The organism is Aliikangiella coralliicola, assembly GCF_007004725.1.
GTDB lineage: Bacteria > Pseudomonadota > Gammaproteobacteria > Enterobacterales > Kangiellaceae > Aliikangiella > Aliikangiella coralliicola.
This window is the reverse complement of sequence record NZ_ML660161.1, coordinates 1-57,033: the sequence shown is the minus strand read 5'-3', so window position 1 is coordinate 57,033 and position 57,033 is coordinate 1. Positions and strand designations below refer to the sequence as shown.

General features: G+C 41.9%; 61 protein-coding genes (1 of these 61 only partly in view). 21 read left to right on the top strand and 40 right to left on the bottom strand.

Features of this window, described 5'->3' with window-relative positions:
• Together FLL46_RS03295 and FLL46_RS03290 are read right to left on the bottom strand one after the other, a co-directional pair.
• On the bottom strand, positions 1 to 530 hold the 5' portion of the coding sequence (locus FLL46_RS03295; RefSeq protein ID WP_168204022.1) for an HlyD family secretion protein. The gene continues 505 nt to the left of window position 1, outside the view; only the first 530 of its 1,035 coding nucleotides appear in the window; it begins with the start codon at positions 528 to 530; the stop codon falls past the left edge of the window.
• Positions 523 to 1,200, bottom strand: coding sequence for an ABC transporter ATP-binding protein (locus FLL46_RS03290; protein WP_142892017.1), 678 nt, complete (start codon positions 1,198 to 1,200; stop codon positions 523 to 525). The genes FLL46_RS03295 and FLL46_RS03290 overlap by 8 nt, the downstream gene beginning before the upstream one ends.
• 497 nt (positions 1,201 to 1,697) lie before the next feature.
• Here FLL46_RS03290 and FLL46_RS03285 point away from each other — a divergent pair, with 497 nt between their 5' ends.
• From FLL46_RS03285 to FLL46_RS03275, 3 genes are all read left to right on the top strand, one after another.
• Positions 1,698 to 2,009, top strand: a complete 312-nt coding sequence (locus FLL46_RS03285) for a DUF1244 domain-containing protein (protein WP_142892016.1) — start codon at positions 1,698 to 1,700, stop codon at positions 2,007 to 2,009.
• Between the two features lie 104 nt (positions 2,010 to 2,113).
• Positions 2,114 to 2,752 (top strand): 2-hydroxychromene-2-carboxylate isomerase, encoded by a 639-nt coding sequence (locus FLL46_RS03280; protein ID WP_142892015.1) that lies wholly within the window; start codon positions 2,114 to 2,116, stop codon positions 2,750 to 2,752.
• 149 nt (positions 2,753 to 2,901) lie between these two features.
• Positions 2,902 to 3,345 (top strand): hypothetical protein, encoded by a 444-nt coding sequence (locus FLL46_RS03275; protein ID WP_142892014.1) that lies wholly within the window; start codon positions 2,902 to 2,904, stop codon positions 3,343 to 3,345.
• Between the two features lie 80 nt (positions 3,346 to 3,425).
• Here FLL46_RS03275 and ompR read toward each other — a convergent pair whose 3' ends face one another.
• Positions 3,426 to 4,148 carry an osmolarity response regulator transcription factor OmpR gene (gene ompR / locus FLL46_RS03270; protein ID WP_142892013.1) on the bottom strand — a complete coding sequence of 241 codons (723 nt, stop codon included), beginning with the start codon at positions 4,146 to 4,148 and terminating at the stop codon, positions 3,426 to 3,428.
• Between the two features lie 348 nt (positions 4,149 to 4,496).
• On the opposite strand from ompR, the gene FLL46_RS03265 reads away from it, so the two are divergent.
• Positions 4,497 to 6,824, top strand: a complete 2,328-nt coding sequence (locus FLL46_RS03265; RefSeq protein WP_142892012.1) for a Tex family protein — start codon at positions 4,497 to 4,499, stop codon at positions 6,822 to 6,824.
• A 428-nt stretch (positions 6,825 to 7,252) separates the two neighbouring features.
• Positions 7,253 to 7,765 (top strand): disulfide bond formation protein B, encoded by a 513-nt coding sequence (locus tag FLL46_RS03260; RefSeq protein WP_142892011.1) that lies wholly within the window; start codon positions 7,253 to 7,255, stop codon positions 7,763 to 7,765.
• Between the two features lie 124 nt (positions 7,766 to 7,889).
• On the opposite strand, the gene FLL46_RS03255 is transcribed toward FLL46_RS03260, so the two are convergent.
• A complete protein-coding gene (locus tag FLL46_RS03255) occupies positions 7,890 to 9,848 on the bottom strand; it encodes a PAS domain-containing sensor histidine kinase (RefSeq protein WP_142892010.1) in 1,959 nt (652 codons plus the stop codon).
• Positions 9,849 to 10,072: 224 nt separating this feature from the next.
• On the opposite strand from FLL46_RS03255, the gene rsd reads away from it, so the two are divergent.
• Positions 10,073 to 10,525: a sigma D regulator gene (gene rsd, locus FLL46_RS03250; protein ID WP_142892009.1), complete on the top strand. Its 453-nt coding sequence runs from the start codon at positions 10,073 to 10,075 to the stop codon at positions 10,523 to 10,525.
• 107 nt (positions 10,526 to 10,632) lie between these two features.
• Complete coding sequence (locus tag FLL46_RS03245; protein ID WP_142892008.1) at positions 10,633 to 10,929, top strand: antibiotic biosynthesis monooxygenase family protein; 297 nt, start codon at positions 10,633 to 10,635, stop codon at positions 10,927 to 10,929.
• A 210-nt stretch (positions 10,930 to 11,139) separates the two neighbouring features.
• Here FLL46_RS03245 and fur read toward each other — a convergent pair whose 3' ends face one another.
• A complete protein-coding gene (fur, locus tag FLL46_RS03240; RefSeq protein WP_142892007.1) occupies positions 11,140 to 11,541 on the bottom strand; it encodes a ferric iron uptake transcriptional regulator in 402 nt (133 codons plus the stop codon).
• 257 nt (positions 11,542 to 11,798) lie between these two features.
• On the opposite strand from fur, the gene FLL46_RS03235 reads away from it, so the two are divergent.
• A complete protein-coding gene (locus tag FLL46_RS03235) occupies positions 11,799 to 12,122 on the top strand; it encodes an outer membrane protein assembly factor BamE (protein ID WP_142892006.1) in 324 nt (107 codons plus the stop codon).
• Between the two features lie 80 nt (positions 12,123 to 12,202).
• On the opposite strand, the gene FLL46_RS03230 is transcribed toward FLL46_RS03235, so the two are convergent.
• The 3 genes from FLL46_RS03230 to FLL46_RS03220 all read right to left on the bottom strand — a co-directional run bounded on the left by FLL46_RS03230 (position 12,203) and on the right by FLL46_RS03220 (position 14,379).
• Positions 12,203 to 12,466, bottom strand: coding sequence for an anti-sigma factor family protein (locus FLL46_RS03230; protein WP_142892005.1), 264 nt, complete (start codon positions 12,464 to 12,466; stop codon positions 12,203 to 12,205).
• Positions 12,466 to 13,098 carry an RNA polymerase sigma factor gene (locus tag FLL46_RS03225; protein ID WP_142892004.1) on the bottom strand — a complete coding sequence of 211 codons (633 nt, stop codon included), beginning with the start codon at positions 13,096 to 13,098 and terminating at the stop codon, positions 12,466 to 12,468. The genes FLL46_RS03230 and FLL46_RS03225 overlap by 1 nt, the downstream gene beginning before the upstream one ends.
• 279 nt (positions 13,099 to 13,377) lie before the next feature.
• Complete coding sequence (locus FLL46_RS03220; protein WP_142892003.1) at positions 13,378 to 14,379, bottom strand: WD40 repeat domain-containing protein; 1,002 nt, start codon at positions 14,377 to 14,379, stop codon at positions 13,378 to 13,380.
• A gap of 228 nt (positions 14,380 to 14,607) precedes the next feature.
• Here FLL46_RS03220 and FLL46_RS03215 point away from each other — a divergent pair, with 228 nt between their 5' ends.
• From FLL46_RS03215 to FLL46_RS03200, 4 genes are all read left to right on the top strand, one after another.
• Positions 14,608 to 15,405, top strand: a complete 798-nt coding sequence (locus FLL46_RS03215; RefSeq protein WP_142892002.1) for an FKBP-type peptidyl-prolyl cis-trans isomerase — start codon at positions 14,608 to 14,610, stop codon at positions 15,403 to 15,405.
• A gap of 76 nt (positions 15,406 to 15,481) precedes the next feature.
• Positions 15,482 to 15,826, top strand: coding sequence for an Mpo1-like protein (locus FLL46_RS03210; RefSeq protein WP_142892001.1), 345 nt, complete (start codon positions 15,482 to 15,484; stop codon positions 15,824 to 15,826).
• Positions 15,827 to 16,228: 402 nt separating this feature from the next.
• The gene (glnA, locus tag FLL46_RS03205; RefSeq protein ID WP_142892000.1) at positions 16,229 to 17,638 is read left to right on the top strand and encodes a glutamate--ammonia ligase; all 1,410 of its coding nucleotides are present in this window, start codon (positions 16,229 to 16,231) and stop codon (positions 17,636 to 17,638) included.
• 177 nt (positions 17,639 to 17,815) lie between these two features.
• A complete protein-coding gene (locus FLL46_RS03200; protein ID WP_142891999.1) occupies positions 17,816 to 18,385 on the top strand; it encodes a DUF4124 domain-containing protein in 570 nt (189 codons plus the stop codon).
• Positions 18,386 to 18,832: 447 nt separating this feature from the next.
• Here FLL46_RS03200 and accC read toward each other — a convergent pair whose 3' ends face one another.
• The 7 genes from accC to FLL46_RS03165 form a co-directional block, all read right to left on the bottom strand.
• Positions 18,833 to 20,176, bottom strand: coding sequence for an acetyl-CoA carboxylase biotin carboxylase subunit (gene accC / locus FLL46_RS03195; protein ID WP_142891998.1), 1,344 nt, complete (start codon positions 20,174 to 20,176; stop codon positions 18,833 to 18,835).
• 105 nt (positions 20,177 to 20,281) lie between these two features.
• Complete coding sequence (gene accB / locus FLL46_RS03190) at positions 20,282 to 20,743, bottom strand: acetyl-CoA carboxylase biotin carboxyl carrier protein (protein WP_142891997.1); 462 nt, start codon at positions 20,741 to 20,743, stop codon at positions 20,282 to 20,284.
• A 35-nt stretch (positions 20,744 to 20,778) separates the two neighbouring features.
• Positions 20,779 to 21,216 (bottom strand): type II 3-dehydroquinate dehydratase, encoded by a 438-nt coding sequence (gene aroQ, locus FLL46_RS03185; protein ID WP_142891996.1) that lies wholly within the window; start codon positions 21,214 to 21,216, stop codon positions 20,779 to 20,781.
• Positions 21,217 to 21,521: 305 nt separating this feature from the next.
• Positions 21,522 to 22,715, bottom strand: coding sequence for an SO_0444 family Cu/Zn efflux transporter (locus FLL46_RS03180; RefSeq protein WP_142891995.1), 1,194 nt, complete (start codon positions 22,713 to 22,715; stop codon positions 21,522 to 21,524).
• A gap of 3 nt (positions 22,716 to 22,718) precedes the next feature.
• Positions 22,719 to 23,156, bottom strand: coding sequence for a Zn(2+)-responsive transcriptional regulator (gene zntR / locus FLL46_RS03175; protein WP_142891994.1), 438 nt, complete (start codon positions 23,154 to 23,156; stop codon positions 22,719 to 22,721).
• Positions 23,157 to 23,264: 108 nt separating this feature from the next.
• Positions 23,265 to 23,786, bottom strand: a complete 522-nt coding sequence (locus FLL46_RS03170; RefSeq protein WP_142891993.1) for a TIGR02444 family protein — start codon at positions 23,784 to 23,786, stop codon at positions 23,265 to 23,267.
• A 26-nt stretch (positions 23,787 to 23,812) separates the two neighbouring features.
• The gene (locus tag FLL46_RS03165) at positions 23,813 to 25,135 is read right to left on the bottom strand and encodes an amidohydrolase (protein WP_142891992.1); all 1,323 of its coding nucleotides are present in this window, start codon (positions 25,133 to 25,135) and stop codon (positions 23,813 to 23,815) included.
• A gap of 103 nt (positions 25,136 to 25,238) precedes the next feature.
• On the opposite strand from FLL46_RS03165, the gene FLL46_RS03160 reads away from it, so the two are divergent.
• Entirely contained in the window at positions 25,239 to 25,853 is a 615-nt protein-coding gene (locus FLL46_RS03160) for a GNAT family N-acetyltransferase (RefSeq protein WP_142891991.1), read from the top strand.
• Positions 25,854 to 25,864: 11 nt separating this feature from the next.
• On the opposite strand, the gene FLL46_RS03155 is transcribed toward FLL46_RS03160, so the two are convergent.
• From FLL46_RS03155 to FLL46_RS03135, 5 genes are all read right to left on the bottom strand, one after another.
• Complete coding sequence (locus FLL46_RS03155; protein ID WP_142891990.1) at positions 25,865 to 27,034, bottom strand: hypothetical protein; 1,170 nt, start codon at positions 27,032 to 27,034, stop codon at positions 25,865 to 25,867.
• A gap of 9 nt (positions 27,035 to 27,043) precedes the next feature.
• Complete coding sequence (locus FLL46_RS03150) at positions 27,044 to 28,603, bottom strand: GGDEF domain-containing protein (RefSeq protein WP_142891989.1); 1,560 nt, start codon at positions 28,601 to 28,603, stop codon at positions 27,044 to 27,046.
• Positions 28,604 to 28,703: 100 nt separating this feature from the next.
• Positions 28,704 to 29,540 (bottom strand): endonuclease/exonuclease/phosphatase family protein, encoded by an 837-nt coding sequence (locus FLL46_RS03145; RefSeq protein ID WP_142891988.1) that lies wholly within the window; start codon positions 29,538 to 29,540, stop codon positions 28,704 to 28,706.
• 14 nt (positions 29,541 to 29,554) lie between these two features.
• On the bottom strand, positions 29,555 to 30,190 hold the full coding sequence (locus FLL46_RS03140) for a thioredoxin domain-containing protein (RefSeq protein ID WP_142891987.1): 636 nt from the start codon (positions 30,188 to 30,190) through the stop codon (positions 29,555 to 29,557).
• A gap of 206 nt (positions 30,191 to 30,396) precedes the next feature.
• Positions 30,397 to 30,993 (bottom strand): c-type cytochrome, encoded by a 597-nt coding sequence (locus tag FLL46_RS03135; RefSeq protein WP_142891986.1) that lies wholly within the window; start codon positions 30,991 to 30,993, stop codon positions 30,397 to 30,399.
• Between the two features lie 286 nt (positions 30,994 to 31,279).
• Between FLL46_RS03135 and yihA the strand changes: the two genes are divergently transcribed.
• The 3 genes from yihA to arsJ all read left to right on the top strand — a co-directional run bounded on the left by yihA (position 31,280) and on the right by arsJ (position 34,287).
• Positions 31,280 to 31,942 (top strand): ribosome biogenesis GTP-binding protein YihA/YsxC, encoded by a 663-nt coding sequence (gene yihA / locus FLL46_RS03130; protein WP_142891985.1) that lies wholly within the window; start codon positions 31,280 to 31,282, stop codon positions 31,940 to 31,942.
• Positions 31,943 to 32,005: 63 nt separating this feature from the next.
• A complete protein-coding gene (locus FLL46_RS03125; protein ID WP_142891984.1) occupies positions 32,006 to 33,019 on the top strand; it encodes an ArsJ-associated glyceraldehyde-3-phosphate dehydrogenase in 1,014 nt (337 codons plus the stop codon).
• Between the two features lie 71 nt (positions 33,020 to 33,090).
• Positions 33,091 to 34,287 carry an organoarsenical effux MFS transporter ArsJ gene (gene arsJ, locus FLL46_RS03120; RefSeq protein ID WP_142891983.1) on the top strand — a complete coding sequence of 399 codons (1,197 nt, stop codon included), beginning with the start codon at positions 33,091 to 33,093 and terminating at the stop codon, positions 34,285 to 34,287.
• An 82-nt stretch (positions 34,288 to 34,369) separates the two neighbouring features.
• Here arsJ and FLL46_RS03115 read toward each other — a convergent pair whose 3' ends face one another.
• On the bottom strand, positions 34,370 to 35,566 hold the full coding sequence (locus FLL46_RS03115) for a serine hydrolase domain-containing protein (RefSeq protein WP_142891982.1): 1,197 nt from the start codon (positions 35,564 to 35,566) through the stop codon (positions 34,370 to 34,372).
• Between the two features lie 235 nt (positions 35,567 to 35,801).
• Here FLL46_RS03115 and FLL46_RS03110 point away from each other — a divergent pair, with 235 nt between their 5' ends.
• On the top strand, positions 35,802 to 36,203 hold the full coding sequence (locus FLL46_RS03110) for an SMI1/KNR4 family protein (RefSeq protein WP_142891981.1): 402 nt from the start codon (positions 35,802 to 35,804) through the stop codon (positions 36,201 to 36,203).
• A 46-nt stretch (positions 36,204 to 36,249) separates the two neighbouring features.
• Here FLL46_RS03110 and FLL46_RS03105 read toward each other — a convergent pair whose 3' ends face one another.
• Positions 36,250 to 36,996 carry a sterol desaturase family protein gene (locus tag FLL46_RS03105; protein ID WP_142891980.1) on the bottom strand — a complete coding sequence of 249 codons (747 nt, stop codon included), beginning with the start codon at positions 36,994 to 36,996 and terminating at the stop codon, positions 36,250 to 36,252.
• A 293-nt stretch (positions 36,997 to 37,289) separates the two neighbouring features.
• Here FLL46_RS03105 and FLL46_RS03100 point away from each other — a divergent pair, with 293 nt between their 5' ends.
• Complete coding sequence (locus tag FLL46_RS03100) at positions 37,290 to 38,432, top strand: helix-turn-helix domain-containing protein (RefSeq protein ID WP_142891979.1); 1,143 nt, start codon at positions 37,290 to 37,292, stop codon at positions 38,430 to 38,432.
• A gap of 175 nt (positions 38,433 to 38,607) precedes the next feature.
• Here FLL46_RS03100 and FLL46_RS03095 read toward each other — a convergent pair whose 3' ends face one another.
• The 11 genes from FLL46_RS03095 to FLL46_RS03045 form a co-directional block, all read right to left on the bottom strand.
• On the bottom strand, positions 38,608 to 39,783 hold the full coding sequence (locus FLL46_RS03095; RefSeq protein ID WP_142891978.1) for a phosphoglycerate mutase family protein: 1,176 nt from the start codon (positions 39,781 to 39,783) through the stop codon (positions 38,608 to 38,610).
• Positions 39,784 to 39,967: 184 nt separating this feature from the next.
• Positions 39,968 to 41,827, bottom strand: a complete 1,860-nt coding sequence (locus FLL46_RS03090) for a GGDEF domain-containing protein (protein ID WP_142891977.1) — start codon at positions 41,825 to 41,827, stop codon at positions 39,968 to 39,970.
• Positions 41,828 to 41,914: 87 nt separating this feature from the next.
• Entirely contained in the window at positions 41,915 to 42,271 is a 357-nt protein-coding gene (locus FLL46_RS03085) for a hypothetical protein (RefSeq protein ID WP_142891976.1), read from the bottom strand.
• A 15-nt stretch (positions 42,272 to 42,286) separates the two neighbouring features.
• Entirely contained in the window at positions 42,287 to 42,778 is a 492-nt protein-coding gene (locus FLL46_RS03080) for a DUF6942 family protein (RefSeq protein WP_142891975.1), read from the bottom strand.
• 38 nt (positions 42,779 to 42,816) lie between these two features.
• On the bottom strand, positions 42,817 to 43,020 hold the full coding sequence (locus tag FLL46_RS03075; protein WP_142891974.1) for a hypothetical protein: 204 nt from the start codon (positions 43,018 to 43,020) through the stop codon (positions 42,817 to 42,819).
• Between the two features lie 59 nt (positions 43,021 to 43,079).
• Positions 43,080 to 43,574 carry a type 3 dihydrofolate reductase gene (gene folA, locus FLL46_RS03070; RefSeq protein WP_142891973.1) on the bottom strand — a complete coding sequence of 165 codons (495 nt, stop codon included), beginning with the start codon at positions 43,572 to 43,574 and terminating at the stop codon, positions 43,080 to 43,082.
• A 78-nt stretch (positions 43,575 to 43,652) separates the two neighbouring features.
• Entirely contained in the window at positions 43,653 to 44,504 is an 852-nt protein-coding gene (locus tag FLL46_RS03065; protein ID WP_142891972.1) for a thymidylate synthase, read from the bottom strand.
• A gap of 92 nt (positions 44,505 to 44,596) precedes the next feature.
• A complete protein-coding gene (gene lgt, locus FLL46_RS03060; protein WP_142891971.1) occupies positions 44,597 to 45,406 on the bottom strand; it encodes a prolipoprotein diacylglyceryl transferase in 810 nt (269 codons plus the stop codon).
• A 70-nt stretch (positions 45,407 to 45,476) separates the two neighbouring features.
• A complete protein-coding gene (locus FLL46_RS03055) occupies positions 45,477 to 46,271 on the bottom strand; it encodes a sulfite exporter TauE/SafE family protein (protein ID WP_142891970.1) in 795 nt (264 codons plus the stop codon).
• A 154-nt stretch (positions 46,272 to 46,425) separates the two neighbouring features.
• On the bottom strand, positions 46,426 to 47,121 hold the full coding sequence (locus FLL46_RS03050; RefSeq protein WP_168204021.1) for a response regulator transcription factor: 696 nt from the start codon (positions 47,119 to 47,121) through the stop codon (positions 46,426 to 46,428).
• Positions 47,122 to 47,125: 4 nt separating this feature from the next.
• Complete coding sequence (locus tag FLL46_RS03045; protein WP_168204020.1) at positions 47,126 to 48,736, bottom strand: sensor histidine kinase; 1,611 nt, start codon at positions 48,734 to 48,736, stop codon at positions 47,126 to 47,128.
• Positions 48,737 to 48,917: 181 nt separating this feature from the next.
• Here FLL46_RS03045 and FLL46_RS03040 point away from each other — a divergent pair, with 181 nt between their 5' ends.
• Complete coding sequence (locus FLL46_RS03040) at positions 48,918 to 49,694, top strand: c-type cytochrome (RefSeq protein ID WP_142891967.1); 777 nt, start codon at positions 48,918 to 48,920, stop codon at positions 49,692 to 49,694.
• Positions 49,695 to 49,962: 268 nt separating this feature from the next.
• On the opposite strand, the gene FLL46_RS03035 is transcribed toward FLL46_RS03040, so the two are convergent.
• Entirely contained in the window at positions 49,963 to 50,658 is a 696-nt protein-coding gene (locus FLL46_RS03035; RefSeq protein WP_142891966.1) for a hypothetical protein, read from the bottom strand.
• A gap of 175 nt (positions 50,659 to 50,833) precedes the next feature.
• Here FLL46_RS03035 and FLL46_RS03030 point away from each other — a divergent pair, with 175 nt between their 5' ends.
• Together FLL46_RS03030 and FLL46_RS03025 are read left to right on the top strand one after the other, a co-directional pair.
• Positions 50,834 to 51,826, top strand: coding sequence for a transposase (locus FLL46_RS03030; RefSeq protein ID WP_142891965.1), 993 nt, complete (start codon positions 50,834 to 50,836; stop codon positions 51,824 to 51,826).
• Between the two features lie 204 nt (positions 51,827 to 52,030).
• Positions 52,031 to 52,882, top strand: a complete 852-nt coding sequence (locus tag FLL46_RS03025) for a transposase (RefSeq protein ID WP_142891964.1) — start codon at positions 52,031 to 52,033, stop codon at positions 52,880 to 52,882.
• A gap of 432 nt (positions 52,883 to 53,314) precedes the next feature.
• Here the strand turns inward: FLL46_RS03025 and FLL46_RS03020 are convergent, their stop codons facing one another.
• From FLL46_RS03020 to FLL46_RS02995, 6 genes are all read right to left on the bottom strand, one after another.
• Positions 53,315 to 53,572, bottom strand: a complete 258-nt coding sequence (locus tag FLL46_RS03020; RefSeq protein ID WP_142891963.1) for a hypothetical protein — start codon at positions 53,570 to 53,572, stop codon at positions 53,315 to 53,317.
• Between the two features lie 396 nt (positions 53,573 to 53,968).
• Positions 53,969 to 54,190 carry a hypothetical protein gene (locus FLL46_RS03015; RefSeq protein ID WP_168204019.1) on the bottom strand — a complete coding sequence of 74 codons (222 nt, stop codon included), beginning with the start codon at positions 54,188 to 54,190 and terminating at the stop codon, positions 53,969 to 53,971.
• 52 nt (positions 54,191 to 54,242) lie between these two features.
• The gene (locus FLL46_RS03010) at positions 54,243 to 54,521 is read right to left on the bottom strand and encodes a hypothetical protein (protein ID WP_142891961.1); all 279 of its coding nucleotides are present in this window, start codon (positions 54,519 to 54,521) and stop codon (positions 54,243 to 54,245) included.
• Positions 54,522 to 54,707: 186 nt separating this feature from the next.
• Entirely contained in the window at positions 54,708 to 55,169 is a 462-nt protein-coding gene (locus FLL46_RS03005) for an SMI1/KNR4 family protein (protein ID WP_142891960.1), read from the bottom strand.
• Between the two features lie 324 nt (positions 55,170 to 55,493).
• The gene (locus FLL46_RS03000) at positions 55,494 to 55,763 is read right to left on the bottom strand and encodes a hypothetical protein (RefSeq protein WP_142891959.1); all 270 of its coding nucleotides are present in this window, start codon (positions 55,761 to 55,763) and stop codon (positions 55,494 to 55,496) included.
• A 20-nt stretch (positions 55,764 to 55,783) separates the two neighbouring features.
• The coding region (locus tag FLL46_RS02995; RefSeq protein ID WP_142891958.1) for an RHS repeat domain-containing protein at positions 55,784 to 57,033 on the bottom strand (1,250 nt) is incomplete at its 5' end.

The window sequence follows — 57,033 nt, the reverse complement described above, 5'->3', positions numbered from 1 at the left end:
TCTAACACCTGCTTTTTCTCTTCAGCTACCAATGCAGCTTGAGCCGTTTTCAATTTGGTTTTTGCTTGCTCCAACATTTTGTTCGCTTTTTTAAAATCAAACCCGATATTATCTTTTTCAAAATCACTGCGAAATTTTGTCGGTACATTGACAGATAACTTGGCTAGTTGAAATTCTAATTGAGCTTTCACTAAAGCATGCTCAGCATCGATGACTTCCTGTTCCAGTCTAAGCCGACTTTCTTTGGCTTTTTCTTGCGCTTGCCGCAAGCTCACTTTCTGTTGCTCAATCTGGGTGTCTAAACTTGCAGTATCAAACAGTACAACCAAATCTCCTTGCTCAACCATCTGACCTTCCGGCTTCATCCATTTAATCTGCAATCGCCAGTTTTCCGACCAGGGAGTCGTAAAGTTCTGTACATCACCGGCTTTGATTTTGCCGGTCAGAATGACGCTATCAGCTGAATCACTTTCTGCATCAACAACTGTGGAAAACATTAGCGGAATAATGATAGCCAAATGTTTAATCATTGAATTTGTCCTCCTTGATTTTTCCATCTCTCAATGTAACGACTCTTTGCGCATGTTGAGCAATTTCATCTTCATGAGTAACAACGACTATCGTTTGCCCCTGCTGATGTAAATGATGAAACAGGTTCATGATTTCTTCTGTGGTTTTACTGTCCAGATTACCTGTGGGTTCATCAGCCAGAATAATTTCAGGCTGGTTGATCAGCGCTCGCGCTATCGCGACCCGTTGTCGTTGTCCGCCTGAAAGTTCTGATGGTCGGTGATGCGCTCTTTCCGCCAGGCCAACCTTCGAAAGAATTTGCGTTGCCCTTTCTCTCGCTTCGACTTTTGGACAATTTGAAAATCTAAGCGGCAACATAACATTTTCTAATGCGGTACGACGGGCTTGCAAGTTGAAGGTTTGAAATACGAATCCGATAGAACGATTGCGTAGCGATGCGAGCTGATCATCATCAATACTGGCAACTTCTTCTCCGGCGAGCTGATAACTCCCATTATCGGGTTGATCAAGACACCCAAGAATATTCATTAATGTTGACTTACCTGAACCTGACGGCCCCATTATCGCGACAAACTCGTTTTGAGGGATATGCAAATCAACGCCATCCAGCGCTTTAACCAGCGTATTCCCCATTTGGTAAGTTTTCGATATACCCCTGACACGGATCATTTAAATAACGTCCTTTTGCTACTTCTTTGTTAATCGACTGCGTAAATTTTTTAGTTTTATTATTAGCGCTTTATTATTTCATTATTTTTGGTTGATATTAAGTTAAACCAAGGTTGGCCGTTCAACGGCTATTAACTTATTCAGACCTTCCAGCAATACTGATAGTTTCTATAAATAACATCTTTTTTGCTAAGCACATACTCTTAACGTAAAAATCAGCACAAGAGGTTAAACGATTTAAAATTAATCGGCGAGAGGGAAGTTGTAACAATACAATTAGCGGCAATCGTTAAATGACTAGCTTTCGGCGGGATAGACAAAGCGGTGGCTAAGGCTTTTAATTTTAGCTATTATTCTCGAGGCATTTGCGCCCTGAGATCAATAAGCGCTCCCAATAATTGAAAACTTCCTAAGTGCCGATTTCTAGTAGGATATTGATTCTGTTGCTGGATGGCAATGCCAGGCACATAAACGCCCAAACAGTCACAGGTGTAATTTTGAACGAACAACTAAACCAGCAAGAAGCCATTGAGGCGGCGGTCTTTAGAAGGCTGCTAACCCATCTGGATAATCACAAAGAAGTGCAAAATATAGAACTCATGATTTTGGCCGACTTTTGCAGGAATTGTCTGGCAAAATGGATGGTAACCGAGGCGGAATCAAGAAATGTTGAGTTAAATTACGAACAGGCAAGAGAAAAAGTCTACGGTATGCCCTATGCCGAATGGAAGGAAAAATTCCAGACTGAAGCGACTCAAGAACAAATGGATGCCTTTAACGCCAGGAGAAAAGCAAAGCAAGGCCGTTAAGCTTTGATTGAAGGGAGTCTTTGGCTGACGAGTTGGTTCTCAGCACCCGGTGGCTTTGCTGACCATCCCATTTCGATTAACAACACTAAAGAGAAGCGTGTCCAATGAAACTAGTCTGGTATTTTGATTTCATTTCGCCATTTGCCTATTTGCAACATTGCCAGTTCGACAGGCTTCCCACAGACGTCAATATAGAATACAAACCTATCTTGTTTGCCGGGTTGTTGAATCACTGGCAAAATGTCGGACCGGCTGAAATTGCGCCGAAAAGAAAGTTCACCTATAAGCATTGTTACTGGCAAGCAAGAAGGGCTAGTATCCCGTTTAAGATGCCACCGGCGCACCCTTTTAATTCTTTATTTGCGCTACGTTTAGCAATAGCAACGAATAACCAGAGAGAAAACATCCAGATAATTTTCGAGAGTATCTGGAAAGAAGGGCTGGCTTCAGATTCTAACGAAGCTATCAGATACCTGGAAAAACACCTGCAAATCAAAAACCTCGATGTGCTCACTTCAGCACAATCTGTTAAAGATCAACTTCGCATTAATACTGAAGAAGCAGCAAACAATGAGATTTTTGGCGTCCCGACATTTATGGTTAAAGACCAGCCCGGTGAAATTTTTTGGGGGTTAGATGCGTTCGAGATGTTATTAGACTACTTACATGCCCCGACAAACTTTCGAGATGAAGAAATGGATCGGGTCGAAAATTTACCGATAGGTGTGCAACGAAAACGGTAAGCTTTTGTTAACCCCCTTACCCGTTGGTTGCCCATGGCGCTATCATCGGATTACCTATCCTTGGGTCGAGATAATCGCTCAGGTTATTTGTCGCTAAATCAATATCCGGCACGGAAAGTGGAACCAGTTCAATCTATAGAGGAAAGCTCGTGGAACAAGATCAGAATAATTTACCCGAATACCAGAACACTCAACAAATCCTGAAAGAGCAAGTTGTTCCCCAGAGGCCTCTGCCCAGTCTGAGTCTTCCACAAAAATCTTCTGGGTTGAAAGAAGCCAATGAATATCGCTCTGCGGGTGTTTTAATGCGTCGCCTTGCGGACACCATCACTCAATGGCGTCAACAACTGCCGGAAGACGAAGAACCGGCGATATTAGCTGTAATGTATGGCGGCATCCAGATAAATGTCGAGCGGCTTGCCCAGGAAAGCTTCCACGGTATTCGGATTGAAGGCAATATGAACGGAAGCCCTTGCATGCTGCTAGCTCATCAATCAACGGTGCAAATGCTTTGTTTTGTGAAAAAGGTGGAACAACAAGCTGCAAAAAGACGTATTGGTTTTATCATTGATGGTGAAGAGGAAGAAGTCTAATAGAGAGTAGCTAAAGCCTGCTTTCACACAGGCTTAAATGAGGACAAGAATGGTCGGTTGAGAAACCGGAGACAAGAAATTTAGTCTTCACTATCAGGAACAAAAACGTAGCCAATCCCCCACACCGTTTGTAAATAACGCGGTTTTGCCGGGTCTTCCTCTATCATTCTGCGTAACCGTGATACCTGGACATCAATGCTTCTTTCTAGCGCACTATAATCACGCCCTCGCGCAAGGTTCATTAATTTATCTCGTGAGAGTGGTTGACGTGGGTTAGTCACCAGCGACTTTAATACCGCAAATTCACCGCTGGTTAAGGTCATGGGTTCGCCATTTCGTGTCATTTCGCGGGTCGCCAAGTTTAGCTTAAATTCGCCGAACTCAATCACTTTTTCTTCACCGCTTGGCGCCCCTGGCAGTTCCGCAGTTCGCCTTCTCAACACCGCCTTAACTCGCGCTAATAATTCGCGGGGATTAAAAGGTTTGGCAAGATAATCATCCGCACCAAGTTCAAGACCGATGATTCGATCAACATCGTCACCTTTGGCTGTCAACATAATGATAGGGATACTATTATCTTCAGCTCGCAGACGGCGGCATATGGATAAACCGTCTTCGCCAGGCAACATTAAATCAAGCACCATAAGATGATAGTTTTCACGTTCAAGAAACCTATCCATTTGTTCAGAGTCTGCAGCGGCTTTTACAATGTAGCCTTGTTCCTTGAAATACCTCTCCAATAAACTGCGTAAACGCAAGTCATCGTCGACTACCAGGATTTTTTGCGTTTCTTCACTCATCATATTCCCCTCACTTATTTTTTATCTAGACGCAAAATAATCATTTTACGTTTGGTCTAAGCCGATCCCGATTTTCCGTGAATAAACGATTGAAAGGCAAAGATATTTTTCAATCATTTGTTACAGAGTATAACCTAAGTTTCAATCTTTCAAAAAAACCATTGTCAATGGCCTCATCTCTATTTTCGAAGTTAGTTCAATTTATTACCGATTCCTGCTGAATTTCCCGACAGAATGGTTATAATCGCCACTTCATCTGGTTCTGTCAAAACCACTAATCCAAATCATTTGAATGATTATTAATCATCGAAGCCGGTTCATCAAAGAATAAGTAGTTTTTTAGGAAAGTCTATGTTCAATATTGCGGAAAAAATAGCCAAAGAAATTGGTGTCAAGCAAGAGCAGGTTAGTGCTGCAGTCACCCTGCTTGATGAAGGAGCAAGCGTCCCTTTTGTCGCACGTTACCGAAAAGAAGTCACAGGTGGGCTAGACGATACCCAGCTGCGCACACTTGAAGAGAGACTCGGTTATCTTCGTGAGCTGGAAGACCGCCGTCAAGTGATACTGAAAAGCATTGATGAACAGGAAAAACTAACACCCGAACTAAAAACAAGTATTGTTCAGGCAGAAACTAAAAGCGAGTTAGAAGATCTTTACCTGCCATACAAGCCGAAGCGTCGGACTAAAGCGCAAATAGCCAGAGAGGCTGGGCTGCAACCCTTAGCAGATAGCTTACTGGAAAATCCTGCTCAGGATCCGGAACAGGTAGCACAAGATTACTTTAATGAAGAGAAGGGGATTACTGACAGTAAATCAGCACTGGACGGCGCCAAACAGATTTTAATGGAAGAGTTCGCGGAAAACGCGCCTTTATTGTCGGAAATCCGCCACTACCTGGAAGAACATGCGATTGTTCGTTCGACCGTTGTTGCTGGTAAAGAAGATGCCGGGCACAAATTCCGCGATTACTTTGAATACTCTGAACAACTGAGCAAAATTCCAAGCCATCGTGCGCTCGCCTTATTTCGTGGCAGAAATGAAAGTGTTTTGTCATTGGAACTGGTCGTTGATCAAAACCTGCTTAAAGACGAAAAAGCATCCAACCATGCCCAATATTTGATCGCAAAGTTCGCCAACATAAGTGATCAAGGTCGACCTGCTGACAGTTGGTTACAGACGGTTGTGCTATGGACCTGGCGAGTCAAACTACATAATTTCTTCGAAACCGAACTTTTGGGCAAACTGAGAGAAACCGCCGAATTACAAGCAATCGGCGTCTTTGCCAGCAACCTTAGAGACCTGTTAATGGCTGCGCCAGCAGGCAAATTTACCACCATGGGTATGGACCCTGGACTCAGAACCGGGGTTAAAATTGTCGTCGTTGATGACACTGGAAAACTGCTCACTCAGTCAACTATTTTCCCACATGCACCACAAAATCAATGGGATTCTTCAATCGCCAAGCTAGCCACTATCTGTGAGCTACATAAGGTTAGATTGGTCAGTATTGGTAATGGAACTGCGTCGCGCGAAACCGACAAACTTGTTGCTGAGTTAATGAAAAAATATCCTTCTCTGGGCCTCCAGAAAATAGTGGTCAATGAAGCTGGTGCGTCAGTTTATTCGGCTTCAAAATTAGCATCAGAAGAATTTCCAGATTTAGATGTTAGCTACCGCGGTTCTGTCTCTATCGCCAGACGTTTACAAGACCCACTCGCTGAGCTGGTAAAAATTGAGCCCAAAGCAATTGGCGTTGGCCAGTACCAGCATGACGTCAGTCAAAGCCAACTGGGAAAAACTCTGGGGAGCGTGGTTGAGGATTGTGTAAACGCCGTCGGTGTTGACCTCAATACAGCCTCAGCGCCGCTACTCACTTATGTTTCCGGTCTCAATAAGACCCTCGCGCAAAACATTATTCGCTATCGAGAGCAAAATGGTCGCTTTTCCAACCGAAAGCAGCTCACACAGGTTGAACGTCTTGGGCCAAAATCTTTTGAACAAGCCGCAGGTTTCCTCCGTATTACTGACGGCGATAACCCACTAGATCGCTCGGGCGTGCATCCTGAAACTTATTCAATTGTGACTAAAATGCTCGATAAAATTCAGGCAAATATTGACGGCCTGATGGGTAATTCATCAGAGTTAAAAAAGCTCAATGCCGCGGACTTTGTCGAAGATAAGTTCGGTTTACCGACAATTAACGACATTTTAGCCGAACTTGATAAGCCTGGACGTGATCCTCGCGGTAATTTTAAGGCTGCGAAATTCAAAGAAGGTGTCGAAAAAATCTCGGATCTCTCTCCGGGTATGGCACTAGAAGGTAGTGTAACCAACGTGACCGATTTTGGTGCATTTGTCGATATTGGTGTTCATCAGGATGGTTTAGTCCATATCTCCCTGATGAGTGACAAGTTCATTTCTAATCCGAGAGAAGTGGTTAAAACAGGTGATATCGTGAAAGTGCATGTCACTGAAGTCGACCCGAAGCGTAAGAGAATTAGTTTATCAATGGTAGGGCCAAACCCGGAAAACGCTGCGCCGAGAGGCCAATCGAAAGATAAATCTCAGCGCTCATCTAAAACAGGTCGAGGATTTAAGCCAGCATCTCAAAAGCCTAAAAAGCCCACCAATACAGCTTTTGGCATGGCATTGGCTGATGCATTAAAAGGTAAAAAGTAGATAATTATCCGATTTTGAGATAAAAAAGTGGCGCATTTTGTAAATTTATGTTGCAAGCCTCATATCAGTTTGTTATAAATAGCCAACGCTAGCGAATACAAGAAGCCCAGAGTACTGGGACCTGCAGACTGGAAACTTTTATAAGCCTCTTTTAAGAGGCTTTTTTATTGCCCACTTTAAAATGTCAAAAAGTGTCAATTAAAGATAAAACCGACCTTTCAAATCGAACAAAGGCCAGCTCTTGAACATCGGTTGCAAACTGGTCATTTCTCTTTAACTAGTGACTCGCTAATCATAATTAAGTTCACTTAAAAACAGCCGCTTTTCAGAATTAATGGCAATTCTTTTTCAATATTCCGCTACTTTTTTGTGTCTTCGAATTCTGCTAGTCTTCGAAGCCAAATAAAACGAACTGGATGGAATACTCAATGTTTGAGTCTCGTGGGTTTAACCTGTTTATGGCTTTCGTCTGTTACCAACTATTGGTGACGGCCTATTATTTTCAATATGTTGAGAATATGGAGCCTTGCCCGTTATGTATTTTTCAGCGTATCGGCGTTTTATTCGTTGGCATCTGGTTCCTAATCCGGGGAATTCATAATCCCCTGGCTGGCAGCAAGTGGCGACCGACTTATTCTATTCTTGGCTTAATCAGCGCAATACTGGGCGGTATTGTGTCAGGAAAACATGTTTATCTGCAAAATCTCCCGGAAGGCGAAGTCCCTGCGTGCGGTCCGGCGCTAGACTACCTGGTAGAAATGCTGCCCGTAACAGAAGTCATCAGTACGGTACTGGCCGGCGATGGCGAGTGTGCCAAGGTATCCTGGAGCTTCATGGGAATTTCTATGCCCATGTGGGTGTTAATTTTCTTTGTGAGTGTCGCAGGTTTAATGATCTGGAACCTCTACCGGCATTACCGTCCCAGTAAACACATCTTTTAGTCGCTGAACAGACAAGACATACGAGCGAAAAACCCACTTAAACTGTAAGGTTCGGGTGGGTTTCAAATGAAAACGGCTTCACAAGGTGAAGCTTAATTCTGGATTATTCTTGATTACATACGCCCTAAAGCGGTAATTCTATTTGTTCATCATGAGCATCCTGCGCACTACTTTCAGTTCTCACGAGCGGTAAGTGAATCGTAAATCGGCAGCCCTTGCCTGGTTGAGACTCGACGCTTAATCGCCCACCAAGTTGTTCACAAACAATAAAATAGGAAACTGATAATCCTAACCCAGTACCGACATTTTCATCTTTAGTAGTAAAAAATGGTTCAAAAACCCGCTTACGGGTTGCTTCATCCATACCCGGGCCATTATCAATAATCTCAACGCAGGCCATATTTCCCTCACGGCGAATTATCAATTCTATCAGCGGGTGAAACGATTCGTCCTTATTTAGCGCCAACGCCTGAGCAGCATTGATCAACATGTTGAGAAACACCTGCTCAAGCTGATTTTTTTGCGCTAACACGCAACCGACAAGCGGAGAGTAGGTTTTACGCATTTCAATTTTTCTGAAATCAAACTGCTTGCGTTGATTGTAGTCTTTAGCTGACAAACGAACGGCAGCGTCCAATGCATCTTGCAGTGATACCTGGGTTGATTCCTGGTTGGCTGGCCTGGCAAAACTCAACATATCGCCAACAATATGCGCCGCTCTTTCCCCCGAAATCATCACGCCTTCAAGAAACTCGAGTATTCTCTGCTTTTCCAGATACAAATGAAGGGCATCAAGACTCAATCCGACTTCTTGCGCAACCATCTGGTTTCTCGCCAGCGTATTTGAAAGCCGTCGTTTAATATTTTGGGTACTCTGCATAATTGCGCCCAGCGGGTTATTGATTTCATGAGCCATACCGGCCGCTAGCCCGCCGAGTGATAGCATCTTTTCGGTTTGTACCAGGGTTTCATCAATTTTGACTTTCTCGGTAATATCATCAATTCGAATAACCTCTCCCTGCTCTTCTTCACGTAATGTGAAAATGGGGTAAATCATGACTTCCAAAGTTCGATTTTCGTGATTAATCCGAGTATTAAATCGAAAATTTAAGCTTTGTTGCAGCAAATCTTTACTGCTATTCGCACTTTGCATGTGCTGATATAAAGCAGGGAAGAGGTTGGATAATTTCTCACCAATAGCCATTTTCGCCTGAATATTAGTCATTTTTTCGGCTTCAATATTCCACTGCATAACCTGATGGTCCTCATCCACTGCGATAATCGCGGACGGCATCGAGTCGATCAATTTTTCCAGGTAATTTTGAATTGAATTGGCATATCTTTCTGCCATTTCCCGACTTTGTTTTTGCCGTTTCAATTCGCTTGAATGTTCAGCAATTCGACGTTCTAAAATATTGCGGGTTTTTTCCAGCGCTTCGCGAGATTCATCAATCTGCTTCTCTACTTCAAGGCGATGGGAAATATCAGAAACAAACTCAAGGTAGTGAGGCTCTTCCAGCCAGCTTGCCATCCTTGCTCTACTTTCCACAGGAATTCGATTGCCACTTTTAGAGCGATAACGAGTCTGGTAGGTGATACTTTCACCATTTTGCATCTGGTTGACCAATTTAGGGTGCCGGTGAAGGTAGCAGTCGATATCAATATCAAGTATTGATAGATTTTTTAGTTCTACCTTTGAATAACCCATCGATTCACACGCACGTTGATTCACTTCAACAATACGACCATCAAGTGACACCAGGAAAACCATATCCACCGCCTGATCGATCAGCAGACGAAAGTCCTGTTGCGTTTCGTCCCAACGCTGCGCCTGATCAGATTCCCAATTAAGGAGATAAAATGCCGGGTAAGCAATTAAGGACAGGGTTAAACAGGCAACCCCTAGTTCTAACGCCGCTTCTCGCCAATTGTATTCACCGTCCAGCCAAAAACTGATACTCAAAGCGCTTACCACCGGTAACAGAGCGGCAATAACAATGAGTGAAGCGGTAAACCCTCGAATGGTCCAATAGCGAGCAAATTGAAAGCGAGTATTGGTTTTAGTGTTCAGCTCTCGTTGCATAATAATTAGTGTAACTCAAAACCGGTTATTAAAAACATAAATTATCTATCGCTCCAAACTACTTTAGATCGCTACCAGTATCAAAAATATTGCTCATCCTTATCAGTTTAGTGTTATTCGTTTATCTGTCAAAAATCGACTTTCAAGAAAAAAATTTTGCAGCGGCCGTTTATTGTGGTAAAAACTTAATAAAACCCTGGCAAGACTTAAGGAGTCTGATGCGAATGTCAGAAATAAACATAAACGAGAGTATTGAAGATTTATGCAAAAATGCCGCAGTAAGCGATTGGCTGGCAGAAAGAAGTCAACTAATCATTCAATTTTGCAAACTTTCTGGCAATCGAAATCAACCACAACTACCTGAATATCAACAAGTTAATATATTTTGCGATATTCTTATCGACTATGTGTCCGCGGGCCACTTTGAAGTTTATGAAAAAATTGTCGGCGCCTGCGAAGTCAATGGTCCTTCCAGTATGCAATTGTTAGAAAAGCTCTATCCTCAGATTTCTGAAACCACCGATATTGTCGTAGATTTTAATGATAAGTATTCTCAAAATTCTGACAATGCGTTAATGACTTCTCTGGACGACGATCTTTCCCTTTTGGGTGAAGCAATTGCAAAAAGGGTAGAACTAGAAGATAGTTTGATCGACACATTACGTTCTAAACACTAATTTTCGCGCTAGTCGATATTGATTAGCGTAATCGCTGATTATTAGAAAATATCGATTAACGATAACAACCACCAGCTTTCAACAACGACTAAACAGGAATCTCATTAATGATAAGAGTGATCATCGAGCGACAAATTAACGATGGATGCTTTCACGATTACCTTGATCTCATTCGACGTGCGAGAAAACAGGCAACAGCAATCGACGGCTTTATTGCCGGTGAATTACTTCATGAAAAATCGAACGAAAATCATGCAGTTATTATTTCCAGCTGGGAAAACTGTGAATCGTGGGAGAGTTGGTTAAATTCTGAAGAGCGCAAAGCAGTAATGTCTGACATGAGACCATTGCTGGAGAACGACGAAAAAATTACCGTATTAGAAAGTAGTCAGCTACTAAGCTAACCATCGATTGCCCGCTATTCCAAACCATCCAGGTTAATTCACACGAAGTCAGATCAGATAAAGCAGATCTGACTTTCACACAACTAGATCTGAATCAACATCATATGACAGGATAAAACCGTCGAATTTAAGGCAGGGTACATCGGTGGCTGGATTCGTTCAAATCCAGCCAACTTATCTTTCGGTCACGCTTTGAATAATTGGAAGGGGTTATGATTTCTTCTTAACGTACAGTACCAGGTTATGATCAATAAGCTCATACCCATGTTCCTCAGCAATTTGGTGCTGTAGTTCTTCGATTTGCTTATTAACAAACTCAATGACGTCTCCAGAATCAACACAGACCATATGGTCGTGGTGGTCATCACTATTGAGCTCAAATACCGCATGCCCATCTTCAAAGTTATGGCGAGCGACTAATCCGGCAGATTCGAATTGGGTCAAAACACGGTAAACCGTCGCTAACCCCACATCTTCTCCGGCTTCTAAAAGAAGCTTGTAGACGTCTTCTGCACTCAAGTGCTTCTGCTCGCTGTGCTCCAGGATACTTAAGATTTTTAATCTTGGCAGGGTCACTTTCAGGCCGACATCTTTTAGTTGTTGATTGCTCAAAGTACACTCCGAAAATATTTGTCAGGAAAATTAGCTGGAAATTGGAATCTTTTAGTCTCTCCGTTGACTATATACCCAAACTACTGTGAAAGCTGTTCTTCCGCGTAGTTTAGGTATATGTGGCATATTATATTCAATTTTTGAAGCATTTTGCACAAATTCATATAGAATACGTCTCAGACTATGAAATTGTATTTCATAACGCGTTAAAAACATTATCACATAATTCTTTAGAAATAATTTGCTTGGGAAGTTACATGATTAAAAAGCTGTCGATCATTTTGGTGTTTGTCTTAAGCGCATGCGTATACCGGCTTGATATTCAACAAGGCAATATTCTTGCCCAGAAAGACATAGACAAACTCAGGGCCGGATTGACAAAAAACCAGGTGGTATTTGTTCTGGGCTCGCCGGTTGTTGACGATGCCTTTGCCGATGACAAATGGATTTACCTGTATAGCTATAAGAACTCTAACCGCGGAACAATGGTTAAAAAGAAGCTGGAGCTGGTTTTTGACGGGGATAAACTGGTATCAGCCGCCGGCGACTATGATATACCCGAAAGCTTAAAAACCCAATAAGCTACCTAAATTAAAAAGGCCGGATTAATATCCGGCCTTACTAATTAAAATCGAGCTCTGACGAGAGCTTAGCCGAAGTTTCAACGCGACTCATTATCATCCTTATCATCACACCGGCAATCGCGGTAGTGAGCCATCATCTTTTCCTTGAGTGCTTCACTAGGCTTTTTCTCCTGACCCATCAGATTTATGGTTTTAGACGAAATCTCAATTTGACTACCATACCGGCGGCAATAAGCGCACATTAACAAATGCAACTTTAACTTTAACCAACGAAAACCGGTCACTGGCTGATCAATGTTTTCGGAAAGCTGCTCTGCTACTTGTTTACATGATGGCAACATTAGCATTCTCCCGTCAGCTCAAAATGATCAATAACTTGCAAAACTTTATCTCTCGCGCGATGTAACAAAACTCTAACATTAGACGGGCTAACATCGAGGATGTTACACAATTCATCCATTGATAATCCCGCCGCATCTCGCATCTGTAAAGCTGCTCTTTGATTCTCTGGCAACTTTTCAAGATTTTTACTAATACAATCCTGTAATTCTTTAGCTAACAATAAATCTTCCGGCGTATCTCCATGCCATTGAGAGCTTGGATTAACCCAGTGGGATTTCTCGTCAAACCGAGGATCTGTCGCCCAACTTTCCTGCATCGATTCCAGCGAAACCGAGCGGGATTCTTTGCGTCGCCGTGTTTTCGCTTCATTAGCAACAATCCTCATAAGCCAGCTTTTCAGCGAAGACCGCCCTTCAAACTTGGGCAATGCTCTTAATGCTGAGATCCAGGCTTCCTGAATGACCTCATCGGCAATCGAGCTACCAGCAATCGACTGAGCGACAGAAAACATCAGGGAATAATATTGATTGAACGTGGACTCAAAAGTTGCTTCATCACCAGCCAGCAAATTTTTGATCAGGTCTTTTTCTGATTGTGCTTTTTCTGATTTAGACCGCTCTGAATTAGACAATTTACAGCCCCTAAAAATGCTTATTCGTTTTCAAAATGTTCAGTGTCACCAACAACATTTTCAAAACTGGTATTTATCATACCCGCGCAAACGACCCAGGCATTAGCAAACTATCACGAAGAAAACATAAAAATGCTTTGTCTCTTCTATCAAAATTGCCAGCGCTTTCTTATCTATCTATGCGGCGAGGTATCACTCTTTCGGCACAGGATAACAGACTCTTTAACTCTAGCAAAACGCTGGGTTAATTTTGCATCGCAATGCGTTCTTCTTTACCGGTCAATTTGTTCGAGCGTCAGCCAACGACCACTTCTCACCATAACCCGCAGAACTCTCGCTCAATACGTGTCTTCCATCCTCGGAGAACCCGACCGCATAAATAATCGCGCCCCCCGGCTTTCCTTCTTTTCTTGTTCTCGCAGTCCAACGGAACAAGCGTTCGCCACTACTAACATCCCACAAACTGATATCCTTGCCTGGCGCGCCGGTCAACAATTGTCCGCCATCTTCAGAAAAACTCGCTGCGCTAATCACATACTCTCTCGGTCTCAACGATAATCGAGATATCTCCGCGCCTGATTGAATATCCCAAATGGTTGCGTTACCTAAAGTACCTGAAGTAAAAGCTTTTTTACCTGAAATGCCTAATTTAACCTGAGTTACCCTGGTATCGTGCTCAAATAAATGCCTCGGTTTACCTGTTTTTGTATTCCATAATACCGCACGATAATCGTTGCCGCCGGTAAAAGCCCAAACGCCATTGGCAGATAAATCGACACTAGCAACGGCCTCATTACGATGCCCGGTGAACTCAAGCCGACGGCCAGTATTCATATCAATATGAATCGCCTTTCCACTGCCTAAACCAAGCAAAACATAGCGCCCTTTATTGGCAATGGCCACCGCACGAATGTCAGCAGGTGCTTCCCAATAACCATAGGCTTTGCCTGAATTGGTATTCCAGATAATGAATGTTCGCTTGTCCGCAGTAATGGCCCGACTTCCATCTGGTGAGATATTTACAGCAATAATTCCATCTTCCGGGTTGTCGTTATGAGTCCACTGAAACTTAAGCTGATTTTTTTCAAGATCCCAATATCCTGCTCCAAAATTAACCGATGAAACTAATGCAAAGCGACCATCTCGTGAAATGGCCGCGTCCAAAGTCCCTACTGCAGAATGGGGCCATTCTGCTATCGATTTTTTCTCTGGCTGACAAGCTGTAAGCATCGCGCTCAAGCAAATCAGAAGTGTTAGTCGCCAAAGACCGCTTAAGATCATTGATATTCCTTAATTGATTAACTGAGTATGAGTAGTAGGGTCTTCTTTTTTATCTTGTTAGAGTATAGACTGCCTACTCTTTAAGGGAAATTGATACGCTCAATTAAACCGAGAATATTCAGTCTGAGATAGTTGATAACAAAAAGACGCGTTCATATATGCGCTTCAGCAAACTTTTGCGATTCAACTATTGAGGCTCAGACTCCGCAAAATAACCAGAGGTTTACAGTGAAAAAATATATCTTAGCACTTGCTATGAGCTCTCTTATCGTAGGGTGTCAGCAAGAACAATCAGCCGAAAAAGCTGCAGATTCCAAGGTCAAAGATGCTCAAACAACAGCATCTAAAGAAAAAGCAACCAAAGCTCCTGCCGGCGGTGAATTAAAAGCCGAGCACAAAATGGCATATGCGCTGGGTGCAAAGATGGCAGATAATATTATCGGTCTTAACACTGAGTATAAGTCCCTTGGCATGGATATCGAAAAAGTTAAACAGGGTTTTATGGATCAGCTCGATAATCAGTCAAAATTAACTAGTGAAGAACTTGCCCAAGAATTCCAGATTTTCCAACAAAAAATCAGATTAGCTGAGCAGCAAAAACGCCAGGAATCGCAAGCGGCCAAAACGGCGGAAAATAAAGTCTACCTTGACGAAAATCTGAAGAAAGGATTTACACAGACAGAGTCTGGCCTGCAGTATAAAGTGGTTGAAGCCGCTAAGAAGGGCGCAGCGAAACCATCAGCGACCGATACCGTAAAGGTTCATTACACCGGTACCTTTACCGATGGCCGCCAATTTGATAGCTCAGTTGGCAAAAATCCTTTTGAATTCTCGCTAAAAGGCGGCGTTATTCAAGGGTGGCTTGAAGGGGTTAAATTGATGGACGTGGGTAGCAAATACCAATTTGTTGTACCACCAGAATTAGGTTACGGTAATAGTGATCGTGGTCCTATTCCAGGCGGTTCTATTTTAGTCTTTGATGTAGAATTACTGGAAATCGTAAAACCAGAAACAAGCGGCAAATAGCAACAAATAACGCTAACAGCCGACAGCAAAATAGCTAAGCCTCATTTCCGTGGGGCTTACAGTTAACAGGCCGACAATGAATCAACCTGAATATCATTCGTTTAGCGAGTTTTGGCCTTTTTATCTCGGTGAACATAAAATGCGGCTTTCAAGAGCATTGCATTATATGGGCACCGTTCTCTCTCACCTATTGCTCGTTTACTTGCTAATCTTTCAACTATGGCACTGGTTACCGATTGTTCTGCTGGTTGGCTATGGGCCCGCATGGATTGGTCACTTTTTTATCGAAAAAAACCGACCTGCGACTTTTAAACATCCTTTTTGGTCACTGCGGGGAGACTATAAAATGCTATATCTCGCGGCAACGGGACAATTATCCGCAGAACTCAGTCGATTGTTCGGGAAAAAAGCGCGCTCATAATCGCGCATTAATATTAAGACGATTTGAAACATTGGCTTGCTCCCAAATAGACCTGATAAAAGATCCATTGTCTTGTTTTACAACGTCAAATCCGGTGCAGTGGACAAAACCCAAATCAACAGTGATAGCCTTTGAGCTCAAACGAAATAAATTGGCGTTTCAGATTTTTTTTGAGATTAAAAGCTTAATTCACCAAAAGCACCAAAACAGTGCAAAAATAAATCCTAAACGCACCAAATTAAGTCATCAATTTTATTTTTGCTGGCTATAATTGCATTGAAACGGTGCAAAATTGGAAAATCCAATTTCTACATAATTGGCACCTAACTTGCTTTAATGTTGCCACACTTGCTAAATATTTTTATAAAAGTTACCCAGATTTAATTCTTTGAGGAAACCACCATGAGTAAAAAAGATATCTTCGCGATGATCGAAGAAAATGACATTTCTTTTGTAGACTTACGCTTTACTGACACAAAAGGAAAAGAGCAACACGTAACCTTACCGGCACACTGCATTGACGAAGATTTTCTCGAAGAAGGAAAGATGTTTGACGGTTCATCAATTTCAGGATGGAAAGGTATTAACGAATCTGACATGGTTTTAATGCCCGATCCAGAAACAGCAGTAGTCGATCCTTTCTGCGAAGACGCAACTTTAAACCTGCGTTGTGACATATTAGAACCGACCACTATGCAAGGTTATGATCGTGACCCTCGCTCTGTTGCAAAGCGCGCAGAAGCCTATCTTAAATCAACAGGCATTGCCGACACAGTATTCTTTGGTCCTGAGCCTGAGTTCTTCCTTTTTGACGACGTTCGATTCAGCATCGATATGAGAGGCGCGTCTTATCAAATTGACTCTAATGAAGCAGCATGGAACTCAGAGCGTCGTTACGATGACGGTAACATGGGTCATCGCCCACGTGTCAAAGGCGGCTACTTCCCAGTACCACCAGTTGACTCTTCACAAGACATTCGCTCACAAATGTGTCTTGTTCTCGAAGAATTAGGCATCAAAACCGAAGCGCACCATCACGAAGTAGCAACTGCGAACCAAAATGAAATTGCGACTAAATTCAACACGTTAGTTGAAAAAGCCGATGAAACTCAAGTATTAAAATACGTTGTCCATAATGTTGCACATGCCTATGGAAAGACCGCAACCTTTATGCCTAAGCCGGTTGTTGGTGACAACGGAAGCGGTATGCACTGTCACCAGTCACTTGCTAAAGATGGTGTTAATATCTTCGCTGGAAACAAATATGGTGGTTTGTCAGAAGAAGCTCTTTTCTATATCGGCGGCATCATCAAACATGCTCGCGCTATCAATGCACTTGCTAACCCTTCGACTAACTCTTACAAACGCCTGGTACCCGGATTTGAAGCACCGGTAATGCTCGCCTACTCAGCGAAAAACCGAAGCGCCTCTATTCGAATTCCACATGTACCGAGCGAAAAGGCACGCAGAATTGAAGTGCGCTTCCCCGACCCTATGGCGAATCCATACCTGGCATTTACCGCAATGTTGATGGCTGGTCTTGACGGAATTCAGAACAAGATCCACCCTGGTGACGCAATGGATAAAGATTTGTATGACCTACCTGCCGAAGAAGCTGCTGAAATCCCTACTGTAGCCAGTTCTCTTGAGATGGCCCTTGATGCTTTGGACAAAGACCGTGAATTCTTAACCAAAGGCGGCGTTTTCAGTGATGACTACATCGATTCCTACATCGCACTTAAGCTGGAAGACGTCAATTATGTCAACATGACAACTCACCCAGCTGAGTTTGATATGTACTACAGCCTTTAATCGGGCAAAGCCTCAACTGTCAAAGTTTAGGCCGATTACACAAAACATGAAGGCCCAACACCGGTTGGGTCTTTTTTTTATGCGGTTAGTCGCATTTTTCATCGTTATTCGCAGGATATTTTGCAAAATCGTCAGATTTTGGTAGTTTAGAATGATATCCACACTTTGGTGACTATCATGAAAAAGTGCGTTATTTCTTTACTAGGCCTTCTCATACTAAGCAGTTCTGCTGCAGCAGAAGAGAAGAAAAAACTCTATCGTTGGGTCGATAAACATGGCAACGTACATTATTCGGATGAACCCAGAGCCGGCGCTGATGAAATTGAAATGAAAGAAATTCCGGCGATAAAAATGAAAAAGCCGAAGATAGACACTAAGCATAAAGTATTACTTGAAAAACCAGAGCCAGCCCGATACCAAGAATTCTCAAATGCCTATCGCTCACTGACATTCCTCGAACCCCAGGCTGATGGTGTTGTACGCAACAACGCCTCTGCAGTGAGTTTTAAAATTCAAATTGAGCCCACACTACTAGAGGGCCATTCAATTCGGCTCTTTCTGGATGGCAAGCCGGTCACTGACGACCTCAAATCTGGTGAATTTGTTGCTACAAAAGTTGCCTATGGCACCCACTCAGCGAGTTTCATCGTGGTCGACGCTACCGGAAAACAGCTCCAAAGCAGCGAAACAATCAAATTCAATTTACTTCACAATATCAATCCGAAAATTCGCAATCAAAGAAAGTGATAAGCTAAATATCTGCCCGATAAAAGCAATAGCGCTAAATCAAAACCCTGCAGTTCAAAACAGGACATCGAGTAGCAAATCAATCCAGCGCCGGTTACAAGCTCACCCTGCGATTTTGACGTAAATATCTCATTTTTCACGAGTTTTTAAATTTATTATTGTTAAACTCGTCTCAGAAAAATCGAATGTGATTCCCTAAAATGAACTCAGATTTACTGAAATCTAACTTAAATTTTTTGAATACTTGATTTTTCAACCCCTGATTCGCCCGCTAGATTGCGGGCATTTTTTTTTGCCTGTATAGAATTTCTAGTGACGGCTTTGCTCAAAAGGGGCAAATTTATCGATGGGTAAAATCAATGCCAGAGCGTCGGTGGTAAAACAGCGATGAGGCTCCCTGAACGGGAAAGCCTCAATGTTATTTTCTTTATCCCAAATTCCGGCTCTTTAGCTTATCCCAAGCTTTTTTTCCAGATAGTGAATATTGGTGCCGCCCTTATGGAAATTCTCATCAGCCATTATTCGGCGCTGTAGCTCAATATTAGTTTTAATTCCATCAATGACGACTTCATCAAGCGCCATCTGCATTCTCGCCATAGCCACTTCACGAGTTTCCCCATAGCTGATCAACTTACCGATCATCGAATCATAGAAAGGCGGAACTTTATAACCTGAATAAATGTGAGAATCCCACCGAACACCTGGACCACCAGGGGCATGATACCGGGTAATCGTGCCGGGAGAAGGAATAAAAGTGTTAGGATCTTCAGCGTTTATTCGGCACTCGATAGAGTGGCCACGCAGTTTAATATCTTCCTGTTTGTAAGAAAGCGGCTGGCCTTCTGCAACCTTCAACTGCTCCTTAATAATATCAACGCCAGAAATCATTTCAGACACAGGATGTTCAACCTGAACCCTTGTATTCATTTCGATAAAGTAAAACTCACCTTTCTCGTACAAAAATTCAAAAGTACCCGCGCCACGATAACCAATCTCTTTACAGGCCTGAACGCATCGCTCACCGATAAAGCGGCGTTTTTCTTCAGTAATTCCAGGAGCAGGCGCTTCTTCCACCACTTTTTGATGGCGTCGTTGCATGGAACAGTCTCGCTCGCCCAGGTAGATAACATTTCCGTGATTATCTGCTAACACCTGAATTTCCACGTGTCGGGGCGTTTCGAGGAACTTTTCCATATAAACCATATCGTTATTAAACGCGGCTTTAGCTTCCGATTTAGTCATGGCAATCGCTTCAATCAAATCCTCTTCACGACGCACAACGCGCATACCGCGACCGCCGCCACCGCCAGAGGCTTTAATAATGACAGGATAAGCAATGCGCTTGGCGATAATCAGGTTTTCTTTATCATCATCTCCCAGAGGTCCGTCAGAACCAGGAACGCAAGGGACACCTGAACGCTTCATCGCGGTAATCGCTGAAACTTTATCTCCCATCAGGCGAATCGATTCTGCCGTTGGGCCGATAAAAGTAAATCCACTTCGTTCTACCTGTTCTGCGAAATCAGCATTTTCAGCTAAAAACCCATAACCAGGGTGAATCGCGACGGCGTCGGTTACTTCTGCTGCGGCAATAATTGCAGGAATATTCAGGTAACTCTCAAGTGGCGACGGCGGGCCAATGCATACAGATTCATCAGCTAATTTCACATGCATTAAGTTCTCATCCGCGGTCGAATGTACTGCCACCGTTTTAACGCCAAGTTCACGGCAAGCTCTGAGTATTCGAAGCGCTATTTCTCCGCGATTGGCAATTACAACTTTATCTAGCATCGTAGTTTCCAAAAATTAATTACATGGACAGTCAATTAACTATCCAATTGAGTATTCGTCAGTTTCATCAATTTGATGAACTCATTTAACAGGGCTTACTCGCGCCTATTCAATGATAAAAAGTGGCTCGTCAAACTCTACCGGCTCGCCATTTTCAATTAAGATAGCCTTTACCGTACCAGCGGCATCTGCTTCAATCTGGTTCATCATTTTCATCGCTTCAACAATACACAGAGTATCGCCAACTTTAACCTGGTCGCCCACCTCAACAAACGGCTTAGCGCCCGGCGAAGAAGCACTGTAGAAAGTTCCGACCATCGGCGATTTAACCTGGTGCCCAGATACTTCTTCAGCTGCAGGGGCAGCTGGTGCAGCAGCATCACTTGACGCTGCAGGTGCCGCCGCTGGAGCAGGCGCTGGTGCGGTAGAATAATGCATCGGCGCAGCAGCAATCGGTGCTGTCGCCCGACTGATTCTGACGGACTCTTCACCTTCCTTGATTTCGATTTCCGCCACACCTGACTCTTCTAATAATTCGATCAATTTTTTTACTTTTCGAATATCCATAATAACTACACCTTAAAAATTAAATTTATAAACCGTTAATCTTGTAATCGCTCAATGGCCATATCACACGCCATCAAATAACTGTTAACTCCAAAACCGGCAATCACTCCAACCGCAATATCAGAAAAATACGAATGTTGACGAAATGGTTCTCGTGAATGAGGATTGGATAAGTGAACTTCAATAAAAGGAATACCAACAGCCGCTAGCGCATCACGAATTGCGACGCTGGTGTGAGTAAATGCAGCCGGGTTAATAATAATAAAATCAACATCATTTTCTGGCGCCTTCTGAATTGAATCAACAATTTCATGCTCTGCATTCGATTGAAAGAACATTCCGCTCAAATCAGCACTTTTCAACTTCGCCAATGTAAGTTGTTCAATTTCAGGCAAAGTGGTTGCGCCGTATATTTCGGGTTCACGAGTACCTAATAAATTGAGATTTGGGCCGTTTAATATCAATACAGTCATTGAATTGGGCTGCCAGCTAACAGTGTTTGATTATTATGTTGCTAAAATACGCCAATTTCGCTTAACTGGCAAGAACACTAGCACAATGTATTTCAAATTGAGAACTCCAGCCAAAATAACCACTACAAACAAATACTGTCAATTTTTTAGCAATTTAGCGTCATTTAACCACAAGTTTCAGGATCTTCTTCTATTCAGACAAACAAATGGTACTACCAGTTGGCACGTAAGAGAGAGGCAAAACACTCAATTAGCATCCTTGCTACCGATTTTCTTGTTAGAGCTGATTGTTGCGCCAGAAATATTTAATGATGTGCGCTCTTTTTTATCATAGATGCTTCTTTTTGCGATTTTAGCGCCATTTTTATCGCATTTCGTAACATCATGGCGCCCAGAACGATTGCAGATAAGGAATAAACCCAGGAGCCTTCATGTTGGTGGGTTGATGCCGCTACCTGATAGATCTCAAATCCGAAGGCCGCAACCGCCCAATTGGTAAAATATCCGAATCCTATGCTAGCCGTTAATATCGCCGCAATATAAGCCACCAGAACGCCACTTCCCATCTCTTGTCTTATCATTCCCATTGTCGATAAATTGGTCGCCGGGCCTGCAAGCATAAACACCAGCACAGCACCAGGAGAAACGCCAGCAGCCAAAAACCCCGCGGCCAATGGTGTGGAAGCTGTCGCGCATATATACATAGGAACCCCGACCAACGCCATGACCAACATCGCCACCAGGCCGCTACCCCATTGGGTTAAAAAATCAACTGGCACCCAGGTTTTGATAATCGCAGCGATGATTAACCCCAGAAGCAGCCACTTGGTAATATCTTCAAGTAACTTGCCGCTGCTGAACTCTAGAATGCTAACGAGTCGTTGCTGTAAACTGACGGGTGGTATTGAGGCCTCTGTACTTTGAAGTTTGTCGCCATTATTTCCACTTTTGTCACAACAGCTTTCAACGGGTTGAATTTCAACTTTTTCACAACAGTCGCTAGTTGCTTGTTTATGAGCATTATTTGGCTCAGATCCCTGAATATTCTTGCCATCGGCTGTTTGTGACTGTGCTTTGGAATTGTCTGAAGTGAAAAACATCACCAATATGCCAGCATAAATCGCGCTTAAAATTGCCGAAATAGGGCGGATTATCGCCATAAACGGCCCTAACAAGGCGTAAGAAACTGAAATTGAGTCAACACCGGTTTCCGGTGTCGCGATTAAAAATGAAACACTGGCTGACTTTGAAGCACCGGCACGTCTTAATCCGACTGCGGCAGGTATGACACCACAGGAACACAAGGGGAGTGGGGCACCAATTAATGCCGCTTTTATCACCGCGCCAATACTTCCTTTTCCCATATGCTTTTTAAGCAATTCAATCGGTACCAACCATTTCATACACCCAGCAATTAGTAGTCCGAGTAACAACCAGGGCGCCGACTCTTGAAAGAGATCGAGAAAATTACTAAGAAAATCGCTAAGTGACTGATACATGGGTCAATCCTGTTTTCTTTTAAAATAGTTGGGATCTTCGAGGGTGTGCAATATCGAACAGTTCTTCGCGCTTTCCTGCCCACCGCAGCACACATCGTGTAAACTCTTTAACGCTTGCTGTATTTTCTGAAGATCTTGAATTTTAGTCTGAATTTCCGCTATTTTTTCACCGGTATAATGTTTCACTTCTTCACAGGTGTGCTGATCTTTATTGATCTGAAGATTCAGTAATCGTTTGATTTCTTTTAAGGAAAAGCCGACTTTTTTAGCATGGACAACAAAATAAAGCCGCTGTGCTTCAGTTTCGCTATAAAGACGATATCCACTCGAGGTTCGCTGTGCAGCCGCCACCAGGCCTTCGCTTTCATAAAACCTGAGCGATTCAACGGTGATACCAGCAATTTTCGCAAGCTCACCAATTTTGTAGTAATTTTTTTGCATGGGTTGAATTATAAACCCTAAAGTGAACTTCAGGGTCAAGAGAATGTTGATAATTTAACCATTTATCTTCTGTTGAGATGAAAGGTCTACAGGCAATAGCGCCTGGTTTTAATTCTCAAAATCTTGCCAAAGTTGAATTAATTGGAGATACAAATTCTCAGCTTCTTGAGTTTGACCGCACATTCGGTGGATATTTCCTAACATAACCTCCGGTGCATTGGTTTGATTGATTGGTGATTTAATATCCTCAACCAACTCATAAACCCCCTGCAAAATACGCTGTTGGTGTAACTTTTCTAATGCTAGCTCGCTGGCTAAGAGGCCTTCTCGAATACTTGGGTAATTTTCAATGGTCTCCTGTTGAGCTTTTATCTCAAAACGAATTTTTCTGGCCTGAATTATCCAACTCTCAACCGGTTGCACCGAATGCTTAATCGCGCGGGTTTCATTTTGACTCAAATATCGCCTTTCCTCAGAGCTGAACCAGAGCGCAAATAAAAGCCTGTTAATATTTTTTTGATGGTCATTTTGCAATTGAAGCAGTAATTCTCTAACCGCGGCAATTGAATAAAAGCTGGTAGAGCGCTGCCAAAAATCGGCTACTTTTTTAGAAAGCTCCAAATTCGACATCGGTATCTCTTATCGTTTTGTCTTAACTAGTTTTGCAAATAATCCAGCGCCATGTTCGCCAGCGTTTGCACGCCAAGCTTCATTCCTGATTCGTCAATATAAAAATCTGGCGTATGGTGAGCCGGCGCTTTCTCTGGCGGTACATCTACGGGGCGCCCCCCCAGGAAAAAATAGAAACCAGGCACTTCTTTGGCAAAAAAAGAAAAGTCTTCAGCACCGGTGATCGCATCAATTAGCACGACTCTGCCTTCCCCGGCCTGGCGTTTCATCGTTGGCAACATTTGCTTAACCAGCTCCGGGGTATTGTAGGTAACGGGATAACTGGAAGACATGGGTAAGTCGATTTTTACACTGGCTCCCATACTCTCAGCGACCCCCGTGGCGATTTGCCGGACTTTCTGATGAATTTTTTCTCTCATATCGGCATCCAAAGCGCGAATTGTGCCAATCATTTCGACTTCTTCAGGGATAATGTTGGAACGAACGCCACCATGAATACTTCCAATGGTAACCACAGCTGCTTGCTTGGTTAATTGCATCTGACGAGAAACAATGGTTTGCAGCGAATTGATAATCTGGCTGGAGATAACAATAGGATCAACACCATTCCAGGGGGCTGATCCATGAGTCTGTTGACCTTTCACCAAAATTCTAAAATCGTCAACACTCGCCATCATGCCACCCGGCCGATAACCAATCGTTCCCACTCGGGTCTGGGAGGAAATATGAAGACCAAAAATCGCGCTGACATCGGGGTTTTTAAGTACGCCTTCTTTGACCATTAATTCGGCGCCACCTTCTTCGCCAACTGGAACGCCTTCTTCAGCCGGTTGGAAGATAAATTTAACCGTGCCCGGAATTTTATCTCTGATTTTTGATAATACTTCAGCCACCCCCATTAAAATCGCAGTGTGGGTATCGTGACCACAGGCGTGCATCACACCCACTTTCTGTCCTGCGTATTCGGCTACCTGAGTAGATGCAAAAGGTAAATCAACCCTCTCTGTTACCGGCAATGCATCCATATCAGCTCGCAACGCCACAACTTTACCGGGTAAGCCCCCCCGTAAAATACCAACCACACCAGTGTGAGCGATCCCGGTCTTAACTTCTAATCCCAAGGAACGTAGATGCGCTGCGACGGTTTTTGCGGTTTTAAATTCACGGTTTGATAATTCGGGAAATTGATGAAAGTGACGACGCCACTTAATCACTTTATTCTCAACAGAGTCTACCAGTGAGTCTAAAGAAATATTTTGATCACGCTGTTGGCTATAAACATGATTTGCCAATAATAAAAATGGTAATACGGTAACCGCGGTAAAAAATTGTTTGGCGCTTAATTTCATCTTCTTTTTTTCCTTTTCTCATTCCATTCACAGCATACTGGTTTAAACATTACTGCTCAAGCAGTAAACTATAGTCAATATTTTTACCAATAGTTGCCGGAAAATGACAGAGAGTATTATTTCGCACGAACAGGCATTAATTCAAACGCCTCGGTTAACATTGCGCCCAATGCGAACGACTGATGCTAGAAGAGTCTATGATTACCGCAATCAACCGGCGGTATCAATATTCCAGGGCTGGACGCCCGAAAACCAACAGGAAGTCGCAAATTATGCAACAGGAATGCGCGAGCGGCCCGTCGGCGCGCCAGGTTTTTGGTATCAAGTAATTCTTCAATTAAACCCGGAGGAATTCAATAATCTCGATATCAAAAGTGCGGAGAATGAATCAGGTGGTATTGTCGGTGATGTCGCTTTTTGTATTGAAACAGATACACAAAAACAGGCGGAACTTGGCATTGCTCTGGATACGGCTTTTCAGCGAAAAGGACTGGCATCTGAGGCAATCACCGGCCTGGTCGATTTTCTTTTTAATCAATTCGATTTGCATCGAATCCACGTCTCAATTGATGCACGTAACCAGGCGTCGATGAAATTATTTGAAAAAAGTGGCTTTCGCTTAGAAGGGCATTTAAAACAATCGGTCTTTTTTAAAGGTGAGTGGTGTGATGACATCATCATGGGTCTATTAAAAACAGAATGGATGGCGCGTTCATAAATAACCAAAACTCAGCATCGACCGATATCATATAATTTTGAATTAAATTGATAACTCGAAAAAAACTTCTGCTTTTGTTGTTCTTTTTCCACGACAGAGCCCGATAACAATACAATGTTAACCTGACTATCATCGTCGAATGATAAATTGCATTTTTCTATTCTATTCGAAAACGCTTGTTCTAACAGGTTTAGTTGAGTAAGGGTACTGATAACACGAAAAAGGATCAGCTGGCTATGGTTGTCTCCAACTTCGATCAGCTCTGGCCATTCTTGTTGCTGAATAAATTGTGAAATGCTAACAACCAGTTGCGCATCATATTGTAACTGACAAGCGTCAAGCAGGGCATAACTGGTATGAAGCTTAGCCACTATGTCCTGTTTTTTTGAGTACTTGTTATCAAGAAAAAATTCAATCAAGGTCTTTGTTAACGACTCAACCGTTAAATTGAAATAATCTATTTGATGCCATAATGTTGCGTAAATAAAACTTGATAGTACTTGAGCGTTGATTCGGTGATCCGCCAGCGGCAAACGATTTTCTCTTGTGGCAGTTGTCTCATCGTATTGGCGTTTTGCTAAACCCATTAATTTATTGACTAACGTCGCCTCAAGGATTTGCGCCTGTTTAAAATGAATACCAGCTTGAGCGGCAGCCTTCACAAGCGGCAACTTAAAACTGATCAAATTGCTCTTGCCCTGATCGAGTTGAGTTTTCTTAATTAATGCCAACAACAAGGACATTTCGTTATCGTCCAGACTTGATGACAATAACTCGCCACTAAAGTTGAAAGGTAGCTGATCCGGTTGATAAGACAACTCGTTAATCAGGCTTTTTTTCTGTCTATCAAACAAGTGTTGGTGAATTGACTTTAGTAAATTAACGCCCTGAAAAATAAGCTCGCCGTCAAAAAATGTTTTGCCTGCACAAAGAAAGTATTCCGCTAAAACAGCATTACGCAATGCAGAGAAAACCAGCTTACCCTCTCGTTCGAAATAGAAGCCGCCATGAATGGAGTCGATGAGTAAGTGACTCAGAAATTTTTGACAGTCTAGCTGATAAAGGTCTTTTTCTTTTTGTGAATGCGTTAATGGCAGATCGGCAAATTTTGTTAGTCGGCGCTGGTGATTAATTAGCTGAAGGGAAATTTCGTGTGAACAGGAGTTAATATCAAACAACATAAATGATAGTCAGTTTAATTTTGCTCTTTGACAACAGACCTGGTCACGACCTTTTTCTTTGGCGCGATAGAGTGCTTGATCCGCTCGGGCAAACACCGCTTTTGGCGTATCGTTATTTTCAAACTCGGCAATCCCGAAAGACATAGCAACCTGTATGATAAGCGCTTCAAATTCAACCTTAACGTCTTTCACTCCCTGGCGTAGTTTATTAATTGCTTTAGTCGCATCAACCAACGAAGTTTCGGGCAACAAAATCACAAACTCTTCACCACCAAAGCGCGCAATAAAATCAGATTCTCTTAAGCCGTTTTGCAAGAACAAGGCGACCACTCGAAGTACTTCATCTCCAGCAGTATGCCCATACTCATCATTAACTTTCTTAAAGTAATCGATATCACCAACCACCAAACTTAACGGACTTCGATATCGACGCCAACGATTGTATTCCTGGGTGAGTCGTTCGTTATAAGAATAACGATTAGGAAGTTGTGTCAATGGATCAGTTTGCGCTCTGACTCTTTGTGCAGCCAGATCATCGCGCAATCGTGATGATTCATCTTCGGTCGCTCTAAGTTGTTCACGCAAGTTAACCATATTTTGGTTGAGCTGTTGTTGATTGGCAGCTTGTGCTTCGCAAAAAGAGTTAACACGGGAGACAATCGAATCCATTTTTTGAAACAAGCTTTGCTTAACTTCGGTCAATGAGCTAGAGGCTTCAAAACTATCTTTAATTTCAGTCACACTATTTTGAAGATCAAGATCCAGTTGGTTGCTCTGCGCTGTCACCTGTTGACTATAATTGACGGTGCCATCGATAAATTCGTTAACGCGATCAATTCTTTTATTCAGCGACTTGAGGAATTTTTCAAACTGTTCGTGTTCATGACCGCTGACTTCAACAAAAGCACTGGTAATCAATTCCAGAATATCAGCTAAATCGGTAATCTTCTCCAGCTGGACAACTTTCTCCGTCAGCTTGACTGCCAATTCCGAATACTTATCCATAACAGATAATTGATCAACCAAGTGTAGCAATGAGGACTTTAGTTCTTCTGACAACCAATGTTCATCTTCAGAAACAGCCGGTTGATTTTGTACTTTGTTAAGTTCCGTTTTATTTCGTTTGAATAATCGCCCCAATAATCCGGGCTCAGATTTTTCATTTTGCTGGGCTTGCTGTAAAAATTTTTGAATGGCATCGACGATATTATTTGCGACTGCTGCTGCATCCATATTTTCTGACTGTCGCTGCATTGATTTTAATGTTTTCTTCAATTTCGCCGGCAACCGCTGGGATAATAACAGCTTTAACAAATCAACTTCTTGCTCAGCAACTTCAACTTTTTCTGACTCAGTCGTATCTTCTAAGGTACGTAGCGTCTTGCTAATTTTATCGACCAGTTGATTAATTTCTTCGTGATTTGCATCAGACTTAATTGCTTTTCGTAACTCATTGAGCCTGCCGTCCATTTCAGGCGACAGTCCCATGCCGATATAACTTAGGCGAGCGATACTGCGTTTTAACTCATTGAGTGAGTGAGTTTCTTGCGGGGTTCCAATTTCTGTCATAGCACTATTTCTGTCATAGCAAATGTTCTTAGTTCTGATCTCGCGGTTACTCCCGAGCGAATAAAACTCTGCATGAACCGGAAAGACAGATAAACAGGTTCTAATTCAGATAATGCTCAGGCAGCGACTTGATATTTTGTAATTGTTCCGGAATTTCAATTTCAATGGCTATTGGCAAATGATCAGACACGCCTAAATCCATCACTTCGCAGCTCACAATTCTTAAACCTTCGCTAACCCATATTTGATCAAAGTGATACTTGGGTTTCCACCGTGGAAAGGTAGGCTGGCAACTATTACCGGCCTGTACAGCTAGTCCCTGCTTGGCAAATTCAGCCTGCGCCTGCGAATGGCGACAATTCATATCGCCCATAATAATAAAATAAGGATAGTCAATCACCAGCTCGCTAATATAAGCCAGTTGCTTGCGTCTGGCCTTGGGGCTCAACGCTAAATGGACTGACAATACTAGTAATTGACTATCGCCATGCCCAAAAGTTGCCTGTAATGCGCCTCTACCTGCGATTCTACCAGGTAGCTTATGATGAATAATATGATCCACCGGATGTTTCGCGAGTAATCCATTCGAATGGGCAGCCAATTTACCGAAATGCCGATTTTGTTGATGGTGCCAGTGTGGAAAGCCACCTTTTTGCGCTAGAAAAGCGACCTGATTGATATAGTGTGTTCGAATGCTGCCGGCATCAACTTCCTGCAAGGCAACAATGTCATACTCGGAAAGCCAGTGTGCAATCTCAGTTAAATTAGCCTGTCGGCGCGAATCCGGTAGTATATGCCGCCAGCTCTGGGTGACATAGTCTCGATACCCCTGGCTGCCGATGCCAACCTGCACGTTATAACTCAATAGCTTTAGCCGGCTATCAGCTTCGTAGTTAAATTTAGTTAAATCTTCTGCAGTGTTTATAGGTTTTACCATAGTCTTGTGGTTTGCTAATTAGGACTCTTACCCAGTAAATGCTCAATGATAGCCATTAATCGAGGTAAGCTCTTCGCCGAATTCGCATCCGTTATATAGCTTTCCCTAATAATAATAGTCGGAACCTGAGAAATGGAAAACGAATTAGCCCGTTTTCGGTAGTTTTTTTCCGTCTGCCAGATTTTAGATTCATCAAGCCGCGGCATCTCATTAATATTATACCGCTGCTTTATCCACTCTATGGAGGCGGGCAAATCACTAAAAACACTGCAATCTTCTATACATTGGCGATAAAGTTCATCCTGAGAAGGTAATTGCACAGAACCTTCTAATTGCTCTAACATTGGTTGGAGATAAGCTTGGGGCCGCCAACTAAGATACGCCACCAATGGCGTTCTTCTGACGGTCAATTCAGACCGTGTTTGTAAGTATTCGCTTAACGCTTGCTCTGTTTGTTGGCAAGGTTCACAACCGTACCAATAGAAAATTTCAATATCAACCACCTGTTGTAGTTGATCGAGTTCGATAGCGTTATCAATGGAAGCGTTTTGTAATAAACGGTAGTCGACCCCTTCAATAAAATTGTCAGGTTGATCGTTATTGGCTAACTGGTTAGCAGTCACAGATTCGCTAGCTTTGACGACTTGCACTGACAACAGCGGAGTAGCAAGCAGAAAGGTGAAGAGGAACAGTTTAGGAATTAATGACAAACTCACAGACTCTTATTTTTTGATTAGGAGAGTAACGGAGTTCAGATTATACGCATAAGCGACATTTGATAAAGACCCATAAATGAGAAAAGCGACAAAAAGTCGCTTTTCTTCGGATATTTGCCTAAGCCGGTTGTCTAAGCCAATCAGTGTAGGCCGACCAAATATTGGGATAAGGCTTCTATTTGCTGATCGCTCATTTTAGCAACAATATCACGCATAACACTGTTCAAATCGTTGTCGCGCGAACCATCTCTGAAAGCTAACAACTGCGCTTTTGTATATCCAGGGTGTTGTCCACCTAATGCCGGAAATCCAGCAGCAGGCATACCTTGACCTTTTGGACCATGACAAGCAATACAGGCTGGAATATCTCTATCGGCATCTCCACCGCGATACAAACGCTGACCTAATTGAATATATTCATCATTTACCGCAGCATGCTGAACCTTTTGCGAAGCATAAAAAGCTGCAACATGCTCGATGTCTTCATCAGACAGCATGCTAGCCATTGGTGCCATAGTCGCATTTTTGCGCGCACCAGACTTAAACTCTTTCAACTGCTTAACCAGATACTTTTCGCTTTGTCCCGCTAATTTTGGATTGATCGCCAGGGGACTATTTCCATCAGGACCATGGCAACTGGCGCAAGTGACCGATTTTTCTTTTCCCTTTGCGGCATCCCCAGCTGAAACACTTCCCGCAAAAACGACAGCCAATACTAAGCCTATTGTTCTATTCATTATTATACCTTTGATGATAGAGATCTCTTATAACGTGCCTGATAGCAATTAATGGATATTTTCTATTCAGTTGACCCCGGAATTTTCAATAATCCTTGATTAGCAGTAGCATTGATAACCTTGGGTCGATAAACTTATACTCTAGATACTTGTTAACCCTTGGTCATCGACTGAATCGATTATTAACAAATGCAGTTATTAATCATTTCGATTATCAGCTAACCATTTTGCTATCTGGCCAGAATGCGTGAATTATAGGCAAACCAGATATAAAAAGCCACAGCTCATGAAGAATACTAACAACAATCCGTTTCGAGTCGCTCGTTATCTAATGGGCGCAGCCAAGCTGTCTCAACTGCCGCCTGATCAGGGAGTGGAAGTTGCTCTCGCTGGCCGCTCAAACGCAGGAAAATCAACGGCTTTAAACGCTATTACTGATCAAAAAAACTTGGCAAAGACCAGTAAAACCCCAGGACGAACTCAATTAATCAATCTTTTTCGGTTGGATGATGACAGCCGTATTACCGATTTACCTGGTTATGGTTTTGCCAAAGTCTCAAAAGATATAAAGGAGCAATGGCAAACGACACTCAGCACCTATTTGCAAGAGCGGCTTTGTTTACAGGCTCTGGTTGTGTTTATGGATATTCGCCACCCGTTAAAAGAAACCGATAAACAAATGATTCAATGGGCGGTTAGTGCAGACCTGCCAGTACATGTCGTTTTGAGTAAAGCAGATAAATTAAAGTCCGGCGCACGCAAAACAGCCTTGCTCTCGGTTAATAAACATCTTGCCAGAATATCAGAAAAAATAACCAGTCAGATCTTTTCAGCAACCCATAAAATAGGTTTGGAAGAATTAATTAACAAACTTAAGGTCTGGTATGGTTTTGTTAATCAAGATGAAATATTAGCGTCATTAAATCAGCAAACCGAATCAAAGAACTGACATTTATCGGCTTAGTTCTACCCGCACACAGTAACTTATTAATTGTCACTAAGGAAAACATCAATGTCTTTAACTGTCGCAATCAATGGCTTTGGTCGTATGGGCCGACTGTTTTTTCGCACACTTTGGGATACACCTGGCATCGAAATCGTCCACATCAATGAACCTGAGGGTACCATTGAATGCAGTGCTCACTTATTGGAATTTGATTCGGTACATGGGAAGTTTTTGCCCGAACAAATTACCGTTGAAGACACTTCAATTTTAATCGGCAACAAACGAGTCAAACACACCCAGCATGACAATATGAGTGAAACCGACTGGAACAAGGTGGATCTGTTAGTTGACTGTAGTGGTAAATACCGAAAAACCGCACTGTTTAACCCGGTTTTCAATCAAGGTGTGAAAAAAATTCTGGTGTCATGCCCGGTTAAAGATGAAGGGACCTTAAATATCGCTTACGGCGTTAATCACCAGCTTTACGAACATGAAAAAAACCACCTGGTGACAGCAGCATCTTGCACCACCAATTGTCTGGCACCGGTGATCAAAGTATTACTGGAAAATTTTGGTATCGAACAAGGCGCGATGACCACCATTCACGATATCACCAATACACAGCGGATTATCGACAGCGCGCATAAAGATTTGCGCCGCGCTCGTTCATGTGGTGAATCATTGATCCCGACTTCATCCGGTTCCACTACCGCGATTATGAAAATATTTCCAGAGCTGGAAGGTAAGCTTAATGGTCTGGCTGTTCGAGTGCCAACCGTTAACGCATCAATTGTTGATCTGGTTGTTAAAACCAGTCGAACAACATCCGTAGAAGAAGTTAATGATGCTTTTGAAAAAGCTGCAAAAAATGAACTGAATACCATTCTCGGTTATGAAACTCGGCCGCTGGTATCGGTTGATTATAAAGATGATAAACGCTCAGGTATTGTTGATGCCTTATCAACCCAGGTCACTCAGGGCGACATGGTTAAAGTCATCGCCTGGTATGATAATGAAATCAACTACGTTGAGCGAATGAAAGACATAACTTTGATGATCGCAGAAAAAATAGCAGAGTAGTCACTCTGAATATGTCACCACCAGGTGGCATATTACTTAAGTGCCACATTAACTAAAATGACAACAATAAAATGAGTGCCATAAAAAGCTACGCGACTGTTACCGCAGCCTATTGGGGATTTACTCTCACCGACGGTGCCCTGCGCATGTTGGTTGTTTTGTATTTTCATCAACTAGGCTACGCCGCTTTAGATATTGCATTTCTTTTTCTTTTTTACGAATTTTTTGGCATTGTCACCAATCTTTTCGGCGGCTGGCTGGCTGCGCGCTTTGGCCTGAACAAAACGCTTTTTTCCGGCCTTATTTTACAAATTCTTGCGCTCTATTTACTCAGTCTGGAAAACTACCTTTCGGTTCCTTACGTTATGGCAGCTCAAGCGATTTCCGGGATAGCCAAAGATCTCAATAAAATGAGCGCCAAAAGTAGCCTCAAATTACTGGTTCCTGAAGATACCCAGGGCCAATTATTCAAATGGGTCGCCATTTTAACCGGTTCAAAGAATACCTTAAAAGGTGTTGGCTTCTTTTTGGGCGGGTTACTATTATCCTGGCTGGGCTATCAGGCGGCTTTACTTAGTATGGCAGGCGGTCTCGTGGCAATTTTTATCGTTTGTGCATTATTACTACCAGCCGATTTAGCGCCCCAAAAATACAAAGTGAAAATTAAGCACTTATTTTCCAAAAGCGAGTCGATTAATCGCTTATCAGCCGCACGATTTTTTCTTTTTGGTGCCAGAGATATCTGGTTTGTTGTCGCACTACCAGTATTTTTACAGGCATCACTTCTGTGGACTCACGCCGAAGTAGGCATTTTAATGGCAGTCTGGGTTATCCTTTACGGATTGGTTCAATCATCCACTCCTAGAGCTTTGGGTTTTAAAAAACCAGAACACGCACCAGATGGCCAGACCGCAGCCAAAGCCGTTGGTATCTTATTGATTGCACCAGTCTTAATGATCATTGCCGCTAAGCTTGGCGTTGATATGACCGTGGTTATTATTGGCGGATTATTGTCTTTTGCGGTCATTTTTGCAGTCAATTCCGCTATACATTCTTATTTGGTGCTCGCTTATTCAACCAAAGACGACGTTTCTTTAGATGTTGGTTTTTATTACATGTCGAATGCTGCCGGGCGTCTGGTAGGAACCTTACTCTCTGGACTGATCTACCAATGGTGCGGGTTTATCGCCTGTATTACCGGATCAGCGATAATGATTGGTGCTTGCGCTTTGATTTCCCTTAAGCTCAAAAGCTTAGAAAAAGGGTGAAATAGCGATAGTAGGCGCCAACAAACTCTGCTCAGTGCTATCTATTCAATTAACCAGCTCATTCACCCTAGTACAGCTGGGGTTAGTTAGCATTAACAAAACTGGGCAAAATAGTCTGCTGTAAAATGGCTCGTATATCACGTCCTGAAGTTTGCCCATCAAGATAGGCACTGCCTGTCATCGCAATAACCAGCTCAATTTCTGGAAAAACAAAAATATACTGGCCGCCATAACCGTTCGCCGAATAGCTTTTGAAAGTTTGCTGCCCAACATGATATTCATTCATCCACCACTGGTAGCCATAACCAAAAGATCCCGATTCATTTAAATTGACTCTTTGCGTGGTGGACCGAGCCACCCAGTCTTCAGAAATAATTCGAGCCCCATTCCAGACGCCGCCATCCAGAAATAACTGGCCAAATTTAGCCATATCTCGAGTGGTCAGATAGAGTGCACTTCCAGTATGTAATTGATTATCAAGACTCCAATAATCGAACTTGGTGATGTTAAGCGGTATGAGCAAGTGTTCTCTTAAAAAATCAGCCACACTCATACCACTCGCCAACTGCAAAATTCGACCGATACCAAAGGATATGCCGGTTGAATAAGCGAAAGTGGTTCCCGGCTCAGTCGCCATCGGTCGCTCCAGCAAAAAACGAATGGGATCAAGCGCATTATTCATCTGACTGTTGAGGTTAGTCGAATCCAGGTAGCTGACATTCCATTCATCCCAGTTATAACCCGATTGCATATTTAGCCAATGCTCTAAAGTAATTGAGGCTTTAGATTCACTCCAGTTGGCCAGCGGTTGTTTGTGTTGGAAAAAATCATGAACGGGAACGTCAACGCCCGTAATAAGGTTTTGGTCGATAGCAATACCAATCAATGCCGAGGTATAACTTTTTGTCACCGAATTGATCACGTGTAAATCGATATCCTGATTACTCGCCCAGCCGTCAGCAAAATCCAACGAAGTTCTCAATTGCTCTTCGAGTACTAATTGACCATTATGCGCAATGACCAACGAATCAATATACAAATAACCCGGAAACTTATTTTGAATATTTTTGATTAAGATTTCTAAAGCCGTCGGATCAATATTCAGCTGGTCTAAATCTCCAACCTGCCACCCATCACCTATGTCCAGCGGCGGGCTATATTTGTACTCAACCGGCGGCGTCTGTGTTTGATCACCCGACGAACCGCCACCGCACCCGGACAACCAGACAGCTACGCAAACACAAAGCACCCAGTTAACGATAACAGATGTTTTTTTCATTGTGTTCACCTCTCAATTATTTAGGTATGACAATAGATCTGTCCGACAACACACTGAACGCAATCGCTTTTCTGATTATTTTCTAACATATCTCGTGGTTTTATTTTTCTCAAGCATCGCACTGCAATAGTTTGCAAATTCAACAAAATTCTCTGTAAACTTTAGGCCGTATTTAGCTATCGAGTCTAAATCAAGTAGTGATTTTGCAATCGATTCAAGAAAAAGCAGGTAATCAATGAACGAAGTTATCGAAGCACTCAAAGAAGCCGCAATTACCCAGACAATTCCTCTGGATTTGCCCGATGAAGACGACCTGGTCGAAATCGAAGAGCAGTTGTTGCTACCAATACCTGCCGCGCTTAAAACCTTTCTGTTAAATGTAAGTGATCTGGTATGTGGTTCGATTGAACCGGTGACGGTGTGCGATCCCCACGCTCATACTCACTTGCCGGAAGTGACTGCCGAGGCCTGGGCCCAAGGTCTGCCAAGAGATTTGATGCCTATTTGTCAGACGAATCATTGTTACTACTGTATTAACCAGGAGGGAAATATTTTATCCTGGCAACACGGCGAGTTTGGCGATGAGCAATGGGAAGATATCTGGGAGTGGGCGGAAGATGTCTGGATTAAGAGCTAGTCTGGATTAAAAGTTAGTCTGGCTTAGTAGTTAACCCACCTGAAATTCACCCAGATTTAAACTCCGCCTGACTTTTTTGTGTCTGTCGATTCTCTTTAAGCTCAGCCTCTTTAAGCCCAGGCTCTTTAGGCCCACGATAATAAGTCCCAAATATCCAGTCACCAATTGGAAAGGTAATATTAAAATTATTATGCGCCATACAGTCTAGCCGATGATGATCCTGGTGTAATTGCCTTAGCGATTTTAGAAAAGGCAGCCGATAAATCCAGGAGTCGCTGCGCACGTGATAAGTTGTATGCAGAATTTCATAAAGCGCAAAATAACTAAACGCCGTCACCACAAACAGATAACAGATATTAGCGGTAAACAGCAAACGGATCAGCAAGCCAGCGGGCAACGCAAAAAACACCAGGAAAAACGCAATTAACATTGGCGGAAATAATACCGCTTTAAAATCGCGCGTTGAGTCAAACCGCATAAATTGATCGGTAAAAAAGATATGGTGTTGGGTAGCATGTCTTTTATAAATAATATCCAGCCCTTTGAAGGGGCGGTGCATGGGACCTTTATGCACAAAGTATTCAACCAGGTTCGCATAAATAAATGTTATCGGAATGGTAAGATATTCCCAGCTAGTCACTGATTCCAGTTGAGAAATAGCGATTATCACGATACCGATGGCAAAAGTTAGTGTAAAACTTAAATGCAGCCAGCCTTTGTAACTCGCACTAATCTGTGTCTCTCGATAATTACGCCGAAATGCCTGATTTTGTTCAAGATTGTTAGGATTCATAATTTTGACAAACTCTATTTTGAAAGAGAAAACTTTTCGTTTAATTTAAACCGACACTAGGAATAGCATAACCAACAAAATGCCTTTTTTATTGTCTTTAAGTGACGAATTTTTAACTCAATCCGCCAGATTAATCTCTATTTCGTTGTCTGCAAGTTCTGGGTAGATTAAGTTGAGATAGAGCAACCAGGGGCAGGTATCCTCACTTCCTGCTTTCTGATATTGATTCAGCTATAGTCACTGGCTGTGTTAGTATTTTATTAATAGTCTTCACTAACCAGACAAACCAGTTAATGGAACCCCAAACCAATCTTCCAGATAAATCGGCGACAGTTGCACTTAGTTACTATCAAAGCGCGCTGGATTTTGCGAAAAATTTAGTGAGAGAAAAATCGCTTAGGGACGATTGGTTACAAGCTTTCCAGCCAGAGAGAGTTATTCAAAAAAACTCATCCGCCGACAACCATTTTCCGACAAAATTGCCATCTGAACAGAACAAACCAACAAACAGCTATCAACGGGTCGAAGCCGCATTATTTGAGGAATTACTTGAGGCAGCTGGAAAGCAACTCGATGAGCCCTGTTTCGGCCTGAAATTTGGCCAACAAATCGATATCGCGTCGTTCAACTTGCTTGGTTATCTGGCGATGGCGAGTGCGACCCTGGAACAAGCATCACAAGCCGTTAATCAATACGGCGTATTGGTCAGTGAGATAGGCAAACTTGAAACAGAAATTATTCCCCACTCAAAACATCACGACGAATTAGTTAAAATTTACTGGCGGCCACGTCCGAGTGTCCTTAACTGTTCAACCCAGGTTATTGACGGCGTGCTGGCAGGGTGGGTAAGTTTTGGCTGGAAGTTTATCGGCGAGAAAGCATCACTTAATTCAGTTCACCTATCTCCACGGCCGGTTTCAATTGCGCCCTATGAAGAATTTTTTGGTTGTCCTGTTACTCTCAATGATCATGAAAACTACATTTGCATTCAGTCACACTATTTTAAACAGCCGCTACGCCAGGCAGAGCCCTTAGTTCGTCAGGCAATACAGGAGAAAGCCGATTTAGCGGTAAAAGAAATCTCAGCGGGAGCGGCATCAATTTCAGAAAAAATTATTGCGTTACTGCCTGGTTTGATTTTTTCCGGGAACGCCACGATTGAAACTGTGGCACAAAGTCTTAATACGACTTCTCGCTCCCTGCAACGCCATTTGAGGCAAGAAAATAAAAACTTTCGACAATTACTTGATAACGCAAGAATGTCCCTCGCAATAAAACTACTCAATGAAAAGGAACAACCACTTAGTCATATTAGTGGTATTGTTGGTTTCAACGATCAAAGCGCTTTTAATCGCGCTTTTAAACGCTGGACCGGCGTTACACCAAAACAATTTCAGCAGTCGAATCAAACGAACACTAACTCCGATGTCGAATAAATTCAGTTAGCCCTCTATCTCTGGATGGTACGGTATTTTTAGGGATTAGGGGATAGTGAAAAGAAGCCTAAAATCTCTTAGACATAAACTATATTCTGAGACCTTCAACCTCTCCCTGGCCCTCTCCTTCCAGGAGAGGGAATTTAATCTATGAACAGCTAATAACCGGTATAAATTACTCGATAAGCTCATACAGCCAGGGGCTGGCAATCACTTCTATTTTTACCACTTTAGGCTGTTTTCCTTTCGCGATATAAAAAAGCTGCGACGGTGCACCACCTTGATAACGTATCTTATAGGTATCGAAAGTCCCCGCAGGAACAACTACTTTCTCTTCGCCTTGATAGCTGATTTCAATGTCACGAGTGGTGTTATCGTACCCGTTGTACCACTGAACAGCGAACGCTTTTTGCTTATCAAGTTTAACTAAATGCGCAAGCATAATAGAAGCAGTTCGTTCGACCACATTGGGAGAGAGTTTTCTATCAACCTTAATCTTTCCCTGTGTTTTAAACTGTGCGCGAGACATTAGACTGTGACCTCGAACTTGCTGGTCGCTCCAGGCAAGCTGAATATCAACCGGCGCTCCCATAGAGCCTTTCATTTCCATTTTCTTTGGAGAAAAAGTTTTCCCATCAACAACAACATTAATATCTGCATCAATATTAAAATCTTTTAACACAGTCTTTTCATGAAGCAGAAAATCATTGCCCTGTCTTTTGAAATAGTGAGTCGACTCGCCAACCGGCTTTCCACGCATACTCATTCGATATTTCAATTGCCCGTTAAAAAACCTTTCAGGGTTAAACTGAATCTTTCCAGGCTTTGCTCTGTTCACCTGAGGTTTGGTTTTTAACAACTGAGTAGCCACTTTATTCCCGGTAAAATTGAGCTGGTATAAACGCTCGTAGTAGGAGTCGTCAATGTCGCCATGTGGGTCTCCCCCTAAAAGAAAAACTAGCGATGGCGTTGTATTACTATGACCGACAATCAAAACATTACCGGAAGCATTTTTTATTTCTTCCGCAAACTCCTTAAGCTTTCTGGGATCATAGTGTTGAACTTTAAGATTAAGCTGATTGGCAAGGGGAGTCGCAGTCTCAAGTGTACGCTTGTATTGGGTTGAGTAAACAGCGGAAATTGAGCGCGACTTTAATAGTTCGGCCAGGTGTTGTGCTCGCTTTTTTCCGGTTTCGGTTAGCGAAGGATCTTTGCCCGAACTTGGCTGTTTTTCTGCATGTCTTACTAAATAAATTTCTCTTGTATCAATCTCTCCTTTATCATTAGCCAACACAACATTTGAGATAAAACACAAAGAACAAAGTAAAAAAATATAGAGTGGCTTTTTCATGGGATTATCCCTCATTATTATCATTCTAAATTGTCGTTCAAGGCCATCGGTCTAAATCGTCGTTCATAGTCGACAAACCAAGCATAGGATGTATTCTACCGAGAACTAATCGCTAGTAACCTTGTATTTTGTAAGCAGATATATACCTGAACGACTTCAAGAGACAGACTACCAACAGCACCAATTAATTGGCGACTTTAGTGCAATTTCGACCATCGCTTTTAGCACGATAAAGCGCTTCATCTGCCAGCTTAACAAGTCGTGGTAGTTTGTTATTTTTATCGGACAGCGAAGCGACTCCCAGACTGATAGTGTAGTTAATATTCACCATACCAAACTCAAAGTTCTTCTCGGCAATTCCCTGACGTAGCCGTTCCGCGATTTCAAAAGCTTCCTCGTGTCCGGTACCGGGAAGTAAAATAAGATATTCCTCACCACCAATTCTTCCAACCATATCTTTATTACGCAACCAATGTTTAGCCTGGTTAGCAGTCGCAATAATCGCTTCATCGCCAATGTAGTGCCCATGAGTATCATTGATTGATTTGAACTTATCGATATCAAATAGAATGACAGAAAAGTCTTTTTGATTATTGACCGCATGACTAATCAACTTTTTCCCTTTTTCAAAAATATAGCTGCGATTAGCGATTCCCGTCAGAACATCGGTCTGGGAGCGCTGCTTAAATAGCATTCTTGAACGAAACAAGAAAATAATAATCGTCGATAGAACAATGACCACTAGTCCAATGGTGGCGATGGTTAGTCTTGATATACGCTGTCGATCTTTTTGCCTTTCTAATTCCAGTTGGTTAATTGCCAATTGTTTTTCTAGCAATTGCTTTTCGAACTTTATGATCCTATCGTCATGCTCAACAGAACGACTAGCGATCAATTTTGAACTGGCATTTCTCTTACTCTCTTTTTCCATTTCAAGTAATAAAAAAAGCTTTTCCAATTCTTCTGCACTATTGTTCCTCTCAGCCAATACGATAGCTTGCGTCTTTAATATTAACTGTTTCTCACTTTTTTCATTCGGATTACTTTGTAGGTATTTTCTTGCCGATTGATAAGCACGTTCCATTTCTTTATTGCGGAAAAATGCTTCTGCAAGAAAAGCATGAGCTCGAATAGTAAATATTTTTTCGTTAGTTGTATTTGCTAATGCTAATGCGCGTTCAAAGTAATGAATTGCACGCTCAAATTTTTTGCTGAGCAGGGCCACCGAACCCGCATCATAATTAGCAAAAAAATGAAAATCCTTAAATTCTGGAGATGTGTCGGCAAGTTCAAATAATTCCTCAACATGCTTTTCAGCGAGTTCCTCCTTCCCCATACTAATGGCGAGAACCGTCATCGAATGAAGCATATTGAACATGTCCTGGCGATCATCAACAGACGCCCATAAATTATATGCCTTTCGATTGTACTCGTACGCAGGTTCAAGCAACCAGTTAACACGATATAATATTGCCGTCGCGTTATAAATCATCGCATGTCGATTTGCAGAAAGAGATTTTTTTTGTGCTATCTCTATTGCTTCTTCTAGTAAAAAAATTCCTTTAGAAAAATTTTTCTTTGTCTGGTAACAAAATGCGAGTGAAGTCAGTGCTTTAGCCAGAATTTCATCATCTTGCAACTTCCTTGCATATTCCAGTGCAACTTCTCGTTCCGGGCAATAAACACTGGTGTCGAAAGTTTTTAAATATTGGATATAGGAACGAGAAGAGTGCGCCTCAATCAAAAACTCTGAAACGGGCAGAGGCGTCAGAATCTCAATGGCTTTGCTGTAACTCTGGTAAGCATCATCAATTCTACTCAAAGCCTCCAGCCTGCTGCCAAGAATCACAAAGTATTCACCTTGTTCTAATTGCTCCCAGGTTGACATCGAATCACTCGCGTTATTCAACAACTCGATTGCCTGTTCAGGCTTTTCAACACTTTCCAGCAACTTTTTATAGTGCTCAAGTGGTTCGTACGCCCAAACTACCTGAAATGTCATTAGGAACAAAGCAGTAGCACAAAGAAATCTAGAAATTATCATTAAGAATACCCGACCGGATAATCGGCCATTTTATCATGCAATATCAATTATTATAGTTTGTAAATTCCTACCTGGAGAGAGCCGCCGTTAACTTGCTGAATCAATCAGGAACGCGATTTGTAACATCATAAAAATCAATGAGCTACAGAAAAATAAATTTGCTCGCGATTTTGCATTTTGAAATTTTTTTTTCATTTGGAAGAGCAAAGTGAAAATAGACGGTCCAATTACCACAATAAATAGCACATAAGCAATTAAAGTTAACGTGCTGAACGGCACCGCTTTGTTAAACGAACGGCTGGCGGCAACGGCTAGAGAAAGCACTAACTCAATAAAAACAACAAAAATGGTTAATGTTATTATCGATGCACTCGGGCGAAGTGGATCATTATGCTTGTCAATTAACTTGCTTTTGGGTGCCGCATAAAGATCGCTTTGTTCCATATAAAACCTGTTTATTTATCCCATCTTAATATAATCAACTAACTGTTCGATCCGTTGATTCGTTAATTGGCGATAATCGAAATATGGCGTCACTATCAGCTTGCTTTCAAAGTTTAGCCCAAAATAAGAGTCAACCCAATCGACACTAATATTGAGATTCAGATCTTTAAAATAAGTTCGGCCACAAATAATTTTTATTATGCGGGACTCATTAATATCAGGCGGCGAAAACAATAACTGTTCATTACCGTTGCTTTGAAGTAGCTGATTATCACGTAATTCCTGCCAGCTGGAGTAATTATTTGAATCTAACAAGAAGGACAACTTGGCGTAACAATTAAAAATTTTACGCCAATGATTGCCAGTTAAATCTGCAATACACTTTATCTCACCACTAACCATCGGGCGAAAGTCGTTGAGACCTGTAAATTCGGGTAATGGGGGGCGGTTTGCTATGTAGACCGCTAGCCGCGCTTGTTGACTGCCGATACCAACCAGTGAACACATATTAAATGACAGCTATTTAAATGACGACTGTCAAAGACTTAGTTTCTCGCCTTAAACTTAGCTGCGTCAATTATCGACCACAAATGAATAATCCATCCCAGCCAGACTAACCATAAGAGACCTGCGAGTACAAAATGCGCTATAGCCATCAATATTCGAGCTTGTAATAGCTGTCCCAAACCAGGAATAAAAAAGCTGCACAGCGCGGCTAATACATTTCCAGCTGAACCCTGACCCGACATAATAACCCCCTTAAATAATTACTTTAACCTGACAGCCATAGTGAGCTTCAGGAATAAAATTAGCCGATCTCGAAATCGACAAATTCACAACGGTATAAATTCTTTTCGTCTGGCTCGTGAATTTCGCGTTTCACTTCGTTCAATGCTAAATGCTCAAACTCGGGGAAATGCGTATCGCCTTCAATATCAAGATCAATAAAAGTCAGAAAGAGTTTGTCAGCCATCGCCAGGGCCTGTGAATAAATTCGGCCGCCACCAATCACCATCACCTCTTCAACACCTTCGAGCAGCGCCAAAGCTGATTCGAGCGAAGTTGCCGTATCGCAACCTTCAACTTGATAGTCAGAATTTCGGCTTATCACAATATTACGCCGGCCTGGCAGCGGACGCCCTATCGACTCATAGGTTTTACGGCCCATCACTATCGGTTTTCCCAGCGTAACCGACTTAAAATGTTTGAGATCGGCGGGAAGATGCCAAGGCATTTGATTATCTTTACCAATCACACGGTTTTTCGCCATTGCACACACTAGCGAAATAACAGGTTTACTCATGTTTTCTACTCACCTTTAGATTAAGCACATTACAACCCAATTGTGCTTTTTAAGATCACTCACTCCCAAAATACCAACTCACACCGAAAATGGATATTGGATTGGCTCGTGATGTTGATAACCCAGGACTTCAAAGTCATCCATAGTCACCCAGGTTTCAAGATCCTTAAGCGTCTTTATTTCAGGATTAATTTTCAACTGTGGAGGCTCGAAAGGCTCACGTTTTAACTGAACATCTCGCATTAATGCCAGCTGATCTTCGTATATGTGGGCATTGACAATTTTATGGTAAGCCATGCCGGCCTTTTTACCCGTAATTTGTGCGATTAACGCTAGTAAAACAAACACTTGAATTTGATTGAAGTTGAGCCCTAAGGGCACATCGCACGATCGCTGATAGCTGGTAAGATACAAAGTATCGCCCAATAGTGAAAAATTATGGGTATGCATACAAGGTCGCAAACAGCCCATATGAAACTCGCCGGGATTATAAAATGTTAGAATTTCTGCGCGATCATCGATTCCGTCAGATAAGTTATCAACAATTTTTTTCAGTTGATCGATCGTTGTCCCTTCCGGTGTTTTCCAGCTTCTTCCCTGAACGCCATATACCCGCCCCATATCATCTTCACCCTTACGATGGGGATTGTTAAGCCACGCCTGATTCAGATTGGCATTCGCGTCCCAGGTTTTAGTACCAAGTTTGCGAAAATCGGCCGCATTGTCGTAGCCTCGTAAATAGCCGATAATTTCAGCAATAGCCGCTTTCCAATAGCTTTTACGTGTTGTTATTAAAGGAAATTGGTTCGCACCAACATGATATTCAAGGTCAGCATTAATTAAAGTTAAACAGCGTTTACCAGTGCGTTCGTTTTCGACCCAGACACCCTGTTCGATAATTTTATGACATAAATCCAGATATTGTTTCATTCACTACTCACAACAATTAATCTTAGTTACTAATGCTTATCGAGTTCCGCTTAAATATCAGTGTGGCGTCACTCAATAATTGATTTTAACAGTTAGGCTGTTTTGACAACCTGATCATTTTTTTTATAGGCCAGGTAAATCATTATTGCACCGCCAATGATCATGGGTAGCGACAAAATTTGCCCCATCGATAAAAACTCAGCCAGCTCCTTTAAATGCGCATCGGGCTCTCGGTAATACTCAATAATAAATCGAAACACGCCATAACCCAGGGCAAACAGGCCACTCACTGCCATTGGTGGTCTTGGTTTTTTACTGTAAATATACAAAATGATGAATAGCACTATGCCTTCTAGAAAACACTCATAGAGCATTGAGGGGTGGCGATAAACCCCTGCCGGGTCGTGAGGGAAATGCATCGCCCAGGGAGTTGACTGCAAATCAGTAACACGCCCCCATAATTCACCGTTGATAAAATTACCAAATCGCCCAGTGGCTAATCCAATTGGCACCATAGGTACGAAGAAATCGGCGCTTTGAAAAAAGGTTGTTTTTGATTTCCGCGAAAAGTACCAAAAGGCAACCAGAACTCCCAATAATCCTCCATGGAACGACATCCCACCATCCCAAATCTTAAACAGGTACATCGGATCTTCGATAAAGAAATCCAGATGGTAAAAGAGGACATAGCCTATACGCCCCCCAAGCACCACGCCGAGAAAACCATAGAACAAAAAGTCGCTCACCTGTTCTGCAGTAAATGGGCTGCCAGGCTGCTTGCTGCGTGCTTTCCCCATATACCAGGCACCGGCAAATCCCATCAGGTAAGTTAGCCCATACCAGTTGAGGCCGATAGGCCCCCAGATTTGAAAAATGACCGGGTCAAAATTTGGAAATTCCATGAATGCTCAACACCATTAATTAATAATTATTAGATTTTTAACTTGTTAGAAAAACGGTTAACAAGACACTCTAAAACCAGTGACTATAAAGGATTTGGCCGCTGGTGAAAAACAAAAATACGGCGAATATTTGTTTCAGACGCTGCTCAGAAACAAAATGCGCGAGTTTGGCCCCCAAAGGCGCACTTAAACTTGAAAAAACAACAATCCCGAAAAAAGCAGGCCAGTAGAGGTAACCCGTAGAATATTCAACATTGATTTTTTGCTGCCAGCCAGAAATACCATAACCGAGTGCGCCAAACAGGGCGATTGGAAAGCCGCACGCTGCCGCGGTTCCCACCGATTGCACCATCGATTTTCCTTTATAGACCAGGAAAGGCACCAAAACCGAGCCACCACCAATACCGATTAAGGCAGAAACGACACCGGTGAAATTGCCATAGCTAAAGAAAGGCCAGCGAGATTCCGTTGGATGGGCCTTTGGCTTGTGACCTGACAACAGATAAATAGCGGTCAATATCGCCCCGGTTACAAAGACAATTATGAGCAGTCGTCCGCTCAGTACAGCAGCGAGCGCTGCGCCAGCCAATGAACCAATCACCAACCCCGGCGCAATAATGGCAAATAAGCGCCAGTCGACAGCTTGTTTTTTATGATGAGCACGGGCTGATGAAATGGCAGTAACACAAATCGACAACAGCGAAGTGCCAATAGCAAAATGGGCAACGTGTTCGACGCTAACCCCCGCAGCTGGTAGCGCCCAGATTAACACCGGCACCACCACAAAACCCCCACCAATTCCTAATAATCCGGCCAGAAAACCAGCAAGAAGCCCGGCCAGAATAAAGATAACCCAAAGTTCCAACGGCTAAGCCTTAATCGATAGTATAAAAATTAACGCCATTGTAACCGAAAGCAAACTAATTCGCTGGAATTGTCAATTTAGCGTCAGCACCATCGGATGTGTATGCCAGCTTTTAGCGCGCTTGTTGATAAAAATCTCTTTCAGTCAGCCAAGTTTAATTATCAATTCGATAGCCTATCTTACGAACTGTCTTGATAATTTTGGGGTTAGCGCTATCAGCTTCCAATTTTTTCCTCAGTTCACCGATATGCGTATCAATTGTTCTGCTTTCCACTGCTGCTGAATGCCCCCACACTTTTTGCATTAAAGTTAACCTGGATACCACTTCGCCGCGGGACTCGAATAACTTGACCAACAAATCAAATTCCTTTGGCGCCAACTCCACTTCTTCACCTCGCTTTAATACCCGACGAGACCGCAAGCAAACTGTCACATCTTCCATTGAAAACACATCGGCACGGGATGACGAATCTTCATCACCTATCTTTTTCTGTCGACGCACTAATGCTTCAACACGCGCAACAAGCTCCATTAACCCAAATGGTTTAGTCACAAAATCATCGGCGCCGAGCCTTAACCCCTTCACCTTATCGATTTCTGTATCTCGCGCACTTAATATCAGTATCATGGGTTTAATGGTTAATTTTTCTATTCGTTTAAGAAATTCAAAACCATCCATATTGGGCATCATCAAGTCCAGAATAATTATCGCCGGCGTACACACTTCCAGCGCTGCCAAACCAGCAAGACCATCAGTAGCAGATGTTACCTGATAGCCTTCTATCTCAAAATTATTTTTCAGGCCCAGAGCAAGATCTTTATTGTCTTCAATGATCAATATTTCCGTCATAATGTTATGAATTATCCAGGTTGAGTTCCAACAGAAAAGAACATCCATTAGGTTCTCGATTTTTAAGCTTGATAGACCCGTTAATTTCGGTGACTAATCGCTTTACCAAATATAGACCTATTCCAGTCCCCGCGATCGCCTGATTACTTTCACGAGGCAGCCGGTAATAAGCTTGCCAGATGTTGGTATGATACTTCGAAGGAATGCCCGGCCCTTCATCATTGATTGTTAATCGATAGGTTCTTTTACCCGAACGCTGAATTATCTGTCCTTTTATTTCGATCGTTTGCCGGTCTGGCCCATATTTGATGGCATTGTCCAGCAGATTCAAAATAATCCTGCGAAAGTTATCTTTATGTATTGCAATTTCGCAAGATTCTAGATCACATTTAACTGCAACATTTTTAGCGATTCGAATTGGATTGATTTCCTCAATAATTGTATTAAGAAAAGGCACTATTGCTAATTGGGTTAGTTTCAGCTCACCAGTATTTTCGCTGCTGGAATATCTTAAAATGTTTTCAACGAGATGATTCAACCGGATTGATTCGCGATTAATAACTTGAAGATAGTGTTGCGATTCCTCCTCATTTCTTGCCCGCCCCTTTATCAGAGTTTCAGCAAACATTCTGATTTGAGTTAAAGGTGTCCTTAGCTCGTGTGAGACTTCAGCAACAAACCTTTCTCTTAAACGGCTTAGTTGTTGTTCTTTACGTAATTGAATAAAAGTAACGATAAAGATCACGATTAAAATGATCATAGTCGCTAAAATAACTGGCAAATTATCCTCAGGTTGGCCGCCAATAATCAGTTCCTCTATATTGTCAGTTTTAATTGCGACACGGATCTGATGATTTCGAAAAATTCCGCTATATTCATCTGCGAGTATTTTGGTAGCCACATCATAATTGTGATTAATCTTTTCGCCGATAAGAAGGTCCCCAGTGTGGTCAACCATCGATAAAAGAATTATGGAGTTGGTTGCCTTGCCATTGGCTATAACTTCCGGGAGCAATGAAGATTTATCGAAAGATGATTGTAACAGTCGTCTTAAGCTTTCACGGTTGACCTGGAAGCCCAGTAAGTTTTTCTCTTTAAACTGAGTGACAATTAATGTTACCGGCGTACCTGAATAATTAGTATGGATAAAGGCAAACGGCTTTTCGGCGAGTTCGTTTCGGTTAAAATTTACTAGCTTATCAGCAATAGCGGGGGCGAACTCAACTTTATTGCAGAGCGTTGAGATAACGACTAGTTCATTGTTTTCAACTAAGAAAAACTTTTTTCCTAGAGAGGCACTCGATAATAAAGGGTGTGACGTTAAAGGACACCGAGCGATTTCATCTTTATTTGAAGTAACCAGTTCAACCGAATCTCGCCATAGATTCATTTGAGAAAAATAGCCTTTGTAACCGACATCCGCCATAATCCTGCGCGAAAACTCTTCTGCTGCCAGTTCAGCATATTCGTGGAGCATTTTCCCCACCAGGTTTCGCTGCTGTAAAATAGCAGTAAGGGCTTGCCAACCCAGCGTTACCATTAATAAAAAATTCACGACCAATAAAACACGTAGTATTTTAGATTGATGTGAATTGGCAGGTGTCTTTTGATTCATTCTGAATACCTTCTGAGCCATCCTTTATAATAGCCGAAATCCAACAAATGATGTTGTTCTACAAGCAAATCTTGACAGTTTCCTGACAATACTTTAACCAAACCTCCAACCTCAAAGAAGCTGTTTCTATTAAAGTAAAGCAGAATAGGGGAGCCTAATTTACGCGACAGGAGGCTGGTTCATGCAACTTAAAACCGTTTTTGTATGTCTGTTTATTTTTTTGTCACTACTAATTGAGAACAATTTTGCGGCAGAAAGAAAAAGTATTTTTTCTTCTCCCAAGAATTTAAAAGTTTTACCCAAAGATATAAAACCAGAACAATTAGCCGAAAAAATGAAGTCGATAACCCTTGGCCTCGGGTTACGTTGTCACCACTGCCATGTTGGCGAAGCCAACAAACCATTGCAAACATACGATTTCGCCGCCGATGACAAAGCTCTAAAAAAGAAAGCCCGGATCATGTTAAAAATGGTTAAGCAGCTTAATGAAGTAGAAGTTCGAAAGCTTGATCAAATAGCTGCAGCTGACCGAGTTGAAATTCGCTGTGTGACTTGTCATCGAGGACAACAAAAGCCACGACTGATTCAAGATGTGCTTTCAGAGCAATTCGCTGAAAAAGGAATTTCCGGTGTAATTAATTCCTATGCGGAACTTCGCAAGAAATACTATGGCGGTCATACTTTTGATTTTAGCGAGAATGTATTGCCAATGTTTGCTCAATCTCAGTTAAGCCAACCACAAAGTCATGACGACGCGGTGAAATTACTTGAAGCCAACAGCCAGTACTTTCCTGATTCATATTTCGGATTTTTTTCATTGGGTGCAGCCTATCAAGCAAAAGGAAATAATGCCAAAGCCCGTGAAGCTTATGAGAAGGCGCTTCAGCTTAATCCTAAAGCAGTATTTATAAAAAAGCGAATTGATAGTTTGGCAAAAACTCCTGGCGGCCAGAAGTAGTTGTTGGTTGAAAACCATCAGGGTTGGTAGATGAAGAAAGCTCTTTGGCATTTTCACCATATTGATAGGGTATAGTTACACATTATTATTTACAGTCTCCCCCTTGCTCCAAAGTGTATATTGGCAAACGCACCATGAGCACTTTATAACTTCGTAGAAAAATGTGTCTGGCCGACGATTTCAGAAAAAAGTTTGAGCTTAATTATTAAAAACGCGACCTAACCTGTTATTTGTTTACTAGATATGAATACCAATCTGAACTGCTAGACTAACTACACGAAACTTCGGTCGCATAAGCGATATACAAAGTTAGCTCTGCTACATCTGAGCGCTCCCACTCTACGCGACCTTCAAGTCCTCCAATTTTTATCGTGCAATCACCACCAACAAGCTTTTTTATTTTATCGTTCTCCGCAGAGATCTTTTTAAGTATTTCGTACCGATATTGTTCAGGACTGACAATGCTTAAACCAATATCACCTAAATACTCTATTTCTGTACGACTAATCAACTTCGCATCGGCAATAAATGATCGCAACTCTGAGATTTGTTGTTTTGAGGAGCGGCTTTCATCTAATACTACTTTGACATAAATATTTACATAGCTAGTATCAGATCGCTTATGATCTTCTATTAACTGAAGCGAATCATCGTTTAAATTAACGGGTACCAGAAAGCCTTCGCCATAAGAAAGTTCGATATCATCATTTTTTCTAGAAGCCTTCAACAAGTTATCTATAGTCTTTATGATTTCCTTCTTTCTCAGCTTTGGAGATCTACTATCGTTTATTAACCGAATACGTTGAACTAAAAAATCAGCCTTTCTTTTGATGGTAACTGCTGGCATATCGTAGTAATCACCGCTACTGAGTCTCGAACCAGTAACAACAATTTCGTGGCCAACCTCTCCTTGAGCGCTTCCACAAAAAATTAATATTAAAGACATCGTTAAAAAACACTTCATTCCTTCGCTCCTGATTTGCTTTGTATATGATTTCGATATTTATCAGACACTAGAGTCATCGTCATTCTCTCACAATCGAAATTGTCTTTCACTGATAACTCTATCAGCTTGTGGGCATTGAAACATTCGAGCTTTGATCCCAAAATATTTGCCTAATCATTCAAGGAAGAAAATTATGGCCATTGCCAGAAGGAACCTGGTCGATAACGAAACGCCCGGATTTTATCACTGTACCAATCGCTGTGTCAGACGCGCTTTCCTCTGCGGTTTCGATAAAGATACCGGCCGGAGTTTCGACTATCGTAAAGCCTGGTTAGAAAAGCAAATGTTGGCCTTATGCGAAATCTTCTCGGTTGAGATTTATGCCTATGCCATTATGGATAACCATTATCATATTGTGTTGTATCTAGACCCAATAGAGCCAGAACGATGGACTGATGAGGAAGTCGCTGAACGTTGGTTACAAGTCTATCCCTCTCGTCTTGACCGGCCTGAAAATACGCATCTTCGCGAAATCAAGAAACAGATAATTATTGATAGTCCTGAAAAACTGAGAAAATATCGTAAGCGATTAGGAAGTTTGTCCTGGTTTATGCGACGACTCAATGAGCCACTGGCGAAACTCAGTAATCAGGAAGACTATTGCACAGGCCGATTCTGGGAGGGAAGATTTCATTCTCAGGCATTATTAGACGAAGCCGCGGTATTGTCTTGTATGGCTTATGTCGACTTAAATCCCATCAGAGCCAGAATCACCGATAAACTAGAAGAGTCTCACCAAACTTCCATCAAACAGCGGCTTGATGGTATTCAATCACATATTGACCAATCAAAACTAGAATTCGCCATTGAAACTATGGCCGGTCATCTTCGGGAGCGAAAACTCAGTATCACCTTAAGGGAATATACCGAATTAGTTGAATGGGCGGGCAAGTCGATTATTTATCCCGATAAGGCATCAATTCCAGCTCATATTGCACCAGTATTAGAGCGACTTAATCTACAACAAAGTCACTGGCTCAAACAGATCGAAAACTACGGCAAACAGTTTTGTCGAGTTGTTGGGACCATTGATAATATCAGAGAAAAAGCCAGACGGTTAAAGTTGCGTTATTTACGAGGCATTAGCGCTGCTAAATTGCTTTACTCGACAACATCTGAAGCCTGACTTAACCACATATCCATTATTCTGTTTCGAATTCCATGACAGGAAGGCATTCCATTGCGCCAAAATCTTAAATACTAAAACACTTCGATAAACTTAGCCGAAAAACTGAACAGCTGACAAAAAAACACGCCAAATTCGATTTTTATATCCCTCTCATTCTACTAATTAGGCCCTCTTTTTACCAAATCAACCGCTATAAGCAGAGTGTCTATTTATTTTGCTTTATGCGAAATCTTCTCGGTTGAGATTTATGCCTATGCCATTATGGATAACCATTATCATATTGTGCTGTATCTAGACCCAATAGAGCCAGAGCGATGGACTGATGAAGAAGTCGCTGAGCGTTGGTTACAAGTCTATCCCAGTCGTCTTGACCGGCCTGAAAATAGGCATCTTCGCGAAATCAAGAAACAGATAATTATTGATAGTCCTGAAAAACTGAGAAAATATCGTAAGCGCTTAGGAAGTTTGTCCTGGTTTATGCGACGACTCAACGAGCCGCTGGCGAAACTCAGTAATCAGGAGGATTTTTGTACCGGTCGATTCTGGGAGGGAAGATTTCATTCTCAGGCATTATTAGACGAAGCCGCGGTATTATCTTGTATGGCTTATGTAGACTTAAATCCCATCAGAGCCAGAATCACCGATAAACTAGAAGAGTCTCACCATACTTCTATCAAACAGCGGCTTGATGGTATTCAATCACATACTGACGAATCAAAACTAGAATTCGCCATTGAAACTATGGCCGGTCATCTTCGGGAGCGAAAACTCAGTATTACCTTAAGGGAATATACCGAATTAGTTGAATGGGCAGGCAAGTCGATTATTTATCCCGATAAGACATCAATTCCAGCTCATATTTCACCGGTACTAAACCGACTCAACTTACAACAAAATCACTGGCTCAAACAGATTGAAAGTTATGGTAAACAGTTTTACCGAGTCGTAGGTCCCATCGCCAAAATTCGAGAAAAGGCCAGGCAATTAGAACTGCGTTGTTTACGAGGCATTAGCGCGGCTAAATTGCTTTACTCAACAACATCTGAAGCCTGACTTAACCACATCCATTATTCTGTTTCGAATTCCATTACAGGAAGGCATTCCATTGCGCCAAAATCTTAAATACTAAAACATATCGATAAACTTAACCAAAAAAACTGACCAGCTGACTAAAAAAACACGCTAAATTTGATTTTTATATCCCTCTCATTCTACTAGTTAGGCCCTCTTTTTCCCAAATTAGCCACTATAAGTAGAGTGTCTACTTATTTTTTCTTAAGATTGTGGAGCAAGCTTCGAAACTATGGACAATGTCTATCAGAAATTGGAAGGCGGCCTTAAATCGTTTTATGATTGAGCTTGAAGACCGCTTAATTGACCACATTTAAATTGTCAGTTACACAAAATAATTTACAGAGTCCACTTTGAGAAAACCTTGATTACCATCAAGGCTACCTCGCTATATTTATGGTACGAATTCAGGTGTTAAATTAAACATTTCCCACAAATCGGCCATAAATCATCTCCAATTTTCTGTAAGTCATCGAAATCTAATATTTCAATATTTTCTAGATTATTCTTATCTACACACTCATCGCACAAATAAATCGTCATTCCAGAAAGATCCTTTTTTATTTGGTGTGTGATATCTAATTCCGTTTTTTTCTCAAATTGTTTGTGTAAATGTGTGCAAAGGTGGATTACACCTTGCTTCCCATGTTTATCGCAATTAATCAGTGCCATTTTATCCTCTCGCGGCTAAAAACTAACCATATTTTCTAGCTTCTAAATTAAAAAACACTCTGTTTAGCAAAATAGACTTTTATTAGGCAGAGTGTCCGCTTAAGGTTTTACTTTGACCCGGCCATAATTGCCATCATATTGCGTTTTTAAGGTGTAATCGGTGCCGGCAATATGGGTTTTCACCTGATTCATCTGAACAAGGCTTCGAGCTTATTTATTATAAAATAGGCTTGACCCCTTGATTCTGCAGAAGAATGACGAGCCGTGTTTATCGTAATCCTATTGCGTGCTCCTTCGAATATTCCCATTTGGGGCATTTCAGGATCGCTTACAAATCGTAATTCTGTTCCCTGCTTCTGTAATCGAGCATAGGACGCAGATGCGACTGAATTTTTACTAATAATGTTTCCTGCCTGTCTTATAAAAACTTGCACCTATCTCTAGCGAAGACAGATTATAGAAACCAAACAGTTCATTGCTAAATTCATTTTCTAGATTCATTTGCAAAGGTTTTTCTCTCTTGGGCACTTCATAGCTTTTTTGAAACTCTTTTGCTTCAATTTTAGAAAGCCCTTCTAGCTCTAGTTTTTCAAGCGAAGGCTTAAAACTACCAACCATTCTGACAAAATCATCTGGCCTCATACAATTCCTACAGCTCGCTTTTTGAGTTTTACTTTTGCCCCTCGTCAATAATTTTAGCTTCTAGATCTTTTCTTCTTTTAGTCGAAGTTACCAGTGACTCTAAAAGCCAAAAACGATCTTTGACTAAAGTTATACCATCTTGAATGTAACTTGATTCTCTTTGTTCATTTTCATTCATCTCTCTATATTCTACGTTAAAAATGGCCCCGTACTCATTGATCAATACTTTCATAAATGTATTCAAATCTGTTGTTAAAAACATTTTGAGATTGTAATACTTAACTACTAAGTTATTTTTTTCTATCATTTAAACACTACACTAGATATCATTTGGGTAAATCCATCTAAGTAGATTTGATGGAGTTTACGAAATCAAGGTACAAACTTTACAGAAAATTGGAAACAACAAAACTTAGCAAATAAGCCGACTATTTCACACGCGCTAAGAAAACCTCGATTTTCATCGAGGCTACCTGCTACAGCCCTATAATCGTCATGAAAAAACTTCTATCCGTCTTTGCAAAAACTCATAAAAGTTTTTAGCGTAATGCTCTACGTCACCCGATGGCAACCTTAAGTTTATAGGACATTCTTTGCCATCAAATTCAGAGTAATCAAAGAAAAACACCTCGCCTAAATCCGTTTCCAAAACTACAATATGATCTGGTTTAGTTAAGCCGCTTCTTTGATTAACTATATGGTGATAAACAATATCTCCACCGTTAACTGTTTCAAAGTCCACCCCATATATGCTATAAATTTCTTCACCGCCAATTTCTCCACCGGAATAATTTCTTAAGAACCATAAATATGATTCCGTCAACTTCACACCAAGAATTTTTTCAGCTTCTTCAAACCAACGGACATCAACAGCATCTTTTGACGTACCAAGCTCAATAATACCAAGATTTAAATTAATTAATTTTTTTACTTCTTCACAAGAAAATTCACTCATCGCTACCTACCTTAAAAATCATCTGCTCTATGTTTCCAATAGTTGCTTTTCCAAGTATTAAATTGGCTTCTATTAACTCCAGCTAGGTAACCTTGATTGAGTTTAGGAAATCAAGGGACAAACTTTACAGAAAATTGGAAACAACAAAACTTATCAAATGAGTCAGCTATTTCACACGCGCTAAGAAAACCTCGATTTTCATCGAGGCTACTTGCTGATTCATCTGAACAAGGCTTCGAGCTTATTTATTATAAGATAGGCTTGACCCCTTATTTGTTTTTTACAGCCATCGTTAGTCGCAATTGTTCTGCTCCCCTTGCTCGGCTAGGCTGAACGTTTTATTTTTTCAATTGTGAGAGACATAAGTTCATACACTACACAATCTTCAAGCTCCCCACCTAGCTCTTTAAAACCTCCAACAGCTTGAACTTCACGTAAAGTTAAGTTAAATGCTTCCATTAAATACTGCATACAATAGAGTTTAATATACTCTTCTCCGTGAATTTTTTTTATTCTTTTTACCATATCTAGAATACTAGCATTTTCGCCATTCATATGGCGAAGTTCTTGTATCAAGTCGTAGTTCAAATTCATTATGTTATCCACCTGATAATTTACTGAAACACAACATTTACCATTTGATAATTTCCATGTTCGCCATAACTAGATACGACTTTACCTGATTTAAAGCCATATTTAGATGCTTGATTAGCAGTCCAAGTCTTATGAACAGCATCTTTAAGTGATACGCCTTGAGATGTTAGCTTGTTCACTCTATCTAGATTAGTTCCACCAACCCAATACCCTTCAACACCCTTAACATTTCCACCAAAATGCTTCATCATTACTTTGAACAAATCCCCTCCTCTTATGCTTTTCCCGGCCTGTATATCAAAGGAAACAATTCCTTTTTCACTGATTTCTCCAAGCAAATATGTGTGACCATCTCCGCCAAAATATTGGAAAGGTTCTGTTTTCCCACCACGACTAATACGAAAGGCAGCAATACTTCTTTGTCCGGAAGAAACTACAATCGGCCCGAATGAAGCCCCACCAAGTGCCATTTCGGCATATTCTTGATATTGCTCTATATACTCCTTGTCAATGCAATCACTTGAACACCCACCAGGACTTCCCCAACGAGCTTCCATATCTTTCTGAACTTGTAAGTCAGAAACATATCCCTTTCCACCTAACCAGTTGCCAGCCTTTTCCCAAAAACCAGCCTCATTATTTCCTTGGTTATTCTGACTGTTGCCAGCCTCATTCAAACTAATAACTTTTCTAGTCCCTCCAGTCGAAATTAGTTTAACAATTCTCTCCCCAAGTTTTCTAGCTTCTTTTTCGCTTAATGAGGTTTTAATGTCTTCCACATTGAGAATATTTATTGTTGCTTTCATAGCTGCCTGACCACCACATGTCCCAACTTTACAAGCAGAGCCATTGTGTTTTTCCGAGGATACAAATGCTTTAAGACCTGCATAGTATTGCTCTGTTGGATCAACACAATTTATATCATATACACCACCGCAATTTGCCTTATAACCACTCGGATCCGTCCCTGCGAGTGGATTATTCATAATGTAAGAATAGGGATTCATACTCTGACTGTTACCCGGAGATTGTATGAAAGGGTCAACACTGAGGAACCTGCCAGCGTTATAGTCATACACTCTGCCATTCATATGAATCAACTGCGCATCATCCAGATGCTCATGGTCAGTAAAGCCTCTTCTCGTTTCGAGTTTTAAATCATCCGGTTCTGAAATAAAACCACTCTGATAAGCCACGTCTCTTAAAGTCGGTGGTTCAACACTTTCCAGATTGCCTTTCCTCGGTTTGCCAAACGGGTCATAAGATTTGT

What these genes read in the sequence shown, in the direction of transcription:
- FLL46_RS03290 (WP_142892017.1), bottom strand. Translation starts at nt 1,200, where the DNA reads ATGATCCGTGTCAGGGGTATATCGAAAACTTACCAAATGGGGAATACG.
- FLL46_RS03280 (WP_142892015.1), top strand. Translation starts at nt 2,114, where the DNA reads ATGAAACTAGTCTGGTATTTTGATTTCATTTCGCCATTTGCCTATTTG.
- ompR (WP_142892013.1), bottom strand. Translation starts at nt 4,148, where the DNA reads ATGATGAGTGAAGAAACGCAAAAAATCCTGGTAGTCGACGATGACTTG.
- FLL46_RS03265 (WP_142892012.1), top strand. Translation starts at nt 4,497, where the DNA reads ATGTTCAATATTGCGGAAAAAATAGCCAAAGAAATTGGTGTCAAGCAA.
- FLL46_RS03260 (WP_142892011.1), top strand. Translation starts at nt 7,253, where the DNA reads ATGTTTGAGTCTCGTGGGTTTAACCTGTTTATGGCTTTCGTCTGTTAC.
- FLL46_RS03255 (WP_142892010.1), bottom strand. Translation starts at nt 9,848, where the DNA reads ATGCAACGAGAGCTGAACACTAAAACCAATACTCGCTTTCAATTTGCT.
- rsd (WP_142892009.1), top strand. Translation starts at nt 10,073, where the DNA reads ATGTCAGAAATAAACATAAACGAGAGTATTGAAGATTTATGCAAAAAT.
- FLL46_RS03245 (WP_142892008.1), top strand. Translation starts at nt 10,633, where the DNA reads ATGATAAGAGTGATCATCGAGCGACAAATTAACGATGGATGCTTTCAC.
- FLL46_RS03235 (WP_142892006.1), top strand. Translation starts at nt 11,799, where the DNA reads ATGATTAAAAAGCTGTCGATCATTTTGGTGTTTGTCTTAAGCGCATGC.
- FLL46_RS03230 (WP_142892005.1), bottom strand. Translation starts at nt 12,466, where the DNA reads ATGTTGCCATCATGTAAACAAGTAGCAGAGCAGCTTTCCGAAAACATT.
- FLL46_RS03220 (WP_142892003.1), bottom strand. Translation starts at nt 14,379, where the DNA reads ATGATCTTAAGCGGTCTTTGGCGACTAACACTTCTGATTTGCTTGAGC.
- FLL46_RS03210 (WP_142892001.1), top strand. Translation starts at nt 15,482, where the DNA reads ATGAATCAACCTGAATATCATTCGTTTAGCGAGTTTTGGCCTTTTTAT.
- glnA (WP_142892000.1), top strand. Translation starts at nt 16,229, where the DNA reads ATGAGTAAAAAAGATATCTTCGCGATGATCGAAGAAAATGACATTTCT.
- FLL46_RS03200 (WP_142891999.1), top strand. Translation starts at nt 17,816, where the DNA reads ATGAAAAAGTGCGTTATTTCTTTACTAGGCCTTCTCATACTAAGCAGT.
- accC (WP_142891998.1), bottom strand. Translation starts at nt 20,176, where the DNA reads ATGCTAGATAAAGTTGTAATTGCCAATCGCGGAGAAATAGCGCTTCGA.
- accB (WP_142891997.1), bottom strand. Translation starts at nt 20,743, where the DNA reads ATGGATATTCGAAAAGTAAAAAAATTGATCGAATTATTAGAAGAGTCA.
- aroQ (WP_142891996.1), bottom strand. Translation starts at nt 21,216, where the DNA reads ATGACTGTATTGATATTAAACGGCCCAAATCTCAATTTATTAGGTACT.
- FLL46_RS03180 (WP_142891995.1), bottom strand. Translation starts at nt 22,715, where the DNA reads ATGTATCAGTCACTTAGCGATTTTCTTAGTAATTTTCTCGATCTCTTT.
- zntR (WP_142891994.1), bottom strand. Translation starts at nt 23,156, where the DNA reads ATGCAAAAAAATTACTACAAAATTGGTGAGCTTGCGAAAATTGCTGGT.
- FLL46_RS03170 (WP_142891993.1), bottom strand. Translation starts at nt 23,786, where the DNA reads ATGTCGAATTTGGAGCTTTCTAAAAAAGTAGCCGATTTTTGGCAGCGC.
- FLL46_RS03165 (WP_142891992.1), bottom strand. Translation starts at nt 25,135, where the DNA reads ATGAAATTAAGCGCCAAACAATTTTTTACCGCGGTTACCGTATTACCA.
- FLL46_RS03160 (WP_142891991.1), top strand. Translation starts at nt 25,239, where the DNA reads ATGACAGAGAGTATTATTTCGCACGAACAGGCATTAATTCAAACGCCT.
- FLL46_RS03155 (WP_142891990.1), bottom strand. Translation starts at nt 27,034, where the DNA reads ATGTTGTTTGATATTAACTCCTGTTCACACGAAATTTCCCTTCAGCTA.
- FLL46_RS03150 (WP_142891989.1), bottom strand. Translation starts at nt 28,603, where the DNA reads ATGACAGAAATTGGAACCCCGCAAGAAACTCACTCACTCAATGAGTTA.
- FLL46_RS03145 (WP_142891988.1), bottom strand. Translation starts at nt 29,540, where the DNA reads ATGGTAAAACCTATAAACACTGCAGAAGATTTAACTAAATTTAACTAC.
- FLL46_RS03135 (WP_142891986.1), bottom strand. Translation starts at nt 30,993, where the DNA reads ATGAATAGAACAATAGGCTTAGTATTGGCTGTCGTTTTTGCGGGAAGT.
- yihA (WP_142891985.1), top strand. Translation starts at nt 31,280, where the DNA reads ATGAAGAATACTAACAACAATCCGTTTCGAGTCGCTCGTTATCTAATG.
- FLL46_RS03125 (WP_142891984.1), top strand. Translation starts at nt 32,006, where the DNA reads ATGTCTTTAACTGTCGCAATCAATGGCTTTGGTCGTATGGGCCGACTG.
- arsJ (WP_142891983.1), top strand. Translation starts at nt 33,091, where the DNA reads ATGAGTGCCATAAAAAGCTACGCGACTGTTACCGCAGCCTATTGGGGA.
- FLL46_RS03115 (WP_142891982.1), bottom strand. Translation starts at nt 35,566, where the DNA reads ATGAAAAAAACATCTGTTATCGTTAACTGGGTGCTTTGTGTTTGCGTA.
- FLL46_RS03110 (WP_142891981.1), top strand. Translation starts at nt 35,802, where the DNA reads ATGAACGAAGTTATCGAAGCACTCAAAGAAGCCGCAATTACCCAGACA.
- FLL46_RS03105 (WP_142891980.1), bottom strand. Translation starts at nt 36,996, where the DNA reads ATGAATCCTAACAATCTTGAACAAAATCAGGCATTTCGGCGTAATTAT.
- FLL46_RS03100 (WP_142891979.1), top strand. Translation starts at nt 37,290, where the DNA reads ATGGAACCCCAAACCAATCTTCCAGATAAATCGGCGACAGTTGCACTT.
- FLL46_RS03095 (WP_142891978.1), bottom strand. Translation starts at nt 39,783, where the DNA reads ATGAAAAAGCCACTCTATATTTTTTTACTTTGTTCTTTGTGTTTTATC.
- FLL46_RS03090 (WP_142891977.1), bottom strand. Translation starts at nt 41,827, where the DNA reads ATGATAATTTCTAGATTTCTTTGTGCTACTGCTTTGTTCCTAATGACA.
- FLL46_RS03085 (WP_142891976.1), bottom strand. Translation starts at nt 42,271, where the DNA reads ATGGAACAAAGCGATCTTTATGCGGCACCCAAAAGCAAGTTAATTGAC.
- FLL46_RS03080 (WP_142891975.1), bottom strand. Translation starts at nt 42,778, where the DNA reads ATGTGTTCACTGGTTGGTATCGGCAGTCAACAAGCGCGGCTAGCGGTC.
- FLL46_RS03075 (WP_142891974.1), bottom strand. Translation starts at nt 43,020, where the DNA reads ATGTCGGGTCAGGGTTCAGCTGGAAATGTATTAGCCGCGCTGTGCAGC.
- folA (WP_142891973.1), bottom strand. Translation starts at nt 43,574, where the DNA reads ATGAGTAAACCTGTTATTTCGCTAGTGTGTGCAATGGCGAAAAACCGT.
- FLL46_RS03065 (WP_142891972.1), bottom strand. Translation starts at nt 44,504, where the DNA reads ATGAAACAATATCTGGATTTATGTCATAAAATTATCGAACAGGGTGTC.
- lgt (WP_142891971.1), bottom strand. Translation starts at nt 45,406, where the DNA reads ATGGAATTTCCAAATTTTGACCCGGTCATTTTTCAAATCTGGGGGCCT.
- FLL46_RS03050 (WP_168204021.1), bottom strand. Translation starts at nt 47,121, where the DNA reads ATGACGGAAATATTGATCATTGAAGACAATAAAGATCTTGCTCTGGGC.
- FLL46_RS03045 (WP_168204020.1), bottom strand. Translation starts at nt 48,736, where the DNA reads ATGAATCAAAAGACACCTGCCAATTCACATCAATCTAAAATACTACGT.
- FLL46_RS03040 (WP_142891967.1), top strand. Translation starts at nt 48,918, where the DNA reads ATGCAACTTAAAACCGTTTTTGTATGTCTGTTTATTTTTTTGTCACTA.
- FLL46_RS03035 (WP_142891966.1), bottom strand. Translation starts at nt 50,658, where the DNA reads ATGAAGTGTTTTTTAACGATGTCTTTAATATTAATTTTTTGTGGAAGC.
- FLL46_RS03030 (WP_142891965.1), top strand. Translation starts at nt 50,834, where the DNA reads ATGGCCATTGCCAGAAGGAACCTGGTCGATAACGAAACGCCCGGATTT.
- FLL46_RS03020 (WP_142891963.1), bottom strand. Translation starts at nt 53,572, where the DNA reads ATGGCACTGATTAATTGCGATAAACATGGGAAGCAAGGTGTAATCCAC.
- FLL46_RS03015 (WP_168204019.1), bottom strand. Translation starts at nt 54,190, where the DNA reads ATGGTTGGTAGTTTTAAGCCTTCGCTTGAAAAACTAGAGCTAGAAGGG.
- FLL46_RS03010 (WP_142891961.1), bottom strand. Translation starts at nt 54,521, where the DNA reads ATGATAGAAAAAAATAACTTAGTAGTTAAGTATTACAATCTCAAAATG.
- FLL46_RS03005 (WP_142891960.1), bottom strand. Translation starts at nt 55,169, where the DNA reads ATGAGTGAATTTTCTTGTGAAGAAGTAAAAAAATTAATTAATTTAAAT.
- FLL46_RS03000 (WP_142891959.1), bottom strand. Translation starts at nt 55,763, where the DNA reads ATGAATTTGAACTACGACTTGATACAAGAACTTCGCCATATGAATGGC.